The organism is Micromonospora sp. NPDC047620 (assembly GCF_043205005.1).
Classification (GTDB): Bacteria; Actinomycetota; Actinomycetes; order Mycobacteriales; family Micromonosporaceae; genus Micromonospora.
Genome location: NZ_JBIDDG010000007.1, coordinates 170,748 through 226,864 on the forward strand (window position 1 = coordinate 170,748; position 56,117 = coordinate 226,864).

A 56,117-nucleotide genomic window follows, 5' to 3' on the forward strand; every position below is an offset into this window, starting at 1 on the left:
GGGCGGCGAATGTGCGCGACGGCGGCGACGGCACCACGCCGGACGACTACTTCGCCGACGAGGGCGACCCGCGGGTCGTGCCAGGTGGGCGCCGGGACGCCGACGCCGCCCCGGAACCGGTCGCCTGAGCGGCTCGCGCAGCCCGTTCGCCCCCGGGTCGTGACCGGCCCGGGGGCGACGCGCCTCCGGGTGCCGGCCCGGCGGGTGCCCAGCGGGCGTCCGGGCACCGAGGCGGCGGGCCGTCCGCTCAGCGGCGGGTCCCGTCGCTCCCGGGGCGTCCGGGTCAGCGCAGGGCGCGCGAGAGCAGGTAGAGGCCGATCACCGAGCCGAAGACCACGATCAGGGTCTTGAGCACCACCGGCGGCAGCCGGCGGACGATCCGGGCGCCGGCGTACCCGCCGACCAGCGTCGCCGGGGCGACCAGCGCGACCGCCGCCCAGTTCACCGGGCCGAACAGCGCGAACACCACGAGCGTGGTCAACCCGACCGCGGCGGAGAGCAGATTCTTGATCGCGCTGACCCGGGCCAGCGTCGCGTCCAGCACCAGGGCCAGGCCGGCGACCAGCATCACCCCGAGCGCCGCGCCGAAGTAGCCGCCGTACACCGCACCGACCGCGACCATGGCCTGCACGCTGACCGTACGGCGGCGCGGCGACAGGTCGCGCGGATGCCCGACCAGCCGGCGCAGCGGGTCCTGGAAGGCGAGCACCGCCGTCGCCCCGAGCACCAGGAAGGGCACGACCAGTTCGAACGCCCTGGCCGGGGTGGCCAGCAGCAGCAGCGCGCCGGCGACCGTGCCGACGATCGTGGTGGGCACGAGCGTGGCCAGCGCCCGCCCGCGCGGCAGGTCCTGCCGGCTGCCCGCCACGCTCGCCACGTACCCGGGGAAGACGGCCACCGAGTTGCTCACGTTCGCCGGCACCGGCGGCAGGCCCACGGCGATCATCGCCGGGAACGTGATGAGCGAGCCCCCGCCGGCCACCGCGTTGACCGTGCCCGCGGCGAGACCGGCGGTGAGCAGCAGCGCGACGTCGGAGAGGTCCATGGTCCCCAGAGGCTATTACGTCCCCTGCCCGGTCGCCGGTTGCTGTGTCCCGGGGTGGTGGACGCCTGTTCCCGGAAGGGGTGGCAATAGACGCGGGGTGCGCGTCGTTAGGATGAGTGCGCGACGGACGAGTCGACCGGGCGGTCGCGTCGGCGGGCTTCCGGCCCGCCGCCGAGGAACGTCCGGACTCCACAGGGCAGGGTGGTTGCTAACGGCAACCCGGGGTGACCCGCGGGACAGTGCCACAGAAAACAGACCGCCGACCCCATCGGGGACGGTAAGGGTGAAACGGTGGGGTAAGAGCCCACCAGCACCCCGGGTGACCGGGGTGGCTCGGTAAACCCCACCCGGAGCAAGGCCAAGAAAGGGCCGTCATCGCAGGATGACGACCCGCGCAGACGCTTGAGGGCTGCCCGCCCGATGTCTGCGGGTAGGCCGCTGGAGCCTGCCGGCGACGGTAGGCCGAGATGGATGGCCGCCGCCGGCGCGTGCCTTCGGGCGCGGGCCGGTCACAGAATCCGGCGTACAGGTCGACTCGTCCGTCGCCCACCAGCTCAGAGCCTCGATCAAGGCTCTGAGCTGGTCTTTTATCTGGTGCCGTTGGTTGACCTTGGTCATCGTTGGGTGGCGTTTGACGGCCTAACCACGGCCTGGGACGGCCTGGAGACGGCCTGAGCGGGGATCAGTGGACCGCCCTCGTCCTGCCGTGCTGTCCCGTCGTGAGGGCTTCCGGGGCGGCTTGGCGGGGGCTCCTGTGCGTTGCCGGCGGCGGTAGGTGGGGGCTGGGCACGTCCTGGCGGTGGAGCTGCTGCCGCGACCCGGTGACACGGTGGCAAGCCAGTCCCGGGTTTGGACTGGCGCGGCAGCCGGAAGCCCCGACCACGCGACCAGGTCGAGCCGCTGGCTTCCGTCACGGCCTCTCTGAGGCTGGTTTCTGCCTGCGATGGGGCGGTGTCCCGGCGGCTGTCGGTGGCTCACCGCCCCGGCGCCGTAGGCGGCCGGGGCGGCTTGCCGCCGGCCGGGCTTGCCGCCCCGCACCGCGCGGAGCGCGGTGCCTTGATCCAATACAGAGCAATTCGGCAGCGCAAGTGCATCACAAAGTGCGTCGGGTTGTCGTGGCCCGGTATGTGCTTGGCACTTACGTCCACCTGATGTTTGACATGGTCCTCAGGACACGGGGCACCGGGGATCCTGCCGCAGTCACCTCGGAGCTAGTCCAGGTCCCCGCGCTTGGCGGCGATCCACGCCTCAACGTCTTCGGCAAGCCAGACGTTGCCCATCTGAAGCGTGGCTACCGGCTCAGGGAAGTCGCGCCGGTTGGTGATCTGGTAGACGCGCTGTCGCGAGACACCACCGAGCATGGTCCGGATCTCTCCCGACCCCACCAACCGCAGCTTCCTGCCCATGACGTTGACGCTAGGCACATGCCGACTAGGCGTGCGCCAAGTTGATTAAGGCCTAGTTAACGTCCGCACTAGTCGTCTACCCTTTGCGCATGACTAGGCTCAAGTGGTTCCAGCGCCCCGACCCACCTGTTGACTACGTGGCCGGCGAGCCAGCCCCATCCGGGCGCGGCCAAGAGCCACCGAGGTGGATTGGCCGAGCCGTCGTCTCCGCGCCAGAGCCGCCCCTGATGACCAAGGCAGAACTCTGGCGTTTCAGTAACGCTGCGACGCGCCTCGACCAGAGGTAAGCCATGCCAGTCCCCGAGCGACGACCAGAGCCACCATTCACCGTCTTAAGGGCCGGCAACTTGGTGGACTTCCATAACCGAGCCACCTGCCCCGAGTGCTCAGACGACGGATGCCCACGCCTGGCGGCGGCTGGCAAAGTCCTGCGCGCCTGGCGAGACAGGAAGGACCGTCGTAAAGGCTGGTGACGTGCTGCACCTGACCCGTGCGGCCGGCCCTCAGTTCGTACGGTCGATCTTCTTCCGCCTCATCAAGGTCCGCACGGATCTTCACACCTACGACGGCTGGACGTGGCTGGACGGCTACCAGCTAGACGAAAAGGGCGACGCCGTAGCCCGCAGAGAGCTGTACGTTTTCAAAGCAGGCGTGAGTTCGCTGCACGGACCCGCAGGCAGCCGAGATCACCAAGACGGCTACCAGCATGAGTAATGGCTAGATAAATCCGAGAGCTGCCGGCGATGGCGGCCGCATCGAATGGTCATGGCCACAAGACGTCAAGCCCTAGCAAGCCATCTGGCGCATATCCGACTCATCGGTTCGCAGCTTCTACGGCCGGCTAAGGCGCGACAGCAGGATGGCCCCGAATTGCAGTTTGCCGACCCAATCCCTGTTGACCTGACTTCTTATAATTCAGGGATGGTGACAGGTTTCATGAGGCAACGCGACGTTAATGAGGATTCCTTGATGTCGGCAGCCTTGTATTTCGATCGGCTCGTAGTTCTCATTCCAGGGGTATCAGACGAGTATACGTATCCCAGATTCCCGGCCCGCACTCACACCAGGTGCGACAGGCTCTTTGATGGCCTCGTAGACCATGGGATAGTTCGTAAGGTCCAACTCTCACGCGCCGACAAGCGCCGAGCCGCAGCCCCACTGGTCGACGTTGTGCGCCAATCGGGACCCGAGCTTCGAGAGGTAATGAAATTCGATGAAACGTGGCCCGCCAGAGACAATGCGAAGGCGTTCGGGATCTATACCGACTTTATCCCCGACACGCTTCGAGAGGCGGTCATCGATGAAGGTATCGGGTCTTTCAAGAAGAACGTGTACCACATGTGGGACCGATTGCGGACGACATCTAATCTCGGCCGAATCTACTACAGCATGCTTATGGGGCACCTTTCCAGCGCCAATCTCGCGGAATCGATGAGCGTCTACCATTCCCCGCTGGTGGGGTCGTTTAGCTGGACGGGTGACAGCATACGTCAAGCACTCCTCCGGCCAGATGGCCAGTTGCCGCCCGCCGATCTAGGGGGAGACCTGTCAGGCTTGCTGGGCATGGCCTCCGTGCGTGCAGTGCTGCCCACTGCTTCCGATCGCCTCTCTGCGGACCTGATCGTAGACATTAGATCCAAACACCGAGCCGAATTGGTTGCTTTCCAGAATTACATGCAGCAAGTCAGCACCGGCTCATTTTTGTCGGCCGAGACCGGCACGATCGACGGTGACGCCCTTCGAAACATCTTAGCCTCCAAGTATGAGCGGGAGGTCTATCCTGGAATTGTCGAACTGCAGAAATCGCTTAAGCAAAGTCGACTGAAAGGATCTTTTGGAATTATATCCACCCAAGCGGCAGTGCCGCCGATTGCAGCTGCGGCAATCAGCGAACTTGCTGGCGGCAATAACATTCTTACAACAGTGGCAACTGGCCTCGGGTTCGCATTCGGGATAGGTCAATCTGCAATGCAAACTGTCGGTGAATTGCGCGGAGTGAGGCAAGCGAGTACTTCCTCGTACCTCCTCGCCGTTCGCGACGAATCGCTGCCAAAGGGATTTAGACGCCTGAGGCAGGCGGGACCGCCGTCGCAGCTAGGGCATGGAACTGCAGCAATTCCAAAATGATTATTCACGTACACTCTCATGTCGCCGATCGTGCGTGCTGGCCGACGGCACGGCGGGTCACTCCCGGTAGGACTTTGTTCAGTGTGTCCGTGACAGGGCCGCAGCGCGGCTACTTGCGTCGGCACGACCGAACGCATCCAGCTTCGACAGCCCCTGAGGGCCTTCGCGGGCCGGACGCCGCACGTCGACTGGTGACACGAGAAACGCCCCGGTGATGATCTCCCGGGGCGCTCGTGTGCGGTGTGGTGGTGCTACAGCTCGTCGACGGCGAAGGCGGTCACCAGTTCGGCCATGCTGTCGATGACGACATCAGCGGCGGCGAACCGCTCGCGCTTGCCGGGCTTGTTGGCGTACCCGATGGCGGGGACCCCGGCGGCGTGGGCGGCCTCGATGTCGCTGACCGAGTCACCGACCAGGACGCATTCCGCCGGCTCCGCACCCAGCTCCCGTACGGCTGTGAGCACAGGGAACGGGTCCGGCTTCATCCGCTCGGGTGCGGCTTCGGGGCGGCCGATGACCGGGTGCACGTACGAGGTGAGTCGGCGGGCGCTCAGGTAGGCGTGGACGGAGTCGGCCGAGTTGTTCGACACCACGGCGATCCGGCGGCCGGTCTGGTGGGCGGCGACGATGGCTTCCCGGCCGTACGGGGTTGGCTCGGCGGTGCGGGCCGCGGTGACTTCCTCGCGGGTCATTGCCTCGTCGACCAGGCGGACGACGGCGGGGCGTCCAAGGGTGGCGGTGAAGCGGAGCACGGCGAGCGGGTCACGTTCGGCCAGGATCTCGGGCGGCAGGGTGACGGCCTGGTCGACGAGCATCCGGCGCAACTCGTGGGCGACGGTCGACGCGGAGTGCTGGGCGAAGATGCTGCACACGGGGCCGTCGAAGTCGAGCAGAATCACCCGTGCGCGGTCGATCACCTTGGCGAGGTCGGGGGCGGTCACGAGGCGTACTCGCGGGCGATGGTGCCCCACATGCTGTCGAACCAGGCGCGGGCCTGCTCGACGTAGAGGGCGTCATTGCTGGCGTCCTCGTCGCTGGGCGTGAACGGGAAGAGGATCGCGTCCTTGCCCATCGCGTCGTAGATCGCCATCGGCTTGCCGTCGACGGAGACGGTGTGCTCGACCACCGGGTAGAAGCCGAAGAACGCTTCCTGCTCGTTGATGATGAACAGCTTGAACAGCGGGGCGGCCCGGTGGACGCGTACCTCGGTGGTGGCGGTCTTGACCAACCCGAGGTCGGCAAGTTCCTGGACGGCGTCGGTGAGGGCGTGGATCGACCGGTCGGTGATGCGGCGGGCTCGGGCGCGGATGCCGGGGTCGTCGGCCTGGTCCTCGGCGCGGCAGGGGATCGCCATCGGTGATGTCATGTCGGAGATCAGGACGCGTACCCGGATCGACTCCGGGGTGAGGCGCCCGATCGGCGGCTTGACCGACTTTGCCGAACACGGATTCTTGGCGATGCGCTCGTCGTCGACAGCCGCGCCGAGGATGGTCCGCAGGTGGGCGAAGACGACGGCCCGGGTCGCTGGGGCCAGCTGCGACCGGTTCAACGTCGGGTGGTGCCGTGGCGGTACGACCAGGTCTCGGCAATCCGCAGTGGCCTCGCCCAGCGGTATCGACCGATGGTCGACTTGGGCGCGGGGTGCGGGCTGCGGCAGGGGGAGATTCTTGGGCTCGGCGTCGACGACATCGACTTCGACGCGGGCTGGGTGCACGTCTCGCGTCAGGTCAAGTTAGTCCGGTCCCGGCTGGTCTTCGGGTTGCCCAAGAACGATCGTGATCGTCGGATACCGCTGCCCGACTCCGTCGCCCTGGTGCTGCGGCAGCACGTCGACAACTTCGCCCCCGTGTCGCTCACCCTGCCGTGGGAAGACCCAGCCAGCGATGAACGGGTCACGGTGCCGCTGCTGTTCACTACCACGCGGCTTGGTGCGATCAACCGGCATACCTTCGACGGCAAGAGCTGGCGACCGGCTGTCGTGGCAGCCGGCATCACGCCGACCAGGGCGACGGGGATGCACGCGCTGCGCCACTTCTACGCCTCGTCGCTGCTCGACGCGGGGGAGAGCATCAAGGCCCTTGCGTCGTACCTCGGACACGCTGACCCCGGTTTCACGCTCCGGGTCTACACGCACCTGATGCCGGCCAGTGAGGAGCGCACTCGGCGTGTCATCGATGACTTATTCAGGTAGTGAGAGGCGCCAACGGGTTGATCCCAGCGCATTCCTGCTTGCTTGGCTTCCACGAGTGCCGTCGGCGTGATTTCTTGATCAATTCTGCATGCGTCGGTCGCTGGGTAGCCTGAGCCGCTGACTCGTTGCTCGGCAGGTCTAGGCTTCCTAGCGTGGCCACAGTGGAGCGTTTTAGCGGGTGGGGCCAGACCGCCCGTGTTCGGTGCGTTGAGGACGAGCGTTGGGTGTTCATCGAGGCGCCCAACGGTCAGGTGAGTTGGATCGAGACGCCGGAGCCGGTCGACTACGAAGCGGGGGATGTCATCCTCGTCGTGGGAGACAAGATAGAGATTGCCCCAAAAGATCTATGGAAGCCGGAGCCTTGGGTTGCGGTGGTTCGAATCAAAAAACCCGACGTGACTGTTGTGGAATTTGGTGGAAGCACCAGGATTATTCCTACCAATGATGTCTCCTACTTTGTGGGAAATACGGTAGAGGCCTCGCTTGATGGTGTCATCCGAGTCTTAGACGAAAAGCCGATGCGTTTCCTTGATTTGCCGGAGGTTGACGATGGTGCCATAGAGCGGTTCATAGTTCCTGATGATGCGGTGAGTCAGTCCTTCGAGGACTTTGGTGGCCTTAAGGAAGTGATCGATCGTGCTCGCGAATTGATCGAGACGCCCTTGAGGAATCGCGAACTTCTGAAGAGGATTAAGGCTCGACGGGTAAAGGGTGTCCTGTTTACAGGGGAGCCTGGCACGGGCAAGACGATGCTCGCCCGGATCATAGCCCGAGAGGCGCAAGCCGTCTTTTATCAAATCAAGGGGCCGGAAGTTGTTAGCAAATGGTTCGGTCAGAGCGAAGAGTTGCTGCGGAAGATATTCAGTCATGCGGAGCGGCAAGAGAGTGCGATCATATTCTTCGACGAGATTGATAGCGTGGCGGGCAAGCGTGACGAAGAGGCTCATGAGGCGTCCAAGCGCCTCGTTGCTCAACTGCTGACGCTAATGGATGGCTTCAGTCGCGAAAGCGATGTAGTGGTAATTGCTACAACCAACAGGCCTCAAGATATAGATGTCGCCCTGCGGCGCCCGGGCAGGTTTGATTGGGAGATTAACTTTCCGCTGCCAAATCGTGAGGATCGCGAGAAGATCCTTGCTGCGTCATCGCGGGGTCTTAGTAAGGTTGACCCGCTCCCGCATGCCCTAATCGCCGGACGCGCTGAAGGATGGAGTGGAGCTGCCCTTGCCGGCATTTGGACCGAAGCGGCTCTACTTGCGGCTGTTGACGGTCGAGATGTCATCGTCGCTGAAGATTACATTGGCGGGTTCGAGAGAGTTGAGGCGTGGCGTCGCCAGAAGGAAGTCAATTCGGCGGTGAACTCGTGAGCTTTTTCTCTCGTGGCATCCAGAATGCGCGCCGCCGTCGCAGGATCAAGGCGGCCAGGGCTATTGCTACTCCACTGCGGGAGTTCGTTTACCTGGATGAGGTGAGCGTTTATAGTCTTTTGACATCGAGGCAGGGTGCCCTAGCTGCTGAGTACACCGATACGACTACGACTGGGCTCAAGAACGAGCGGGCTGGCAAGCTGATTGGCCAAGCGGGAGTGGCCAAGGGTGAGCTGTCAGCCAAGCGGGAACATTCCCAGACGCAATCTTCGCAGGTTCTCCGAAAATCCACCGTGCAGGCTGCTTTTAAGGAACTTTACCAGGGAGAAGAAGATCGGCTGCGGGTGAAGCCCGTTCTGCAGGGCGCAAAGCCGCCGAATCTAGCTTCCTGGCAGCAGTTGTTCGGAAGGGTGAATGATTCGAGTTGTGAGGGTTGGATCGCCGACTCGGGGGACCTGCTTCGTGGGCAGTTGGTCGAGCTTGAGGTTGAGTTAGAGACTCACTCAATTTTCAAGATGACCTCGGTTATGTCAACGTTGTGGGGCATTATCAATGATAATCCTGAACTCTTCCCGCATGGCTCTTTCCCTGAGCTTCAGAATGTCGCTGCTGTCAATCGCCTTCTAGATAAACTTTTGGTGGGGCTTATTCCGATTCGCTGTCGCGTCGCAGATTACGGTGTCGTTGAGCTTGACGGTAAGAGGGTCATTGTTCATCACGACCTTGCGGCACTGTTGCCTGCGGATCCGGGGTATGCGCTAAGGCCGCTGTATCTAGTGGGCGTTACGGAAGAGCGGCTTTATTGGAAGGATGTCCGTCGAATTCTTTTCTCCGGGCAGCGCTTCCGTGTTCTCGCTAGGCTCAACAATGATGGCGTCGGGGAAACGTGGGTGCCTGTCAAGCTTGTTGACGTTCTGCGCGATGTTGTGCCGGACTTGGCCGTGCGGGTTGAGGAAACGGGTCGAATGTTCGGACAGAAGTCGGCCGGGGCTTCTGAAGATGAACGGCGGGCCACGCTAGCGAAGAGTGCTCTAATCGCTTACGCCCACTTTCTTGGTGAGCACTGTGGCGTCTCGATAGAGTCTGAAGCAGTTGCTGTCTTTCAGCTCTTAGCAGAGGGGCACTGCTTGGGGTTCGAAAGCTATGACGCTAGGAAGCGAGCCTTTGCAGCGGTCGAAGAGGCCTTTTCGGCTATGTATTCGGTTGAGGTTGACCGGCTCGTTGCAGCTCAGCTCAGGTCTGTGGCAATGACTGATTCTCTCTTAACTTTGGATGGGCGAGTTTCGGTTCCACCGCAAGCCCTAGAGGAACCCGACCCCATCGATGAACTGGTTCTAGACGCGGAGTTGGTGGCCATCTACTGGTAGGGATGACGGCCTGGCGACGGCCCAGAGTTGTCATCGTCGGGCCCAATCCCAGGTCAGCAAGGCCTTCGCCTTCATAATCCGGCGTACAGGTCGACTCGTCCGTCGCCCACCAGACCGGCCGCGATCACCGGTGGTTGCCGGCCCGCGCGGCAGGATCTCCCGTCAGTGGTTTGCCGATGACCCCGCGTCGGCGAAAATACCTGGGATGTCCAACTTGTGGGGGATTTCGGCTTTTTGGGCGCGACGTGCCCGTGTACTCCTCGTTGCCCCCGGTGTCAACCATCCACACCACGGGGGAAATTACATGAGCAAGACCTCTACGCCGCGCAGACGGGGCGGCATCTACGCACGGCTGGCGGCGTTCGCGCTGTTGGCCGGTGCCCTGTTGCTCGCGGGCGGCTCGCCGGCCGCCGCCGCGTCGACGATCAACATCAACCCGGAAAACGTGCCGACGATGGCGTCGCAGGTCACCCAGAACTGCGACCCCAACCTCGGCGGCGGGCCCTTCGCGAACGAGGACGTGTGGGTCTTCAACCTGCCGGGCAACCCGAACACCAGCGGCACCTTCCAGACGGTCACCGCGACGTTCAGCACGCCGACCGGCGACGTCACGAGGACGATCCCCACCGACCAGAACAGCGCGATCGTCAACAACATCGGCACCAGCAAGGCATGGATCCGGACCCCGGCCGGCTGGACGCTCATCAGCGCCACCGCGGTGATCTCCGGAACCGCGGACTTCTTCGTCCTCAGCAACACCTGCGCGGCGTCGAACCCGCGGGTGAACCCGAAGCTGCACCTGACCAAGACCGGATCCCCCGCCCAGGGTGTCAAGGCCGGTGACGTGATCACCTACACCTACACGGTGACGAACCAGAGCACCGGCACGACCAACCCGATCACCGACATCACCATCGACGACAACACGGTCACCGGCATCACCTGCGAGGACACGTCGCTCACGCCGGGGGAGAGCACCACCTGCACCGGCACGTACACCGTCAAGAAGAGCGACGTGAAGAACGGCAAGATCGTCAACACGGCGCAGGCCCTCGGGATGTTCCTCGAGCAGACGGTGCCGTCCAACGAGGCCACGTTCACCGTGACCACCAAGCCCGCGCCGCCGAAGCAGGTCGGCCTGTCGATCGACAAGAAGGCCCGGGTCGAGTCGGACTGCAGCAAGAAGTGTGAGAACGACGGCCACGCCGCCAAGGGCGACAAGATCTTCTACACCTACCGGGTCGCCAACACCGGCACCGCCACCATCACCAACGTCGGCGTCGAAGACCCGGCAGCCGGCGAGGTGATCTGCAACAACACCACGCTGGCGCCGCGCACGAGCACCGACTGCCACGCCGTCAAGCCGCACGTGGTGACCAAGGCCGACGTCAAGCACGGGAAGGTGGTCAACACGGCCCGGGCGAGCGGCACCTTCCAGGGCAGGGTCGTGGTCTCCGACCCGGTCACCGTCACCGTCTGCATCCGGGGCGGCAAGTACGACCACCGGCACCACGGCAAGCACGACAAGGAGCTGCCGGTCACCGGCGACAACTCCGCAGTGGCCCTCTCCCTGGGTGGTGGCCTGCTGGCCGCCGGCGGTCTCCTGATCGGGGCCAGCCGGATCCGCCGTAAGGCGGGCGTCCAGGTCTGATCGGTACGGCAGGCACTCCGGGCACCGCAACCGGTGCCCGGAGTTTCCTGTTGTCACGACGACCGGGCGGATGGCGCTCAGCAGGCCCGCCTGCCGGCTCTCGCGGCTGCCCGCCTCCCGACGGCGTCCCACCCGACCGCACCGGGCACAGCATGTCGGGTCGGGCACCCTCCCGCGCGCCTAGCGTTGCCCTGGAAAACAGGGAAGGAGAACCGGGTGCTGGAACGGCTCAACCAGGCCATGGAGCACATCGAGCGGCACCTCGACCAGCCGATCGAGGTGGCCGAGCTGGCGCGGATCGCGGTGACGTCGGAGTACCACTTCCGGCGGATCTTCTCCGCGCTGGCGGGCGTCGGCCTGTCCGAGTACATCCGCCGCCGGCGCCTCACGGTCGCGGGCGCGGAGGTGCTGTCGGGGGAGCGGACGCTGCTCGACATCGCCGTCCGCCACGGCTACAGCTCCACCGAGGCGTTCGCCCGGGCGTTCCAGGCCGTGCACGGCGTGGGGCCCGGCGAGGCCCGGCGTACGGGGGCGGCGCTCCGCTCCCAGCCCCGGATGTCCTTCCGACTCGTCGTCGAAGGGAGCAGCAGCATGCGATACCGGATCGTACGCAAGGAGGAGTTCCGGCTGGTGGGCCGCAGGGCGCGGGTACCGCTCGTGCACGAGGGGATGAACCCGGCGATCGTCGCCTTCGTCAGGGGCATCGACCCGGAGACGGTACGCCGGATCGAGGCACTGTCCGACCAGGAGCCGCAGGGCATCGTCAACGTCAGCGACAACGTGGCCGACGGCCGCGCGGAGGGCACCGAGCTGGACTACTGGCACGGCGTGGTGACCGGCGCGGACGCGCCGGAGGACCTGGACGCGGTCACGGTGCCGGCGGGCACCTGGGCGGTCTTCGAGACCTCCGGGGCGTTCCCGCAGGCGGTGCAGTACCTGTGGCGGGACGTGTTCACCCAGTGGTTCCCGTCCAACCCGTACCGCAGCCGGCCGGGGCCGGAGATCTCCCGTACCCGGATCTCGGCGGACGGCACCGAGGCGGAGGCCGAGCTGTGGATCCCGGTGGAGCCGGTCAGCCGCTGACCTCGGCCAGGACGCGGCGCTGGAAGGCCCGTGCCTCCGGCCCGCTCGGCGGCGGCCCGCCCGCCCGCGCGGCGATCGACCGCGCGACCAGGTCGGCGGGCCCGCCGTCGCCGGCCGCCGCAACGGCGGCCGGGCCGTCGGCGGGGTCGGCCGGCCAGCCTCCGGCGGTCGGCTCGGTCGGCCAGCCGTCGGCGATCAGCCGGCGGCCGGCGTCGACCTTCGACAGCCAGACGCCGTGGCGGACCTTCACCAGGGACCGGCACGCGCCGAGCACCGCGTCCTCGGCCCCGGGGGCGGGGCCGTCGCCCGGCGGGGTCGGCAGGGCCAGCCACCAGCGCAGCGCGTCGGTCAGCAGGCGGCGCAGGTCGGCGGGGGAGAGGTCGGCGAAGGTCTCGGCGGCCGGCGGCCCGAGCAGGGCGTGCCCGCACTGGTGCAGGATGCTGCGATCCAGGCCGTACCAGAACAGGCCGTCCTCCGCCGCCCGCTCGGCGGCGGCCCAGGTGGCCCGGAACGCCATCCGCGCGCCGGTGTTCAGCTCGACCTCGAACCCGGGCTCCGGCGTGCCGGAGGCGGCGACCGCCCGGCGGTAGACGACCATTTCCAGCCCGCGCGCCGGGCAGGGCAGCGCCTCGTGCCGCAGCCGCGCCACCAGCTCGTGCCTGCGCGCCAGGTCGAGGGCGTCCGCGCAGACCAGCGCCACGTCGACGTCGCTGCGCCCCGGCTGGTACGCGCCCAGCCCCACCGAGCCGGCCGCGTACGCCCCGACGAGGTCGTCGCCGAGCACGTCGCGGGCGGCGGCGACCAGGTCGGCGAGGTAGCGGCGCAGGGCCGGGTCGAGGTCACTCATCGGACTCGGTCCACACCGTGCCGGCGGGCAGGAACCAGGCGGCCTGCTCGGCGCCGAGGGCGTACGCGAGGACCAGCCGGGCGTGCCGGTCCAGTTCGGGCAGCCGGTGCGGCGGGAACCACTCCACGGACACCGACTCGTCGTCGTTGACCCGCGCGGTGCCGGTCAGCAGCCGGCACTCGAAGCCGAGGTTCAGGTATTCGCAGCGGTCGCCGTTGGGATAGGTGTGCGGGTGGGTGAGGACGCTGCTCAGCCGCACCGGCTCCACGTGCAGGCCGGTCTCCTCCCGCACCTCGCGGACCACGGCCGTGGCCGGCTGCTCGCCGGGCTCGACGACGCCGCTGACCACCGACCAGCGCCCGTCGTCGGCGCGCTTGCCGAGCAGCAGCTCGCCGGCGTCGTTGCGGACCACCGCGCTCACGCTCGGCAGCCAGAGCAGGCTGTGGCCGACGTGCTCGCGGATCCTCAGGATGTAGTCCGATGCGCCCACCCGGCGACCCTAACCCGCACTCCGGCCGGCGGCCCGCCCCGCGTCACCCCGCCCAGCTGATCGCCCGGGCGACCCGGGCGTACTCCTTCGCCAGTTCGGCGTCGATGCGCGCCATCCGCTCCTCGGTGAGCACCACCGCCGCCTCGTGCGCGGGCCGGCTCTCCAGCATCCGCCGCCGCAGCCCGGCGGGCGGGTGCGAGGAGAACAGCGACACCTCGTCGCGGACGGAGAGCTGGCGCAGCAGCGGCAGCCGGTCCTCGGCCGCCGCGCGGGCCTCGGCCGCCGCCGTCCGCCACCGGTCCGCGCCGTGCCCGGCCCGCGACTCCCGGCGTAACGGCGCGCGCCGTCGACTCCATCGCGAGCATCACGTCCAGCAGGCCGACCGCGCCCGTCGTCCCGGCGGCCCGGGCGGACATCGCAGCGCGACGGCCAGGCTGAGCAGCGCCACGCCGAGCAGGACGGACAGGCTCGGGAAGGGGAACGCCACGAGCAGCCAGACCCCGGTGACCGCGAGCGCGACCACCGCGCCGATCAGCACCAGCGACGCCCGCCGCGGTCAGCAGCGCGGCGCCACCCCGCCCGTTCGCGTCGAGCGGGCGCCCGACCAGGCGGGCGTACTGGCTGCGGGTCGTCCGGAACGCGAGCCGGTAGGTCCACCGGTCCACCCACACCCAGCCGAACTCGCGGTCACGCCGCCGGCCGTCGTACGCGTCGAGGTTCCACTCGCAGCCGGCGCACCAGGGGACGGCCTCGGCCAGCGACACCGTGGCGGCGCCGCATCCGGGGCACGTCCGCGTGCCGGACGTCGTCTCGATCACGACGCCCGATCCTGCCGACGGTCACCGTCCACCGGAACCGGCTGTTCAGCCGATGCCCGCCCCGGGTGCCGACGGGCGGCGGCGTTGACCGCACCTGCGGCGCGCGGGCGGTCAGTCCGGGCAGGACAGCCGTTCGAGGGCGGCCGGGCCGGCCTCGGCGTGCACGACCTGCGCGAAGCAGGCCGACGCGTCGGCCCGCTGCCAGCCGAAGACGGACGCCGCCGTCTTGGTCACCCGGACCCGGAACACCAGCCGGACCGCCGGGGCGGACGCCGGCCCGTCGCCGCGCACCGTCAGTACCTCGACCCCGGCCACCGAGCCGGCCGCCTGCCGCAGCGTCGACTCCCCTGCCCCGGGGTCGGCGAGCAGCCGCGCGCGGGCGAGCTGCGCGGTCGCGGTCACCTCCCGCTCCGCCCGCTGCTCCAGCCGCTGCTGCGACCGGTCCCGCAGCAGCGGCAGCCCGGCGACCACCCCGATCACGGCCAGCACGGCCGCCAGCGCCGCGACGGCCAGCCCGCGCCGCAGCCACACCGATGTTCCTCCCCCGCGTCGCACGGGGGGATTGTGCGACACCGGTGCAGCCCGCGGCTGCCCCGTCGGGCCCCCGCCGGGCGGCCCCGGGAGGCCCGGACGCCGTGTTTTCGCAGTTCCCGCCCCCTGCGCCCGGAACCACGTCTACTGTGGAGAACGTCGGCGACTTGTGGTGTTCCGGTGGCGGCCGGGTGGTTCGCGGTGCACAGTGATCCCATGAGCGACAGCGGAAGCGGTGCGCACTACTACTGGTGCACCCGACACCACCGGGTCGAGACCGATGCCGACGTGTGCCCCGCCAAGCACGTTCTCGGGCCGTACGCCTCAGCCGCCGACGCGGAGAACGCCCTGCAGCTGGTGCGGGAGCGCAACGAAGCGTGGGACGCCGAGGACGCCCGCTGGGCCGGGGAGGACAGATAGGCGGCGCGGGACGGCCCGCGTCGAGGTACCCCGTGCTCTGCGAGGGCGAGAGCACGTCCCCAAGGAGGGAACCGAGATGGCCGAAGCACAGCAGGCCACCACCCGCCCGGCCGCCAGACGTACGCCCGCCAGGAAGACTGCCGCGGCGGAGCGTTCTGCGGGCGCGACCCGGACCGCGCGGCCGACCGCCTCGACCACCGCGGCGAAGAAGGCGCCGGCCAGCAAGGCCGCCGGCGGCGCCGGGCGGGCCCCCGCGAAGAAGACGACCGCGGCGAAGAAGACGACGGCCGCCGCGGCGAAGAAGGCTCCCGCGAAGAAGGCGGCGACCAAGGCCACCACCGCGGCGAAGAAGACCACGGCCGCCGCGAAGAAGACCACGGCTGCCGCGGCGAAGAAGGCGCCCACCGCGGCGAAGCGGACGACGGCGGTAGCGAAGCGGACGACGGCCGCGGCGAAGAAGGCCCCCGCGAAGAAGGCGGCGACGAAGGCCACCACCGCGGCGAAGAAGACCACCGCGCCGGCGAAGAAGGCTCCCGCCAGGACGGGCGCCGCCGCCCGCAAGGCCACCTCGGCGGCGAAGAAGGCCGCCACGACGCCAAAGAAGACCACGACGGCGGCGAAGGCCCCGGCCAGGAAGGCCCCCGCCGCGAAGACGACGCCGGCCCGCAAGACGGCCGCGACCCGGCCCGCCGGCGGCGCCCGCAAGGCGGTGGCGAAGAAGGCCCCGGCGAGGAAGGCGACCGCGACGTCGGCCACCACCCGCAAGGTGGCCGCGAAGAAGGCCCCGACCAAGACCACCGCCGTCAAGGCGCCAGCCAAGAAGGTCACCGTCCGCAAGGCGCCGGCCCGGGCCACCGCCGCCCGCGTCACCGCCGCCCGGGCCACCGCGCCCCGCGCCGGGCGGGCGGGCGCGCGCAAGGCGACCGGCTGATCCCGGCGTCGCGGCTCCCGGCGCGCGCCGGGAAGCGGATCACCCGCCACACTGTCAGGATTGACCCCGTGGTGATCCGACGCGTACTCGCGCCCCGCATCGACTTCGGCGCGCTGCGCCGCGAGCTGGGACTGCCCGAGGGTTTCCCGGCCGCGGCGCAGCGCGAGGCCGACGACGGGGCGGCGGCGCCGCCCCGGCCGGCCGTCGACCGCACCGACATCCCGTTCGTCACCGTCGACCCCGCCGGCTCGCGCGACCTCGACCAGGCGATGCACCTCGCCCGCCGCGCTGGCGGCGGCTACCGGGTGACGTACGCGATCGCCGACGTGGCCGCGCACGTGCGCCCCGGCGGCGCGCTGGAGGAGGAGACCTGGCGGCGCGGGCAGACCGTCTACCTGCCCGACGGGACCGTGCCGCTGCACCCCGAGACCCTCAGCGAGGGCGCGGCGAGCCTCCTACCGGCCGTCGACCGCGCCGCCGTGGTGTGGACCGTCGACCTCGACTCCGACGGCGGCACCGTCGGGGTCGCGCTGGAGCGGGCGCTGGTCCGCAGTCGGGCCCAGCTGGACTACGTCGGCGTCCAGGCGGCCGCCGACGCCGGCCGGCTGCCCGACCCGATCGCCCTGCTGCCCGAGATCGGGGCGCTGCTCACGGCCCGCGGCCTGCGCCGGGGCGCGATCAACCTGCCCCTGCCCGAGCAGGACGTGGAGGCCGACGGAGACGGCTGGCGGCTGGTGCTGCGCGGGCCGGTGCCGATGGAGGAGCACAACGCCCAGATCTCCCTGCTGACCGGGATGGCCGCCGCCGACATCATGCTGGCCGGGCGGATCGGCCTGCTGCGCACGATGCCGGCGCCGAAGCCCGAGGCGGTGGCGCGGCTGCGGGCCGCCGCCGCCCCGCTGGGCGTGCACTGGCCCGACGGGGCCGGCCCCGGCGAGGTGATCGCCGGGCTGGACCCGGCGCAGTCCCGGGCGGCGGCCTTCGTCGACCAGGCGGCCGAGCTGATGCGCGGCGCCGCCTACACCGCCTTCGACGGCGCGCCGCCGGAGCAGCGGGAGCACGGCGGGGTCGCGGCCGCGTACGCCCATGTCACCGCGCCCTTGCGGCGCCTGGCCGACCGGTACGCCACGGAGGTCTGCCTGGCCCTGCACGAGGGCCGGCCGGTGCCCGACTGGGCCCGCGCGGCGCTGCCCCGGCTACCCGAGGTGATGGCCGCCACCGACCGGACGGCCTCGGCGGCCACCCGGGGCGCGATCGAGCTGGCCGAGGCGGTGCTGCTCCAGCACCGGGTGGGGGAGACCTTCGACGCGGCGGTGCTGGACGTCGACGCGGCCCCGGACGGCCGGGCCCGCCCGGGTCGTCGGCCCGGCGGCACGGTGGCGCTGGACGACCCGCCGGTGCGGGCCCGCTGCCTGGGCGAGCTGCCGCTGGGGGAGCGGGTCCGGGTCCGGCTGGTCACCGCCGACCCGGTCGCCCGCTCGGTCGCCTTCGAGCAGGCCTGACGCCGCCGGCCCGCCGACCCGGCCTGCCGCCGGTTCGTTCGCGCGCCGGCCGCCGCCTGCCCGTTTGTGTGCGACGCGTGCGCGCCGGCCGCCGCCTGCCCGTTTGCCGCGCCGCGTGCGCGCCGGCCACCGCCTGCCCGCCGGCCACCGCCTGCCCGGCGGCCACCGCCGCCCGCCTCGCGCGGCCGTCAGCGTGGGGGCGGCAGCGGGGTTTGTCACAGTGCCGGCCGCTGCTGCCGGCGGGCGGGGTTTGCGAGGATGGCCGCATGGCTTACGACGCGAGCACCCTGCCCGACGTGTCCGGGCTGACCGTCGGCATCATCGGCGGCACCGGCGACCAGGGGCGGGGCCTCGCGTACCGGTTCGCCCGGGCCGGCCAGACGGTGCTGATCGGCTCCCGGTCCGCCGAGCGGGCCGCGCAGTCCGCCGAGGAGATCGCGGCGCTGCCGGGCGTCCCGGCCGGGGCCGAGGTCACGGGCGCCGGCAACGAGGAGGTGGCCCGGCTCAGCGACGTGGTCGTCATCGCGGTGCCGTGGGACGGGCACGCCGCCACCGTCGCCGCGCTCGCCGAGCCCCTCGCCGGCAAGATCGTCATCGACTGTGTCAACCCGCTCGGCTTCGACAAGCAGGGCCCGTACGCGCTCGCGGTGCCGGAGGGCAGCGCCGTCCAGCAGGCCGCCGGGCTGCTGCCCGACTCCCGGGTCTGCGCCGCCTTCAACCACGTCAGCGCGCCGCTGCTGGCCGATCCGGAGATCGACCGGATCGACCTCGACGTGCTGATCTGCACCGAGGACCGGGAGCTGGTCGGCGTGGTCGCCGCGCTTGCCGCCCGGATCCCCGGAATGCGCGGCATCTACGCCGGCCGGCTGCGCAACGCCCACCAGATCGAGGCGTTCACCGCCAACCTGATCGCCATCAACAAGCGCTACAAGGCGCACGCGGGCATCCGGGTCACCGACCTCTGACACCGGGCGGGGCGGGGCCAGCCTCGCCGGTGCCGCGAAGCCGCGTCGGGTCTGCCCGGGCAGCGACCCTCCACTGTGCCCTTGCTGCCGGCCGGGCTCTGCGCGGCCGGCTCCCGGCGCCGGCTGAGGGGACCGTCCGGCCACCCGCCCAGCCCGACCCGGCACGGTCCGGCGACGCCGTGCGTCGCCGGACCGGCTGACCGGCGTCAGAAGGTGTGCTCGGCGGCGGGGAAGTCGCCGCCGCGGACCTCGTCGGCGAAGCGGCGGGTCGCGTCGGCGAGGGTCCCTGCCAGGTCGGCGTAGCGCTTCACGAAACGGGGCGCCTTGCCGGCACGCAGGCCGGCCATGTCCTGCCAGACCAGCACCTGGGCGTCGGTGTCCGGACCGGCACCGATGCCGACGGTCGGGATCGGCAGCTCTGCCGTGATCCGCTTGGCCACCTCGCCGGGCACCATCTCCAGCACCACGGCGAACGCGCCCGCCTCGGCCACGGCACGGGCGTCGGCGATCACGTCGTCGGCCGCGTCGCCGCGCCCCTGGACCCGGTAGCCGCCGATGGCGTGCTCGCTCTGCGGGGTGAAACCGATGTGCGCCACCACCGGGATACCGGCACCGGTGATCGCGGCGATCTGCGCGGCGCAGCGCCGGCCGCCCTCCAGCTTCACCGCGTGGCAGCCGCCCTCCTTCATGAACCGCACCGCCGTGCGCAGCGCCTGCGTCGGGCCCTCCTCGTACGAGCCGAACGGCAGGTCGCCGACGACCAGCGCATGCCGGGTCGCCCGGACCACCGCGCGGACCAGCGGCAGCAGCTCCTCGACGGTCACCGGCACCGTCGTCTCGTAGCCGAAGACGTTGTTCGCCGCCGAGTCGCCGACCAGCAGCACCGGGATGCCGGCCTGGTCGAAGATCGAGGCGGTGTACTGGTCGTACGAGGTGAGCATCGGCCACCGCTCGCCGCGCTCCTTGGCGGCGATCAGGTCGCGGGTGCGGACCCGCCGGGTGGCCGGGCCGCCGTAGAGGGCGGTCACCTCGGACGGGGTGGACTCCACCATGACTCTCTCCTTCCTCGAGGCCGCGTGCGCGGTCCCCGGGTTCCGCCGCGATCGTCGCACCACCCGACCGGCCGGCGGCAGAGCTCAGTGGAGGATGTCACTCCCGGGCCGACGCCGGCCCGGGAGTGGCACGGCTCAGCCGTCCTCGCGCCACCGGTTCGTGATCGGCAGCCGGCGGTCCCGCCCGAACGCCTTCATCGAGATCTTCGTGCCCGGCGCGGACTGCCGCCGCTTGTACTCGGCGGTATCCACCATCCGCAGCACCCGGTCGACGACGGCCGGGTCGTGGCCGGAAGCGACCAGCCCGTCGCGGCCGAGGTCGCCGTCGACGTAGCCGATCAGGATCGGGTCGAGCACGTCGTAGTCCGGCAGCGTGTCGCTGTCCAACTGGCCCGGGCTCAGCTCGGCGCTCGGCGGCTTGCCGATCGAGCTCTCCGGGATCGGCGGGCTCTCGCCCCGACGGGCGGCGTCGGCGTTGCGCCACTTCGCGAGCCGCCAGATCAGCGTCTTCCAGACGTCCTTGACGGGGTTGAAGCCGCCGACCGAGTCGCCGTAGAGGGTGGAGTAGCCGACCGCCAGCTCGCTCTTGTTGCCGGTGGTCAGCACCAGGTGGCCCTCCTGGTTCGACAGCGCCATGAGGATCACCCCGCGGACCCGCGCCTGGAGGTTCTCCACGGACACGCCGGAGAGCGACATGTTCGCCAGGAAGGTGTCCACCATCGGCTGGATCGGCTCGACCCGGTAGTCCAGCCCGGTGCGCTTCGCCAGCTCCGCCGCGTCCTCCCGGCTGTGCTCCGAGGAGTGCTGGCTGGGCAGCGACACGCCGACCACCCGGTCGGCCCCGAGCGCGTCGACGGCCAGCGCGGCCGCCACCGCCGAGTCGATGCCGCCGGAGAGGCCGAGCACCACCGACGGGAACCGGTTCTTGTTGACGTAGTCGCGCAGGCCGAGCACGAGCGCCTGCCACACCTCGGCCTCGTCGGCCACGGGGGCGATGGTGCCGCCGGTGGCGACGGGACCGCCGGCCGGCGGCGGGATGTCGTCGACCGCCGCGCGGACCACCCGCATCCCGTCGGCCAGCGCCCGGTCGTCGCCGCCCGCCTCCCCGGCGGGTGGCAGCTCGACGTCGTGCACCAGCAGGTGCTCGACGAACTGCGGCGCCCGGGCGAGGAGTGTGCCGTCGGCGGTCACGATCATGGAGTCGCCCTCGAAGACCAGTTCGTCCTGGCCGCCGATCATGTTGACGTACGCGATGGTCGCCCCGGCCTCGGCGGCCCGGCGGCGCACCAGCGGCAGCCGGATGTCGTCCTTGTTCAGCTCGTACGGCGAACCGTTGATGTTCAGGACCAGGCCGACGCCGGCCTGGCGTGCGGCGGCGAACGGGCCGCCGGCCTGCCACAGGTCCTCGCAGATGGTCAGCGCCACGTCCACCCCGCCGATCCGGACGACGGTCAGCGCGTCGCCGGGGACGAAGTATCGGTCCTCGTCGAAGACCCCGTAGTTGGGCAGGTGGTGCTTGAAGTAGGTGGCCACGACGCCGCCCCGGTGCAGCAGGGCGGCCGCGTTGCGGGCGCCGTGACCCGGCTCCGCGTCGCCGCTGACCTGCGGCGGGCCGTCGGCGTCCAGGTAGCCGACCAGCACCGGCAGCTCGCCCAGCCCGTCCGCGGCGAGGTCGGCGGCGAGCCGCTCCAGCGCGGCCTTCGACGCGGCGACGAACGACCGCCGGAAGACCAGGTCCTCGACCGGATAGCCGGTCAGCGCCATCTCGGGGAACGCGACGAGCTGGGCGCCGGCGTCGGCGGCGCGGCGGGTCCAGTCACGGACCAGGCCGGCGTTGCCGGCGAGGTCGCCGACGGTCGGGTTGACCTGGCACAGGGCGAGACGCAGGGTGGGCATGCCCTCATCTTGCCCCAGCCGTCCGAGCCCGACACGCTGGGCGGGGCGAGACGGCGGCCACCGCCCCAGGGCGCTGCCGGACGGCGGCGGCGGGCCCGGCGGCGACGCGACGACGGCGGCGGCTTGTCCCATCGGGCGGGCGTCGGCCGGTCGGACGGGAGCCGCGGACAGGGCGGGACGCGCGCCGGCCGGTCGCGTAACGTCGGCGTAACGAGGCGGGTGGAGACTGGTCGGTCAGGCCGGGTCGCCCCCGGTCGAAGGCGGACAACAGTGTCGCGAGGGGTGGAAGTGGACCGTCAGCAGGAGTTCGTCCTCCGTACGCTGGAAGAGCGGGACATCCGGTTCGTCCGGCTGTGGTTCACCGACGTGCTGGGCACGCTCAAGAGCGTGTCGGTGGCCCCCGCCGAGCTGGAGGCGGCCTTCGAGGAGGGCATCGGGTTCGACGGCTCGGCGATCGAGGGCTTCGCCCGGGTGTTCGAGTCCGACATGGTGGCCATGCCGGATCCGACGACCTTCCAGGTCTTCCCGTTCGAGGGCGGGGTCAGCGGCGAGAGCGCCCGGATGTTCTGCGACATCCTGCTGCCCGACGGCGGCCCCTCCTGGGCCGACCCCCGGCACGTGCTGCGCCGGGCGCTGTCCAAGGCGGCCGAGAAGGGCTTCACCTTCTACACCCACCCCGAGATCGAGTTCTTCCTGCTGGAGAACGGCCCGATGGACGGCTCGGTGCCGATCCCGGTGGACACCGGCGGCTACTTCGAGCACACCACCCACGCGGTGGCCCGCGACTTCCGCCGGCAGGCGGTGCTGGCGCTGGAGCGGATCGGCATCTCGGTGGAGTTCAGCCACCACGAGGTCGCCCCCGGCCAGCAGGAGATCGACCTGCGCTACGCCGACGCGCTGACCACCGCCGACAACATCATGACCTTCCGGCACGTGGTGAAGGAGGTCGCGCTCTCCACCGGAGTGCAGGCCACCTTCATGCCGAAGCCCTTCACCGACCAGCCCGGCAGCGGCATGCACACCCACCTGTCGCTGTTCGAGGGGGAGCGCAACGCGTTCCACGACGCCGGCGACCCGATGAAGCTCTCCAAGGTGGCCCGCGCGTTCATCGCCGGGCTGCTGGTGCACGCCCGGGAGTACACGGCCGTCACCAACCAGTGGGTCAACTCCTACAAGCGGCTCTTCCCGCAGGCGCTGCCGGACCGGGTCACCGAGAGCCCCGCGTACGTCTGCTGGGGTCACCTCAACCGGTCGGCGCTGGTCCGGGTCCCCGCCTACGGCAAGCCGAACTCGGCCCGGGTGGAGGTCCGCTCACCCGACTCGGCGGCCAACCCCTACCTGGCCTTCGCGGTGCTGCTCGGCGCCGGCATGAAGGGCATCGAGGAGGGCTACGAGCTGCCGCCGGGCGCCGAGGACGACGTCTGGTCGCTGACCAGCGCCGAGCGGCGGGCGATGGGCTACGAGCCGCTGCCGGAGAACCTGGCCGAGGCGATCGACGTGATGGCCGGCTCCGAGCTGGTCGCCGAGGTGCTCGGCGAGCACGTCTTCGACTTCTTCCTGCGCAACAAGCGGGCCGAGTGGGAGCAGTACCGCCGCGAGGTCACCCCCTACGAGCGGCAGCGCTACCTGTCGCTGTAGGGCGGGGGCTGCCGCCACTGGCGTACTGCCGCTATCGTCTCGATCACCGCGCCGGCACCCCCGCCGGGCGCAGAGGTCGGGGAGGCAGTCGGTGCTGGAGGATCTGCTCAGCGGAGCCTGGCAGAGCGTCGTGTTCGGGGTCGTCGGGGTGGCCCTGATGGCGGCCGGGTTCGGGCTGGTCGACGTGCTCACTCCCGGCAAACTGCGGGAGCTGATCTGGGTGCGGCGCAACGGCAACGCCGCGCTGCTGCTCGCCGCCAACCAACTCGGCATCGCCGGGATCGTGTTCACCGCGATCCTGACCAGCTACAGCGACTTCGCCAAGGGGCTGGCCTCGACGGTCCTCTTCGGCCTGATCGGGCTGGCCATCATGGCGCTGGCGTTCTTCGTGCTGGACCTGCTCACCCCGGGCAAGCTCGGCGAGATCATCTGCTCCGACGAGCCGCACCCGGCGGCCCGGGTCAGCGCCGCCACCCACTTCGGCGCCGCCCTGATCGTCTGCGCCTGCATCGCCTGAGCCGGTCCTTCCCGCACCCTGCCGGAGCGGAGTGGCCCCGCTCCGCTCCGTGACCACGGTCTGCGGGCACGGCGACAGCTGGGCCCGCGGGCGGAGCGGTCGCGTCGCACCCTCGTCGTAGGTTGCGGGGGTGAACCGGACGGACCGTCTCTACGCCCTGGTGGAGGAGCTGCGCGCCGTGTCGCCCCGGCCGCGCAGCGCCCGCTGGCTCGCCGAGCGCTTCGAGGTGAGCACCCGCACCATCGAGCGCGACATCGGCGCCCTTCAGGAATCGGGCGTGCCGATCTGGGCCGAGCCGGGCCGCACCGGAGGCTACGCGCTCGACCGGGCGCGCACCCTGCCGCCGGTCAACCTCACCCCCGCAGAGGCCGTCGCCCTGGCGGTGGCGCTGCACCGCATGCGCGGCACGCCGTTCGGCGCCGCGGCCGGCACCGCGCTGCGCAAACTGGTCGCCGTGATGCCGGCCGCCGACGCCGCCGAGGCGCACCGGCTGGCCGCGCGGGTGCACCTGATCGGCGACGGGCCGGTCACGCCCGTCCCGGCCGGGGTCGCCGACGCCGTACGCGCACGGCGCGTGCTGCGCATCCGCTACGCCGACCGGGCGGGCGCCGGCTCGCTGCGCGACGTGGAGCCGCTCGGCTTCCTCGGCAACCCCCGGCACTGGTACCTGCTGGCCTGGTGCCGGCTGCGCGGCGGCATCCGGGCCTTCCGCACCGACCGGATCACCTCGGTGACCACCCTCGGCGAGCGGATCCCCGAGCGTGAGCTGGCCGTCGACGACCTCGACATCCCGCACGACCGGATCCACCGGCTCAGCCTGGTCTGAGACGGGGCAGCGCTGCCCTCCCGCGGGCATCCTGTCCCTTCTGGACACTTCCGCAGGAGGTCACCACGTGCCCGACGCGCTCAGCTACGCCGACTTCGACCGCCGGTACGGCGAGCGGCGGCCGGATCTCGTGCCACGGCTGCGCCCGCTGGTGTGGAATCCGGCCGAACTGCCGGAGAAACACCGACAGGACGGTGTCGCGGGCGGGGCCGAGGCTTTCTCCTGACGGCGCCGGTCGACCGGCCGGCGCGGGGAACGGGAGGCCACACATGACCATCAGCAACGCCGTCACCTGGTTCGAGATCGGCGCCGAGCGGCCGGACGAGGCCCAGCGGTTCTACGGCGACCTGTTCGGCTGGAGCTTCACCGAGGAGGGTACGGCTGAAGCGCCGTACCGGACGACCGAGGGTGGCGTCGGTGCGGGGATCGGCGGAGCGATCCGGGGCACCGGCGGGGCGGGCCCCGACTACGCCATCTTCTACGTGCAGGTGGCCGACGTGGCCGACGCCTGCCGGCGCGCGGAGGCGGCCGGCGGCAAGGTGCTGGTGCCACTGAAGTCCACCGACAACGGGCTCACCTTCGCCCACCTGGCGGACCCGGCCGGCAACCACGTCGGCGTCTTCGCCCCGCCACCGGGCGCCTGAGCCGCCCGCGGCAGCGTGCGCCGCCGCCGTCCGCCCCGGCAGGTCGCCGGGGCGGACGGCGTACGGTCACTTGCCGGCCGGGCCGCCGTGCCCGCCGCGACCGCCCGGGCCGGCAAGGACGCCGGCCTCGGCGGCGGCGGTGATGGCGTCCGCCTGCTCCTGGGTGAGCTTGCCGTCCTCGACCGCCTGCGCCAGGCGCTCCTTCAGCGCGGCCTGCCGGTCGGCGGAGTCACCCCGCTCGGGCCGGTCGGCCGGCTTCCGCGCCTCGCGCACCTTCTCCAGCGCGGCGGTCACCTTGTCGGTGGAGACGCCCAGTTCCTTGGCCAGGGCCTCGGCGAACTCCGCCTGCCGCTCGGCCCGCTGCTGCTGCCGCTCATCGTTTCCGCTGCCGCTCGGCCCGCTGCTGCTGCCGCTCTCGCTGCCGCTCTCGCTGCCGCTGCCGCTGCCGCTCGGCCCGCTGCCGCTGCCGCTGCCGCTCGGCCCGCTGCCGCTGCCGCTCTCGCTGCTGCTGCCGCTCGGCCCGCTGCTGCTGCCGCTCTCGCTGCCGCTGCCGCTCGGCGTCGAGGTGCCGCCGTCCGCGGCGAACGCGACCGTCGGCGCCGCGATCCCCACGCCGAGTACCCCGGCCGCGGCCAGGCCGGCCAGCAGGTGCTTCTTCCTCATGGTGCCGGACATGCTGTCCTCCATCGGGTCGGTGGGTGGTGCGATGACCTCACCGAAGGTGACCATCCCGGCTGGAGGAAAGCCGTGGTGAACCTGTCAGCGAGCTGGCAATCCGCCCGTCGAGCCGGACAAACGGGTTGCCGCGGCGCGCGCCGGCGGTCAGGGTTGGCGGTTGGCAGGCCCACCGGGGCGGAGCAACGACGGAAGGTGGCCCTCGTGGCGTCAGCGAAGATCCGGGAAGTGCCGCTCACCGGGGCGGACGCCGGCCCGTACGGCATCACCGTCGGCCCCGACGGCGCGCTCTGGCTGACGCTGGTCCACGCCGGCGCGGTCGCCCGGGTGGGCGCGGACGGCGACCTGCGCACCTGGCCGGTGGCGGCTGACAGCCGGCCGCTGATCGTCACGCCGGGCCCCGACGGCGCCCTCTGGTTCACCCGCTCCGGCGACGACCGGATCGGCCGGATCACCACCGACGGGGAGCAGAGCGCCGTCGCGCTCCCGCCCGGAAGCGGCCCCTGCGGCATCGCCGCCGGTCCCGACGGTGCCCTCTGGTACGCGGCGATGACCGCCGACGCGATTGGCCGCGTCACCACCGACGGGGAGGTGACCCAGTTCCCGCTGCCGGTGAGCGGCGGCTTCGCCTCGATGGTCGCCGCCGGCCCGGACGAGGCCGTCTGGTTCACGCTCAACCGGGCGAACGCGGTGGGCCGGATCGACATGGCCGGCGCGGTGACCCTGCACGCGCTGCCGACCGAGGGGGCCGCGCCGGTCGGCATCACCGCCGGCGTCGACGGGGCGCTCTGGTTCGTCGAGATCGGCGCCGGCCAGCTCGGCCGGATCACCCCGGACGGGCGGATCGACGAGTACCCGCTGCCGGATCGGGCCGCCCGGCCGCACGCGATCGTCGCCGACCCGGCCGGCGGCTGCTGGTTCACCGAGTGGGGCGGCAACCGGATCGGCCATGTCGCCCCGGACGGCACGATCGTCACCCACGACCTTTCGACCCCGGCCGCCGAGCCGCACGGCATCACGGTCGCCCCCGACGGCGCGGTCTGGGCCGCCCTGGAAGCCGGCGCCCTAGCCCACCTCACCCCCTAACCCCCACCCACCCCCGTTGGTCTCCGGGTCTCCGCGTTGATCATGAAGTTATTGGCGCCGATTCCGGCATTTCGCACCAACAACCTCATGATCAACCCGGGCTGGGCCGGGGGTGGTGGGGGAGGGGTGGGTGCGGGCCCGGGAGGGGTCAGCGGACGGCGGGGGAGACCTTGAGGGTGGCGGTGGTGGTGTCGAGGGTGGCGTCGGTGCCGACCGGGACGGTGAGTTGGCCGACGCCGTGGCCGACGGGCAGGCCGCCGAGGACCGGGACGCCGAGGTCGCCGAGGCGCTCGGAGAGCACGTCGGCGACGCTGGTCGACCAGCCGTCCGCGCAGCCGGTGAACTGACCGACCGCCACCCCGGCCAGCCCGTCCAGCGCGCCGGCCCGGCGCAGCTGGGTGAGCATCCGGTCCACCTTGTACGGCGGCTCCTGCACGTCCTCGACCAACAGGATCGCCCCGGTCAGGTCCGGCATGTCCGGGGTGCCCAGCGACGCCACGATCAGGCAGAGGTTGCCGCCCAGCAGCGGGCCCGTGGCCCGCCCGGGCACCCGCACCGGGAACGTCTCCTCCTCGGCGACGGCCGTCACCGTCACCGGCTCGGTGGTCATCAGGGCGGCGTGCAGCGACTCGGCCGAACGCAGCGGGGTGCGCTCGTCCAGCCAGGCCGCCCCGGGGCCGTGCACGCCGGCCAGCCGGGCGCCCCGCCACAGCGCCAACTGCAGCGCGGTGATGTCCGAGAACCCGGCGACCACCTTCGGGTCCCGGCGTACGGCGGCCATGTCGATCGCGTCGACGATCCGCTGCGCGCCGTACCCGCCCCGCGTGCAGATCACCCCCCGCACCTCGGGGTCGGCGAACGCCGCGTTCAGGTCGGCGGCGCGCAGCTCGTCCGCGCCGGCCAGGTAGCCCTGCCGGGCGTAGACGTTCGGCGCCAGCTTCGGCCGCAGCCCCCAGCCGGTGAGCAGCTCGATGCCCCGGGCCACCCGCTCGGGCCGGGTCGGCCCCGACGGCGACACCAGCATCACCGTGTCGCCGGGGCGCAGCACCGGCGGTCGTACGACGGCGGGCTGCTCGGGTGAGGTGTGGTCGGGCACAGCGGCAGAGCCTAGTCGCGTGCGCGTGACACCGGGCCACGTACCGGCGGCCCGTCCCGCCGCGCCCGGTGGAGGCGTTCCGGGCCCGCCGGGGGCACCGGCTAGCCTCGACGTCGTGGCTACCGCGTTGGTGATCGAGAACGACCCGACCGACGACGTCCGCCGGCTCGGCGAGTGGCTGACCGAGGCGGGTCTCGACCTGTGGGTGGTGCGCGCGCACGCCGGCGACCAGCTCCCCGCCGACCTGGAGGGATACTCCGCGCTGGTGGTGCTGGGCGGTGAGCAGCAGGCGTATCCGCTGCCCGACGGCTCGCCGGGCGCGCCCTGGTTCCCGGCCGTCGAGGGGATGCTCCGCAAGGCCGTCCGGCACCGGGTGCCCACCCTCGGCATCTGCCTGGGCGCGCAGCTGTTGGCCACCGCCCACGCCGGCGAGGTCGAGCGCAGCGCGTCCGGGCCGGAGGTCGGGCCCGGCGTGGTCGGCAAGCGGGACGCCGCCGACGCCGACCCGCTGTTCCGCTACGTCCCGCTGATCCCCGACGTGCTCCAGTGGCACTCCGACGAGATCACCGAGCTGCCCCGGGGCGCCACCCTGCTGGCCGCCTCCACCCGCTACCCGCACCAGGCGTTCCGCCTCGGCGACCGGGCCTGGGGCTTGCAGTTCCACATCGAGTGCGACACCGCGATGATCGCCGACTGGGCCACCGACTCGGCGCTGCTGGCCGAGCTGGGCTACGACCCGGACCTGGTGGTGGCGGCCTGCCACGCGGTGATGGTCGACGTCGAGGAGGTCTGGCAGCCGTTCGCCGCCCGGTTCGCCGCGCTGGCCCTCGGCGAGCTGGGCGACGACACGTCCCGCCGCAGCCTGCCGCTGCTCGGGCAGTGATGAGCCGGCCGACGAGCGCCGCGGGACGGCTCGCCCGCTACGGGTTCGGCATCGTCGGCGGCGACGGCGCCACCCGCGCCGCCGACCTGCTCGGCCCCGACGGGCTGGGCCTGTGGCGGCCGGACGTGCAGGAGCCGACCGACGACCGTGCGGCGGAGCTGCTCGCCGCGCTCTCCGGGGCCGCCGATCCGGACCTGGCGCTGCGTCAGCTGCACCGCATCGTCGAGGCCGAGCGCCGGGCCGCCGGTCCGGCAGCCGCCGGCTCGGCGCTGCTGGAGGCGCTCGCGGACGACCCGGGGCTGCGCCGCCGGCTGATCGCCGTCCTCGGCGCCTCCTCGGCGCTGGGCGACCATCTGGTCGCCAACCCGGACCAGTGGCCGGCCCTGCGGACCGCCCCGGACGGGCTCGCGCCGACCGCGGAGGGCCGGCTCGACCTGTCCGGCGACGGGCAGCCGGTCGCGGTGCTGCGCAGGGCGTACCGGCTGGCGCTGCTGCGGATCGCGGCGGCCGACCTGACCGGCGGCCGGGGCCTGGAGCAGACCATGGCCGCGCTCTCCGCGCTGGCCGACGCGACCCTCGCGGCGGCGTACGAGATCGCCGTCGGCGAGCTGCCGGAGGGCACGCCCCGGCCCCGGCTCGCCGTCGTGGCGATGGGCAAGTGTGGCGGCGACGAGCTGAACTACGTCTCCGACGTCGATGTGATCTTCGTGGCCGCCGAGGACGACGACCTCGCCGCGGCCACCACGGTCGCCACCCGGCTGATCCACGTCTGCGGGCTGGTCGCCTGGCCGGTCGACGCCGCCCTGCGGCCCGAGGGCAACCGTGGCCCGCTGGTGCGCACCCTGGCCAGCCACCTCGCCTACTACCGGCGCTGGGCGCGGACCTGGGAGTTCCAGGCGCTGCTCAAGGCCCGGCCGGCGGCCGGCGACCTGGCGCTGGGCCGGGAGTGGATCGACCAGCTCGCCCCGCTGGTGTGGCGGGCCGCCGAGCGCCCCGAGGCGGTCGAGGACGTCCGCGCCATGCGGCGGAAGATCATCGACAACGTCCCGCCGAAGGAGCTGGAGCGCGAGATCAAGCGCGGCCCGGGCGGGCTGCGCGACATCGAGTTCGCCGTCCAGCTGCTGCAACTGGTGCACGGCCGGGGCGACGAGTCGCTGCGGGCGCCCGGCACCGTCCCGGCGCTGCGCGCGCTCGTCGCCGGCGGCTACGTAGGCCGGGCCGACGGGGAGGCGCTGCTGCGTGGCTACCGCTTCCTGCGCGGCGTCGAGCACCGCCTCCAGCTCCAGGGGCTGCGCCGCACCCACACCGTGCCGACGGAGCCGGCCGCGCTGCGCTGGCTGGCCGCCGCGCTGGGCTACGCGGCCACGCCGGGCCGCAGCGCCGTCGAGGAGTTCCGCGCCGAGTGGGTCACCCACGCCACCGAGGTACGCCGGCTGCACGCCAAGCTGCTCTACCGGCCGCTGCTGGAGTCGGTGGCCCGGGTGCCGGCCGACGGGCTGCGGCTGACCCCGGAGGCTGCCCGGCACCGGCTGGAGATCCTCGGCTTCGCCGACCCCGCCGGGGCGCTGCGGCACCTCCAGGCCCTCACCGGCGGGGTGAGCCGCACGGCGGCCATCCAGCGCACCCTGCTGCCGGTGCTGCTCAGCGAGTTCGCCGACGCCCCCGAGCCGGACCGCGGCCTGCTCAACTACCGGCAGGTCTCCGACAAGCTCGGCAGCACGCCCTGGTACCTGCGCCTGCTGCGCGACTCCGGGCCGGTGGCCCGCCGGCTGGCCCGGGTGCTCTCCTCCTCCCGCTACGCCGCCGACCTGCTGGCCCGCGAGCCGGAGGCGCTGCGGATGCTGGCCGAGGAGAGCGAGCTGGCCCCCCGGCCGAGGGGGGTGCTCTGCGAGGGCTTCGCCGCCGCCGCGGCCCGGCACGCCGACCCCGTCGAGGCCACCCGGGCGATCCGCGCGCTGCGCCGCCGGGAGCTGGTCCGCATCGCCTGCGCCGACCTGCTGAGCCGGGCCGGCTCGCTGGCCCCGTCGCCGCCCCGGCCCGACGGCGGGCGGGCCGCGCTCGGCCTCGCCGACGTCACCGCCGTGGGCACGGCGCTCGCCGACGTCACCGACGCCACCCTGGCCGCGGCGCTGCGGGCCGCCCGGGCAGCCCAGCCGCCCATGCCGGGGCTGCGCTTCGCCGTGATCGGCATGGGCCGGCTGGGCGGGTACGAGTCGAACTATCTCTCCGACGCCGACGTGCTCTTCGTCTACGACCCTCCGGCGGGCGGGAACGCGGCCGGCGCGGCGAGCGCCGCCGCCCACGCGATCGCCGAGGAACTGCGCCGGCTGCTCGGCATGCCCGCGCCCGACCCGCCGCTGGGCGTGGACGCCGACCTGCGCCCGGAGGGCCGGCAGGGCCCGCTCGTGCGCAGCCTCGCCGCGTACGCGCAGTACTACGCCCGCTGGTCGAAGGTGTGGGAGGCACAGGCGCTGCTGCGCGCCCGGTTCGTCTGCGGCGACGCCGACCTCGGCGCGGAGTTCGAGGCGATGGTCGACCCGGTCCGCTACCCGGCCGACGGGCTGACCCGCGAGCAGGTGGTGGAGATCCGGCGGATCAAGGCGCGGGTGGAGCACGAGCGGCTGCCCCGGGGCGCCGACCCGGCCACCCACACCAAGCTCGGGCGGGGCGGCCTCGCCGACGTCGAGTGGGCGGTGCAGTTGCTCCAGCTCCGGCACGGCGGGACGGTCCCGGCGCTGCGCGGCACGCGTACGCTCGACGCCCTCGCGGCGGCCCGGGACGCGGGCCTGGTCGACCCGACGGACGCCGCCGAGATGGCGGCCGGCTGGACACTGGCCGCGCAGGTCCGCAACGCGCTCATGCTGGTCCGGGGCCGGGCGGGCGACCAGTTGCCCCGGCACGGCGTCGAGCTGGCCGGGGTGGTCCGGCTGCTCGGCCGGGACGATCCCGGCGAGTTCCTCGACGAGTACCTGCGCACCGGCCGCCGCTCCCGCGCGGCGATGGAACGGGTCCTCGACGGCTGAGCCGGCTGGGCCCGGCCGGGGTGTTCCGGCCGCCGCCGGGGCTACCGCGTGCGGCGGACCAGCACCACGTTGTCGACCAGGGTCCCGATCTCGCCGTCCGGGCCGGTGCCCTGGCGGCGCGACGCGTCGAGCCGCTCGGTGTGCCACCGGTCAGGGTCGAGGTCGAGCGACGCGAAGGTCTCCTGCGGGGTGGGGAAGCGCACGTCCGGGTGGTTGGCCCGCCCCCACGGCGGGACCTCGCCGTGCTCGACGACGAGCAGCCGGCCGCCGGGGGCCACGGCCCGGGCCGCCGACTGGAGCAGCCGTGCCCGGGGAAACTCCAGCGGCGACTGGAGGAACTGGGCGGAGACCAGGTCGAACGAGCCCGGCGGAAAGGTCCGGGTGAGGTCGTGCCGGCGGAACTCGATGCGGGAGGCGACCCCGGCGGCGGACGCCTCCTCGGCCGCCCTGGCGAGAGCGGTCTCGGCGACGTCGACCGCGGTCACCCGCCAGCCCTGCCCGGCCAGCCAGATCGCGTCGCCGCCCTCACCGCAGCCGAGGTCCAGCACGGTGCCGGCCGGCAGCGCCCCGGCGACCTCGACCAGGACCGGGTTCGCCCGGCCGCTCCAGACCCGGTCGCGCCGCTGGTAGAGCTCCTCCCAGAACCGCGCGGTCTCGTCGTCCACGTCCGGGTGCGGCCGCGGGGCGACCACCGGCGCCGCCGGAGCGTCATGCTGGTGGTGGTGATGATGGTGGCCCTGCCGGGGGTCGCCGGCCGTCGTCTCGTGGTGCACGTCCCGTCCTCCTGTGCGCTGCCCTCGGTGACCTGTCGCGCCGATCGTGCGCGTCGCCGGCGGAGGGAGCAAGGAACGTTGCTGAGGTGGCAAAAAGACGGGAGAGGCCTCGGTCAGCTGCCGAGGCGGTACGTCCCGGCGCGCGGCACGGTCACCGCGGTCCAGTCGCCGTCGGCGGCGACGGTTGCGCCGCCGGAGGCGGTCAGCCAGCGGCTGTGCCGCACCCGGACCGGCACCGTGCCGGCGGCCGGCGCCTGGAAGGTCACCGAGGCGCCGTCCCGTGCGACGAGGTCGGCCGGCGCGCCGACGATCGGGGTCGGCTCGGCGACCGCCCAGACCCGCCAGTGCGGGCCGGACCAGACGGGCGTGAGATAGGGCAGGCCGCCCGTGACCAGCTCGGCCTCGGCCCGCCCCACCCACGACAGCGGGGCGTCCGGCACCGCGACGAACTGCACCGCGTTCTCGGCCAGCCAGTCCCGGTAGCTCGCGGCGGTCAGCGGCACCCCGGTGCCGGCCGCGCCCGGGACGGTGGTGAAGAACAGGGGGTTCCGGTCGATGTCGGCCTGCCGCAGCCAGCCCCGGGCCAGCGGCACCTCGCCCAGCCTCGCCGCTTCCCAGTAGTTGCGGGTCGGCGGCACCTCGACCCGGCCGGTGAGCCGCTGCCCGTCGAGGAACTCCCGCAGCGGCGCGAAGTACGCGGCCCGGCCGGTCGGGTCGTCGACGCTGCGCAGGTCGGCGGGGGGCACCGGCGGCTGCCACCAGCACACCGCCGCCAGCAGCGCGGCCAGCGCGACGCGGCCCCGGGCCGCGCCCCGCCCCCGCGCCCCGCCCCGGCCGCGTCGGGCCCACCACCGCGTCAGCCGGGCCGGGGGGCGGGCGGCGGCGGCCAGCAGCGGAAGGGCGAACATGACGGCCAGCCGGGTGGCGTTCAGCCCGACCGGGGTGTGTGCCAGCGCCGCCGCCAGCACCCCGGCCGCCGAGAGCAGCGCACCCACGCGCACCGGCCGGTACGCCACCAGCGCGGCGACCAGCAGGCTGGTCAGCACGGCGCGCAGCGTGTCGGTGCGGCTGATGTTCATCCAGCCGCCGTCGCCGAAGAGCAGCGCGGTCACCCCGAGCGGCAGCGCGGCGGCGACGCCGAGCGCCAGGCCGTCGGCGTACCGGCGGGTGAGCAGCAGCGCCGTGCCGGCCAGGCCGACGAAGAGGCCCGCCACCGGGCTCGTCGCCGAGGCCAGCAGCGCCCCGGCGACCGCCAGCCCGAGCCGCGCGAGCTGCCGGCGCCGCGCCCGCCGGTCCGGGCCGGAGTCGGCCGGTGCGGCCGGAGCGGAGTCGGCCGGTGCGGCCGGGGCGGAGTCGGCCGGTGCGGCCGGGCCGCGGGGGAGGGTGAGGGCGAGCAGCGCGCCGAGGCCGAAGGCCACCCCGAGGCCGTACGTCACCCGGCCCGAGACCAGGTTGCCGGCGATGGTGACCACCCCGACCAGGCTGCCGAGCAGCGGGCGGGGCACCCCGGTGCGCACCAGCAGCGCCGCGAACGCCGTCGCCGCCGCCACCAGCGCCAGCGCGCCGGTGACCCGCACCCCGAGCAGCGCCATCACCGGCTGGGAGACCAGGCTGTAGCCGAACTGCTGGACCCCGCCGTACCACCGCAGGTCGACCGGGGCGAGGCCGTGGGCGGCGAAGAAGTCGGCCCGGGCGACCTGCGCGGCGAGGTCGGAACCGGTCGGCGGGAGGGCGAGACACGTCACGCCGAGGAGTACGGCGGACGCGGCGGCCACCGCCACCACCCGACTGCGCCGCATGCCCACCTCCGTACCGCGACCACCGTACTGGCAGCATGTCCGGCGTGCCTCACCACCTCGCGCGCTGGATCGGCCTGGCCGGCTCGACGCTGCTCGCCGTGGCCGCGTTCCTCGGCGGAGCGCTGCCCGACGGCGATCTGCGCCCGACCCCGGTCAGCATCTGGCAGGGTCCGCACGGCCCGCTGATCATCGCCGCCTGGGCGGTCGGCACCGGGCTGATGGCGTACGCCTGGTGGGCGCTGCGCGGCCGGGTGCCGTCGACCCGCTGGGCCCTGGTCACCGTCGGGCTCTGGCTGCTGCCGCTGCTGGTCGCGCCGCCGCTGGGCAGCCGGGACGTCTACGCGTACGCCTGCCAGGGCGCCAGCTACTCCGCCGGGATCAACCCGTACGAGCAGGGCGTCTCGGCGCTGCCCTGCCCGTGGCTGGACACCATCTCCTACATCTGGCGGGACACGTCGGCCCCATACGGGCCGCTGTTCGTGCTGCTCGCCGGAGCGGTGGTGGAGGCGACCGGGTCGCTGTACGGCAGCATCGTGCTGTTCCGGCTGCTCGCGGTGGCCGGGGTGGGGCTGACCGCGGCCTGCCTGCCGGTGCTGGCCCGGCGCTGCGGCGTGCCGGCCGGCCGGGCGGTCTGGCTGGCGCTGGGCTCGCCGCTGATCGGGGTGCACCTGGTCTCGGGGGCGCACAACGACGCGCTGATGGTCGGGCTGCTCGTGGCCGGGCTGGCGGTGGTGGCGGCCCGGCCGGGTCGCCCCGGTCCGCTGCTGGCCGGGGGAGCGCTGCTCGGCCTCGCCGCCGCCGTCAAGATCACCGCGCTGGTGGTGGTGCCGTTCGCGGCGCTCGCCGCGATCGTCGGGGCGTACTCGATCAGGGCGCTGTTCCGCGACGGCGGGTGGGTGGTCGGCGGGGCGCTCGCGGCGGTCGTCGGCGCGACCCTCGCCACCGGCCTGGGCTTCGGCTGGGTCACCGGGCTGGAGCAGGGCGGCCTGGTGATCGCCTGGACCTCGCCGCCGACGGCGGTGGGGCAGACCGTCGCCTACCTCGCCGCGCCGTTCGGCTGGCACGGCGACCCGCTGCCGGCCACCCGGGGGATCGGGATGGCCGTGCTCGCGCTGGTGCTGATCTGGCTGTGGTGGCGGGCCCGCACCCGGGAGCCGCTGTGGCACGCCGGCCTGGCGCTGGCCGCCACCGTCGCGCTCGCCCCGCTGTTCCACCCCTGGTACTGGACGTGGCCGCTGGCCGTGCTCGCGGCCACGTCGCGGCGCACCGGCTGGTTCGCGGTCGTCGCAATCGGCTCGGCGTTCCTGGTCCTGCCGGACGGCACCGGGCTGGCCCGGTACAGCAAGACGGTCGGTGCCCCGCTGATGACGCTGTTGGTGATCGTGGTGGCCGTCCGCTTGGTACGGTCGGCTCGGGCGGCCCGCCGGCCGGCCGCCGTGGACTGAGGAGAGGACGCCGGTGACCACTCCCGGCTTTCCGCGGCCCGCCCCGCCCAACACCCCGCGGCCCGCCCCGCCCGACATCCCGCCGACGCCGGGCGCCGCCCGCCTGGCCCGGTACGCCGGCCTGGCCGGGGCGGTGCTGCTGGCCGTCGCCGGCTGGCTGGGCGGGGCACTGCCGTCGATCCCGCTGGACGTCACCCCGGCAGACCGGTGGCGGTCGGACACCGGGCCGCTGGTGCTGGGCGCCTGGCTGGTCGGCACGGCCCTGCTGGTCGGCGCCTGGTGGGCGCTGCTCCGGGGCGCGCCGTCGACACGGTGGGCGTACCTGACCGCCGGGCTGTGGGCGCTGCCGCTGCTGGTCACGCCGCCGCTGGGCAGCCGGGACGTCTACTCGTACGCCTGCCAGGGCTGGGCGTACGCGCACGGCGTCGACCCGTACGCGACGGGGGTGGCCGAGGCCGGCTGTCCCTGGGTGGAGTCGGTCGCGTCGATCTGGCGGGACACGCCCGCGCCGTACGGGCCGTTCTTCGTGCTGCTCGCCGCGCTCGCCGTGACCCTCGGCGGCGGCCTGGTGGGTACGGTCGTGGCGCTCCGGCTGGTCTCCGTCGCCGGGCTGCTGCTGGCCGCCCTCTGCCTGCCGGGGCTGGCCCGGGCGGCCGGCGTGCCCACCCACCGGGCGGCCTGGCTGGTGCTGGGCTGCCCGCTGGTCGGGGTGCACCTGGTGGCCGGCGCGCACAACGACGCGGTGATGCTCGGCCTGCTGTTGCTGGGCCTGCTGGTGCTGGTCCGCCGGCCGGGCAGGCCGAAGCCGCTGCTGGTGGCCGGGGCGCTGCTCGGGCTGGCGGTGACGGTGAAGGCCACCGCCGTGGTGGTGCTCCCCTTCGCGGCGCTGGCCGCGGTGCTGGGCCGCTACACCGTCCGGGCACTGCTGCGCGACGCCGGCTGGCTGGCCGGCGGGGCGCTCGGCGCGGTGGCGGTCGCCTCCCTGCTGTCCGGCCTCGGGCTGGGCTGGATACGCGGGCTGACCCGCAGCGGCGACTCCGAGCAGTGGACGTCCCCGCCGACGGCGGTGGGCTTCGTCGTCGACTACGCGGGCGGGCTCGTCGGCCGGGACCCGGCCGCGGTGCCGGTGACCCGCGCGGTGGCGCTGCTGCTGCTCGCCGTGCTCGTGGTGGCGCTGTGGTGGCGGGCCTGGTCGCAGTTGCGCGGGCTGAACGACGTCCAGCAGCGGGTGGCCCGCCTGGCCGCTGTCCGCCCCCGGGTGACCCTGCTCGGCGCGGGGCTGGCGCTGGCCGCCACGGTCCTCCTCGCCCCGGTCTTCCACCCCTGGTACGCCACCTGGCCGCTGGCCCTGCTCGCGGTCGCCGCGACCCGGACCACCTGGTTCGTGCTGCCCTGCGCGGCGGCGGCCTTCCTCACTCTGCCCGACGGCGCCAACCTGGCCCGGTTCGCCAAGGCCCCGGGCGCGCTGGCGATGACCGCGCTGGTCGTCGCGCTGGCGGTCTGGAGCCTGCTCCGGCTGCGCCGGGCCCGTGCCGCGCGCCACGGCTGACGCGACGCCACTTGCCGTCGCGGGTCGGCCGCGGCGAGTGGAACGCCATGGCTGCCAAGAACCTCCGGTGACAGCCATGGCGTTCCACCGACCGCGCAGGTGCCGCTGCGGCTGGTTCTACGGGACCCGCTCGGCGGTCCGCCCGCATGTCGGGCAGCGGGCGCCAATTCCGACCGGCCCGGGTGCCCGCACACGCTTGCGCAGGGCGATCGCCAGCGGCAGCAGCGCGGGGCCGGCCAGGCCGACCACGACGGCCGTCGCGGCGAGAGCAGCCCATCCGGGGGTAGGCGCCCCGCGCAGGTTGCCGTCCACCGCTCCGGCCAGCGGATGCACGGAGAGCAGGCCCACCGGGGTCAGCAGCACCAACAGTGCCCAGCCGCCCCTGTGGTCGGCCCGCAGGGCGAGCCCCGTCCCGAGCAGCACCACCACCACGAGCAGCACCACGGCGGCGCCGGGCAGGATCTGGCTCGCCGTCCGGCCGTAGTAGCTGATGTAGAAGTCGTAGCTGGCTAGCAGGTTGACACCCGCGAGGCCGGCGGCGGCGACGGCGAGCAGGGGCGCCGCCCGGACCGGCATGGGTGGCCGCTCTGGGAGGCCGAGCGCCACCAGCCCCAGCCCGACCTGCGGCAGCAGCACGAACAGCGGCGGGCGGGGCAGGCCGGCGAGGGCCGCGACCGGCACGACCGCGACGGTGAGCAGCAGGGCGAGGGTCACGGCGCGGCGGGTCCACGGGCCCGGTACCAGCACGTGCACCGCCGCGGCGAGCAGCCAGGCGGCCCACACCCCGATCCCGAGCGAGACGAACGGCCCTGCGCTTGGCACGCCCCACTCCGCCATCGGCGGGTCCAGCTCCAGCACCGACCAGACAGCCGCCAAGGCGGTCGCGGTGAGGAAGGCGAGGACGGCGGCGAGGCGTACGCCCGGGATCAGGCCGGCGGCCCCGGCGGCCCGCAGCCGCTGGCGGAGGCCGCCGCGCAGCAGGTCGGCGGCGTCGGCCGGGGATGGCCAGCGCCGGCCCGGCCCGGCCAGGTCGAGGTACGTGCCGACGATCTCGGCGCCGCGCGTCCGCCGGTAGTCGGCGGGATAGGCGAGCAGCAGGCGCAGGTAGCGGCGCTCCAGGTCCGTCATGCCAGCCCTCCCGCGACGCGCGGCGCCGTCTGGCGGGTCGTCGCCGCGCGGGCGCGCAGCCGGGCGGTGGCGGCCTCCACGTTGCGGCGCAGGCGCTCGGTCTCGGCGGCGAGGGTGGCGTCGCCGGTGGGGGAGAGGCGGTAGTAGCGGCGCAGCCGGCCGTCCACCACCTGCTCCCGGTCGACCTCCACCAGGCCGGCGTCGACCAGTCGGTCGAGCGCGCCGTAGAGGGTGCCCGGCCGCAGCGCCACGCGCCCGTCGGAGAGGGCGGCGACCTCGCCGATCAGGCCGTAGCCGTGCATCGGCTCGCCGGCCAGCGCGGTGAGGATCAGGAAGGTGGGTTCGCGCAGCGGAGTGTCCACGCCTCACAATATAACGGACACGAAGGTATAGCGGTGTCCGTTACGCGGCTGGGCCGGCCCCGCGAGTCGCGGAGCCGGCCCAGCCGGTGCTGATGGAGCAAGTGGGTCAGCAGTCGAAGTACATGGCGAACTCGTGCGGGGTCGGGCGCAGGCGCACCGGGTCGACCTCGTTGGTCCGCTTCCAGTCGACCCAGGTGGAGATCAGGTCGGGCGTGAAGACGCCGCCGTCGAGCAGGTAGTCGTGGTCGGCCTCCAGCGCGTCGAGCACCTCGGGCAGCGAGCCCGGCACCTGCTTGACGTCGCCCCACTCCTCCGGCGGCAGGTCGTACAGGTCCTTGTCGATCGGCGCCGGCGGCTCGATTTTGCTCTTGATGCCGTCCAGGCCGGCCATCATCATCGCCGAGAAGGCCAGGTAGACGTTGGCCGACGGGTCCGGCACGCGGAACTCGACGCGCTTGGCCTTCCGGTTGCTGCCGGTCACCGGGATGCGGGTGCAGGCAGAGCGGTTGCGCTGCGAGTAGACCAGGTTGACCGGCGCCTCGAAGCCCGGCACCAGCCGGCGGTACGAGTTGACCGTCGGGTTGGTGAAGGCCAGCAGCGACGGGGCGTGGTGCAGCAGGCCGCCGATGTACCAGCGGGCCATGTCCGACAGGCCGGCGTAGCCGGTCTCGTCGTAGAACAGCGGCTCGCCGTTCAGCCACAGGCTCTGGTGGGTGTGCATGCCGGAGCCGTTGTCGCCGAAGAGCGGCTTCGGCATGAAGGTGGCGGTCTTGCCGTTGGCCCACGCCTCGTTCTTCACGATGTACTTGAAGAGCTGGAGTTGGTCGGCCGCGTGCAGCAGGGTCGAGAACCGGTAGTTGATCTCGGACTGGCCGGCGGTGCCCACCTCGTGGTGCGAGCGCTCCACGGTGAACCCGGTGTCGACCAGCCGGCGCACGATGCTGTCGCGCAGGTCGGCGTAGTGGTCCACCGGCGGCACCGGGAAGTAGCCGCCCTTGTACGGGGTCTTGTAGCCGCGGTTGCCGCCCGGCTCCTCGCGGCCGGAGTTCCAGGCGCCCTCGATCGAGTCGATGTAGTAGAACGACTGGTGCGCCGAGGTCTCGTGGCGGATGGAGTCGAAGATGTAGAACTCCGCCTCCGCGCCGAAGTAGGCGGTGTCGGCGATGCCGCTGGCCGCCAGGTACGCCTCGGCCTTCTTCGCCACGTTGCGCGGGTCCCGGCTGTAGGCCTCGCGGGTGAACGGGTCGTGGATGAAGAAGTTGAGCGCGAGGGTCTTCTGCGCCCGGAAGGGGTCGATGAAGGCGGTGGCGACGTCCGGGAGCAGGAGCATGTCCGACTCGTGGATCGCCTGGAAACCGCGGATCGACGAACCGTCGAAGGCCAGGCCCTCGGTGAAGAATTCGTCGTCGACGGACTCGACCGGCAGGTTGAAGTGCTGCATCACGCCGGGCAGGTCACAGAAACGTACGTCGACGAACTTCACGTCCTCGTTCTTGAGGTATCGCAGGAGTTCCTCGGGATTGGCGAACACACGTCCTCCTGGCACGTCCACGGGTGGCTGGGCTCTTGGCGACGCTATGGCCGGGGGGTTGCCCGGCCATGTCTTGAGTGTTTCTGCCGTGTTACGTCCCTCGCGGAGCGTCATCCGCGCCGCTCGGGCGGGGTGAGCGGGCGACGGAACGTCACCGGCTGTGCCAGTGTATTGACACTTGCTCGCTTTGGTCCCTTTTTGCGCCCGGGGTGCCGGCGGCCGTCCCCGAGCCGCCCGTATGCCCTGGATACCCTTGACCGTTGTGAGCAACCCGCCTGACCGCCCCGTGCCGCCCGCGTCCGATCCCACCTTCACCCCGCCCAGCCTGGGCCGCCGCTTCGGCGCGCTGGTGATCGACTGGGTGCTCTGCCTCCTGGCCGCCCGAGGCTTCGCCGACCCGGTCCGCGACGGGTGGGCGCCCGTGCTGGTGTTGATCCTGGAGTACGGCTTCTTCCTCGGGCTGTTCGCCCAGACGCCGGGCATGTTCATCACGAAGATCCGCTGCGTCGCCTGGGCCGACGGCGGGCGCCTCGGCCTCGTCCGGGCGCTGCTGCGCGGCGTGCTGCTCGCCCTCGTCGTGCCGGCCCTGCTGATGGACAACCACCGCCGCGGCCTGCACGACCGCCTCGCGGGCTCGGTCGTCACCGACGCCCCCCGCCCCTGACCCCCCGTCCCTCCTCCCTCCCGCGATCTTGCACTTCCTGCCCGGACGAACGGGGCATAAGCGGCAGAGGTGGGGCCGAAACCGCAAGATCGCCGAAGAGCGGGCAGCGCGGGGGAGCGAGACGCGCGGGGGGAGAGACGCGTGGGGAGAGAGACGCGAGAGCCGGGCCCGACAGGGCCCGGCTCTCGTTGCGTACGTCCCGGTGGTCAGCGACCGCGCGACTGGCGGAACGCGCCGCGCGGGGGCCGCATGTTCTTCGGGATCGCGCCCTTGGGCATCTGCGGGCGGGCGGTGAGCGCCTTGAGCCGCTTGTCGAGGGAGTTGACGTCCTTGCCACTGAGCGTGCGCGGCAGCCGCATCAGGGTCATCCGCAACTTGCGGACCGGCAGCTGGCCCTCCTCCTGCCCGATCACGTAGTCGTGCAGCGGTGCGTTGCCGATGACCTTGGCCAGCCGTCGCTTCTCCTGGCCGAGCAGGCCGCGCACCCGCTGCGGGTTGCCCTCCGCCAGCAGGATCACGCCGGGCCGGCCGATGACCAGGTGGACCATGTCCATCTGGGTGGTGGAGCTGACGGCCGGGGTGACCCGCCAGTCGCCGCGCATGCTCTCCATGATCTGGGCCGCCGCGCCCGGCTGCCCCTCGGCGGCGTTCATCATCGCCCGGTTGGACCGCAGGTTGAGCACGATCAGCAGGCAGAGCAGGGCGAACAGGATGCCCAGCGGCAGCCAGATCCAGCCCCAGAGCAGGACCGCGACCACGGTGAGCGCGAGCGGGATCAGTACCGCGCCGGCGGCCAGCGGCGCGAACCACCTGTCCTGCTTGGCGGTGAACTTGAACACCATCCCGATCTGCTTCAGCCGCTGGCCGAACGAGACCTTCTCCTGGGGCTTTGCCATGCCGCTGAGTCTAGTGGTCGCCGCACGCCGCGATTACCCGCGGCCGGCTGAGTACCTTACGCCGCCGTACCGCCCCCAGCGGTGGGGAGTAAGGCGGGGGAGCGGGCGAAGATCAGGCGGCGCACCCATGCCCCGGGGACACCTTCGCGCGGAGAGTCAGAGTCGACAGCGACGACGACCTCAGGGAGCCCGAGATGTTCGGCACCGACGCGGACTTCATCCTCTCCATCCACCGTACGCACGTCGCCGAGCTGCGCGCCGAGGCCGCGGCCGACCGGCTCGCCCGCGCCCTGCCACGCCGCTCCACGCGCGGCTGGCTCGGCCGGTGGCAGCATCCGGGCCGCACCGGCGACGTCCGCCGGTGAGCGCCCCCGCGCCCCCGGCGGCCCCCACGGTGCCGTCGGGGGCTGCCACCGTGCCGCCGGGGGCTGCCACCGACCCGTCGAGGGCCGCCACCGACCCGTCGAGGGCTGCCACCCTCCTCCAGGGGACCGCCACTGGCCCGGCGGGGGCCGGCGCGCCGCTGCGGCCCGCGCCGTCCGGCGGGCCCGCTCCGCCGCCCTCCGGGCAGCCCGCTCCGGCGACGGCCGGTCCGTCGGTCGCCGGCCGGCCGGTCAGCGGAATCGAGGGCGGCGAGGGGCGTGGCATGCTCGGTGCCGTGACCGCACGCGCCGCCAGCACCGTCCTCGTGGGCCGACAGCCGGAACTCGCGGCCCTGCGCGACGCCCTCGCCCGGGCCCGCGCCGGCGAGCCGACCACCGTGCTGGTCGGCGGCGAGGCGGGGGTGGGCAAGACCCGGCTGGCGGAGGAGTTCGGCCGGTCGGCCACCGACGCCGGGGCCCGCCTGCTGGTCGGCCAGTGCCTCGAACTCGGCGAGGCCGGCCTGCCCTTCGCGCCGTTCGCGGCGGCGCTGCGCGCGGTGCTGCGCCGCGACGGCCCCGGCGTCTTCGACGGGTACGAGGCGGAGTTCGCCCGCCTCCTGCCGGAGCTGGCCCGGGGGCCGGTCGGTGTCGCCGCGCCCGCCCCGGCGCCGGTCTCGGACGCCCCGCGCGGCTACCTGTTCGACCTGGTCGCCGAGCTGTTCGAGCGGCTCGCCGCCGGGCAGCCCCTGGTGCTGGTGATCGAGGACCTGCACTGGGCCGACCGGTCCACCCGCGACCTCATCGCCTTCCTGGTGCGGGCCGCCCGCACCGCCCGGCTGCTGCTGGTCTGCACCTACCGCACCGACGAGCTGCACCGCGGGCACCCGCTGCGGCCCTTCCTCGCCGAGCTGGACCGGGCCCGCGGCGTCGAACGGATCGAGCTGGGCCGCCTCGACCGGGACGGCACCGGCGCGATCCTGGCCGACCTGCTCGGCGCCGAGCCGCTCGCCCGGGCGGTCGACCACATCCACGACCGCACCCAGGGCAACCCGTTCTTCATCGAGGAACTGGCTGCGGCCGGCGGCCCGGTCGGCTGTGCCGCGCTGCCCGAGACGCTGCGCGACCTGCTGCTGGCCCGGGTGGACCGGCTGCCCGACCCGGCCCAGCGGGTGCTGCGCATCGCGGCCGCCGGCGGCACCCGCTTCGCCCACCAGCTCATCGCCGAGGTGGCCGGGCTGCCCGAGCCCGAGCTGGAGGACGCGCTGCGCGCCACCGTCGCCGCCCAGCTCGTCGTGGCCGACCCGGAGGGCGACTACGAGTTCCGGCACGCCCTGGTCCGCGAGGCGGTGCACGACGAGCTGCTGCCCGGTGAGCACGCCCGGCTGCACGCCCGCTTCGCGGCGGCCATCGAGGCGCAGCCGCACCTGGTCGTCGCCGGTCGTGCCCCGGCCGAGATCGCCCACCACTGGTACGCCGCCCACGACCACCCCCGCGCCCTGGTGACCGCCCGCACCGCCGCCCGCGCCGCAGCCGACCGGTACGCGTACGCGGAGCAGAGCCGGCTGCTGGAGCGGGTGCTGGAGCTGTGGGAGCTGGTGCCCGACGCGGCCGACCGGCTCGACATGGACCACCTCGCGGTGTTGGAGGAGACCATCGCGGCGGCCACCACCGCCGGCGACTACCAGCGCGCGCTCACCCTCACCCGGGCCGCCCTAACCGAGGTGGACACCGACGCCGAGCCGCTGCGCGCCGCGCGGCTGCTGGACCGGCGCGGCCGGATGCTGGCCATGCTCGGCACGAGCGACGGCACGACGGAGCTGCGGGAGGCGTACCGGCTGGCCTCGGGGGTGCCGGACGGGCCGGAGCGGGTCCGGCTCCTCACCGACATCGCGGCGCACCTGATCAGGATCGACCCCGAGCAGGCCGGCGCGCTCGCGGCCGAGGCGACGGCGGCGGCCGAGGCGCTCGGCGAGGACCTGGGGCTGCTGCCGGCCCGGATCGTGCTGATCTGCCGTACCGCGGCCTCGGTCGACCTCGGCCTGGCCGAGCTGCGCCGGGTGGCGGAACGGGCCCGCGCGGCCGGGAACGCGCCGGCGCTGGTGAGCGCCCTGGTCCACCTCTCCGACGTGCTCTTCGAGCTGGGCCGGTACGCCGAGTCGGCCGACGCGGCCGCCGCCGGGGTGACCGAGGCGCGGCGGGTCGGCATCAGCCGCTCCACCGGCGCCTACCTGCTGTCGAACCAGGCCGAGGCGCTGATCGCCCTGGGCCGCTGGGACGAGGCCGACGCCGCCTGCGCGGACGCCGCCCGGATCGACCTGCCGGGCGTCTCGGGCCTGCACTGGCTCCAGCTCCGCGCCGGCCTGCGGCTGGCCCAGGGCCACCCCGCCGCGGACGAGCTGGTGGGCCGCGCCCTCGGCTTCCTGGCCCGGCCCTACCTGTGGCCGAACCACCGGCTGCCGCTGCGGGAGCTGCGGATCGAGGCGGCGCTGGCGGCCGACGACCGCGCCGAGGCCGTACGCGCGGCCCACGCGGCGCTGGCCGACGAGCGCCTGCCGCAGCTGCCCCGCGAGGGGTGGCCGGTGCTCAGCGCCGTCGCCCGCACGGCCGTCCGGGCCGGCGACCCCGAGCTGGCCGCCGCGGTGTCCGCGCTGGCCGCCGGCCTGCCGGCCCGCTGCCCGGCCGAGCGGGCGCACGCCGCCCAGGTGGGCGCCCTCCTGGCGGCCGGCGGCCCGGCGCTGGCGGCGTGGCGGGCGGCGGTCGCGGCGTGGCGGGCGGACGGGCAGCCGTACCCGCTCGGACGCGCGCTGCTGGCGCTCGCCGAGGCGGCGGCCGCGGCGGGGGAGCGGGACGAGGTGGCGGCGGCGGTGGGCGAGGCCGCTGCGATCGCCGACCGGCTCGGCGCGGTGCCGCTCGGGGAGCAGGCCGCCACGCTGGCCCGCCGGGTCGGCCTGCGCGGGGCCACCCGGGGCCGCCCCGGCGCGGATCTGCTCACCCTGCGCGAGCGGGAGGTGTTGCGCCTGGTCGCGGAGGGGCACAGCAACAGCCGGATCGCCGAGCAGCTCTTCATCTCGCCGAAGACGGCCAGCGTGCACGTCTCCCGGATCATCGCCAAGCTCGGCGTGAGCAACCGCGTGGAGGCCGCCGCGCTGGCCCACCGCCTCGGCCTGCTCGGCGAGCCCACCGCCCCCCGCTGACCCTCGATCGAGGGGCGCCCGAGGGGCGGAAGCTCGTCGCGCGTGCGGGCCGTGCCGGCGTGTCGGCCGGGGTGGGTCAGCCCGTGACCTGGGTGCCCTCGCGGGCCTCCAGCGCCTGCCGGTAGAGCCGGCCGGCCCGGTACGACGAGCGCACCAGCGGCCCGCTCATCACGCCCGCGAAGCCGATCTCCTCGGCCTCCTCGCGCAGCTCGACGAACTCCTCCGGCTTGACCCAGCGGGTGACCGGGTGGTGCCGCGGGGAGGGGCGCAGGTACTGCGTGATGGTGATCAGCTCGCAGCCGGCGTCGTGCAGGTCGCGCAGCGCCTGGGAGACCTCGGCGCGTTCCTCGCCCATGCCCAGGATCAGGTTGGACTTGGTGACCAGCCCGTCGGCGCGGGCCTGCCGGATCACGTCCAGCGAGCGTTCGTAGCGGAACGCCGGCCGGATCCGCTTGAAGATCCGCGGCACGGTCTCCACGTTGTGCGCGAGCACCTCCGGGCGGGCGCCGAAGACCTCGGCGAGCTGCTCGGGGACCGCGTTGAAGTCGGGGATCAGCAGCTCCACGCCGCAGCCGGGCTGGAGGGCGTGGATCTGCCGGACGGTCTCGGCGTAGAGCCAGGCGCCGCCGTCGGGCAGGTCGTCGCGGGCCACGCCGGTGATGGTCGCGTAGCGCAGGCCCATCGAGACCACCGACTCGGCCACCCGGCGCGGCTCGTCGGCGTCGAACTCGGCCGGCTTGCCGGTGTCGATCTGGCAGAAGTCGCAGCGCCGGGTGCACTGGTCGCCACCGATGAGGAAGGTGGCCTCCCGGTCCTCCCAGCACTCGTAGATGTTGGGGCAGCCGGCCTCCTGGCAGACGGTGTGCAGCCCCTCGCGCGAGACGAGCCCGCGCAGCTGGGTGTACTCCGGTCCCATCTTGGCCTTGACCTTGATCCACGGCGGTTTGCGCTCGATCGGCGTCTCGGCGTTGCGCGCCTCGATGCGGAGCAGACGCCGCCCCTCGGGGGCGGGCGTCGCGGTGCGCGCTACCTGGCTGGTCGTCGGCGCGGAGTGCTCGATCGTCACAAAACCGAGCCTACGCCCGACGGTCGCCGTCGATGTACCGCGGGCGACCGGCGTCACGCCGGAAGCCTTGTGACGCCGGACACCGGAGGCGGGAAAATCGCGTCACAGCAGGCGTCGGCGGGGTGCTACGGTTCCCCGCAGAGCTGTGACGGAGCCGAGTAGCGGCCCGATCCGCCAGTCGAGAGAGCCGCCGGTTGCTGTGAGGCGGTCTGGCGCCGGACCGCGAAGACCCTCCCGAGCTGCGGGAAGAACGGCATGCAAGGAAGGGCACCTTCTTAACGCCTCCGGTAGAGGAAGGGTCCCTTCCTAACCGCGCCAAGTAGAGCCCGCCCGGCTGGCCCCGGTGAAAAGGCGACGAAACGAGGCCCCCGTCAGCGGGGGCGAAGGTGTGGTGGCACCGCGAGGCTCCCGCTCGCCCACACCTCCCGGGGATCGCGTTGCGATTGATCGAGGAGGTAACCGCCGTGCAACGCATCCTTTCCCACCAGCTCTCCGCCCATGTCGGCGCAACCGTCCGGATCGCCGGCTGGGTGCACCGCCGCCGGCTGCTCAAGTCGGTGGCGTTCCTGATCGTCCGGGACGCCGCCGGCCTCGCCCAGGTGGTGGTCGCCGACCCGGCCGTCCGCGCCGACCTGGAGAAACTGACCGAGGAGACCGTCGTCGAGGTCACCGGCACGGTGGTCGCGAACCCGACCGCTCCCGCCGGGGTCGAGGTCGCCGAGCCGACCGTACGACCGCTCGGCCCGCCCGCCGTGCCGCCGCCGTTCGACCTCTACCGGCCGGCGCTGACCGCGAGCCTGCCCACCCAGCTCGACCACGCGCCCGTGGCGCTGCGCCACCCGACCCGTTCGGCGGCGCTGCGCGTCTCGGCGGCGGCGGTGGCCGGCTTCCGCGCCGCGCTCGACGCCCGCGACTTCGTGGAGATCCACACGCCGAAGGTGGTCGGCTCGTCCACCGAGAGCGGGGCGAACGTGTTCGCGCTGGACTGGTTCGGCCGGCCCGCGTACCTGGCCCAGTCGCCGCAGTTCTACAAGCAGCTCATGGTCGGCGTCTTCGAGCGGGTCTACGAGGTCGGGCCGGTGTTCCGGGCGGAGCCGCACGACACGGTGCGGCACCTCGCGCAGTACACCTCGCTCGACGCCGAACTCGGCTTCGTCACCGACCACCGGGACGTGATGGCCGTGCTGCGGCACACGGTGTCCGGCATGCTCGACGCGGTACGCGGGCGGGCCGGCTCCGCGCTCGCCACGCTCGGCGTCGAGGCCCCCGAGGTGCCGGCGGAGATCCCCGCCGTGCACTTCACCGAGGCCCTGGAGATCGCCGGCGCGCCGGCCGACGAGCCGGACCTCGCCCCGGCGCACGAGCGGGCGCTGGGGGAGTGGGCGCGGCGGGAGCACGGCTCCGAGTTCCTCTTCGTCACCGGCTACCCGATGGCGAAGCGGCCCTTCTACACCCATCCCGACCCGGCGCGGCCCGCGTACTCCAACGGGTTCGACCTGCTGTTCCGGGGGCTGGAGCTGGTGACGGGCGGGCAGCGGCTGCACCGGCACGCCGACTACCTGGCGGCGCTCGCGGCCCGCGGCGAGCCCGTCGAGCCGTACGCCGGCTACGTCGACGCGTTCCGGCACGGGATGCCGCCGCACGGCGGTTTCGCCATCGGGCTGGAGCGCTTCGTGGCCCGGCTGACCGGCGCGGCCAACGTCCGGGAGGTGACCGCCTTCCCGCGCGACCTGCACCGGCTCACCCCGTAGGCCGTTCTCGGTCGCTGTGGAGCCGGTGTCGGTCACGACCCCCGCTCCACAGCGACCCGGCCCGGTTGCCGTCCTTGGCCGTGTCGGAGGCCGGCCGCGGCGTCCTCAGCCCCGGACCGGACGTCAGCCGCGGGCGCGCAGCCGGCCGCGCAGCGCCCGGCGGGCCATCGGGCCCAGATCCTCCACGACCTCCATCAGCACCGCGAGGCGTTCCAGCGCGTCGAAGGCGTCCCGCGCGCCGGTGGGGTCGACTCCCTCGAAGAGTTCCAAGCCGACGAACGCGGCCGAGACCGCGCTCGCCAGCCCTGCCGGGTCGGCGACCGGGGCGACCGGTGAGTCGCGCAGCACCCGGCGCAGCACCGTCTCGATCTCGGCCGTCCACATTCGGAGCGCGGCGGCCGTCGACTCGGCGAGCCGCTGGTCGGTCTGGGCGCCGGCGAGCAACTGGGCCAGGACCGCCACGTTGCCCTCGGCACGCTCCTGCTCGTGCAGGGCACGACCCAGGTCGAGCAGTTCGCGCAGCGACCGTACCTCCGCGAAGCGTTCCCGGTATGCCATGACGCGGGCCGCCGTCGCGCTGCGGCAGGCCTCGGCGAGCAGGGCGTCGACGCTGCCGAAGTGGTAGAAGACCAGGGCCTGGTTCACCCCGGCCGCCGCCGCGACGGTGCGGGCCGAAACGCCGGCGATGCCGTGGGTGCGGATCGCCGCGAGCGCGCCGTCGATCAACTTTTGGCGGGTGGCGGCCATGGCTGTCCTTTCGTCAGTCGCGGGGATTCTCCCGCAGCGGCCGCACCGCCGCCGGCACCGGCGCCCGGTCGGAACGGACGTACTGGACGGTGAAGCTGCCCGAGTATCCGAACAGCGGCCCGACGAGAGGGTTGCTCACCCGCACCTCGATGCCGAAGCGCCCGTGGCGGTCGTCGTACCACTCCCGTAGGTGCGCCTGCCCGGTCAGGGCCGCCGGGCAGGGCACTCCGCCGCGGAAGCGCTGGGCGCCGCTGCGGATGGTCAGCGCGCCGGTCGCGTCGACGCCCAGGTGCAGGTCGACCGCGAGGTGCTGGTGCGTGCCGAGGTAGTCGACCAGGACCTGGCGCTGCGGGCTGTAGACCATGGTGGCGTCGAAGCGGCGGCGACAGTGCGTCGACACCTGGAAGGTCCGCACGAACGTCAGCGTGGGTCGGCGGTACGAGTCGGCGTAGGCGTAGTTCTCGATGGTGAACGGAATGCCGACGCCGGTCTCCGGGAACAGGATGTGCCGCAGGGTGCCCAGCCGCAGGAACGGCGCGATGAAGGCGGGCCCCCGCCAGACGCGGTCCATGATGCCGGTGCCCACGCAGCCCACGTCGGTGTCGCCGTCGACGCCGAAGCGGCGCTGCAACTGCGGGTGCAGTCGGCCGAAGTTGGTGCCCAGGGCGCGCTGGAAGACGGAGGTCACAGCTTCTCCAGGACGGACGGTGGGCGGGCGGCGAGACGGTCCGGCGGCCGGCGTCGACAGCGGCGGGCAGCCGGGGTGTGGGGACGGGGAGGCAGCGCCAGCACGACCACCGACGCGGCGAGCACCGCACCGGCCGCGGTCGCGGATCCGTCGGTGACCGACGCGACCAGCGCGCCGACGCCGGTCACCGCGAGCACCCGCAGGGCCAGCTCCCGCCCGGCGTCGCGCTGTGCGCGCTCCGGGGGCACGCCGTGCTCCAGCCACAGCCGCAGCCGGTCGAACGACCACGCGGTCGCCCAGCCGAACAGCGGGCGGAACACGAGATCGGCAAGCCGGCCCAGCGGTCCCCAGCGGGTGGCGTACGTGTAGCCGGTCAGGAAGCGCACCCCGCCAGGGACTGGCACGTATCGCCAGTAGCCGGAGCCCGACGCGATCAGCGATCGCGGGTCGTCGGAGCCGAAGCGCAGGGCCGAGGTGCACGTGCCGTCCGGTCGTGTCCGCTCACCGGCGTGTACGCCGTGGCCGCCGATCCGCACCCCGGGCAACACCGTGGTGGAGTAGCGGAACCGGGCGGGCGTGATGCCCGGCACCGGGTCGATCCGGCTGAAGCGGACATCCCACCGGCGGTGCGCCGTGGGGTCCTGCGTCGCAGACCACACCCGTTCGACCGGTGCGGCGATCAGCGCCTCGACATAGACAGCCCGCACTGGAGCCTCCCCATTTGAGCGGTCGCTCAAGGGGACGATACCTCCGCTTGAGCGACCGCTCAAGTGCTTGGAGTCGGGTCCACCGAACCGCGGCCGGGTCCCGGGGTATGAAGGAGCGGGGCCTCGGACGAGACCCGGACGGCGTGAGCCGAAGAGCGGTGCTGGCGGGGCCACCCGGACTGGTCCCTGTACGCCGCGTTCGGCGCGTTCACCTCGCTCTACGGGCGCAACCACGTGCACCCCTCGTCTTCGGGTTCGGCGCCGCGGCGTCGGTGCCGCACGCGGTCTCCGACGTGCCGACCGCGACGGCCGTGGCCGGGCTCAGCAGCCTGTTCGCGCTGCTCGTCGGCGCTGTCGGCAGCGTCCTGCGCGGTCAGGCCGGGCCGAGGAGGTCCCAGAGGTTGCCGGCGATGTCGCGGAAGACCGCCACCCGGCCGTACGGCTCGGTGCGCGGCGGCCGCACGAACTCGACGCGCGCCTCGACCATCCGGCGGTGGGTGGCGTCGAAATCGTCGACCTGGAGGAAGAAGCCGACCCGTCCGGCGACCTGGTCGCCGACGGCCTGCGCCTGCCGCTCGCCGTCGGCGCGGGCCAGCAGCAGCCCGGTCTGCGCGCCGGGCGGTCGGACGACGACCCAGCGCTTCGGGCGGCCGTCGTTGGTCAGCGACGGCGAGTCCTCGACCAGGTCGAAGCCGAGCACCTCGGTGAAGAAGTCGATGGCCGGGTCGTAATCGGCGACGACGACGGTGACGAGATCGATCCGCACGGGCGGGGTCAGGCCGCGACGAGGGCCGGCAGGTGGCGCTCGACCACCGGCAGCACGTCGGCCACGGTGACCGGGCGGCCCAGCTCGGCGGTGAGCGAGGTGACGCCGGCGTCGCGGATGCCGCAGGGCACGATCCGGTCGAAGTGGCCCAGGTCGCAGTCGCAGTTGATCGAGAAGCCGTGCAGGGTGACCCCGCGGGCGACCCGGATGCCGATGGCGGCCACCTTGCGGGCCGGGCCCCGGTCGTCCTCCGGCACCCAGACCCCGCTGCGCCCGTCGACCCGGCCGGCGGCCAGCCCGAACTCGGCGCAGACGTCGATCAGCAGCTGCTCGGTGCGGCGCACGTAGGCGACCACGTCCACCGGGTCGGGCAGCCGCACGATCGGGTAGCCCACGAGCTGCCCCGGGCCGTGCCAGGTGATCTTGCCGCCCCGGTCGACGTCGACCACCGGCGTGCCGTCCATGGGCCGGTCCCACGGCTCGGTGCGCTTGCCGGCGGTGTAGACGCTCGGGTGCTCCAGCAGCAGCACCGTGTCGCCCCGCTCGCCGGCCACCACCGATTCGTGCAGCCGGCGCTGCTCGTCCCAGGCGGCCTGGTAGTCGAGGAGACCAGCGCGGACGGCCGTGAGGCCGGAAGTCGTCGTGCTCACGCGCCAAGCCTAGACCCGTACCGGCCAGTCACCTGCGGTGACGCGGCTCACCACGTCACCACGGCGCTCATCCCTGCGGGACCCGCCACAGCCAGACGTCGTCCACCCGCTCGGGCGGGCCGAGCAACGCGGTCACGGTACGGCGGATCGCGTCCTCGTCGACCGGCCATTTCGCCCCGTGCACCTCGTCGGCCAGCACCACCGTCTCGATCCGCCAGTGCCGCAGGTCGGCGCGGGCCTCCTGGATGCTGCCCTCGGTGATGATCGGCACCAGCCCGCTCCGTCCGGCCTCGTCGAGCATGGCGCTGAACGGGCGCGGCGGCGGGCCGATCCGGCCCCGGCCGTCCGGGCCGCCCGGGCCGAGGAAGAAGCCGGAGGGGATGGCGAACTCGCCCTGCCGGTGCGCCAGCGCGTACGCCTGCCAGCGCTGCCCGTCGGGATAGACGTCGAGGGTCAGCGGCACGGGGGTCAGCACCCCGCCCGGGGAGACGTACTCGCGCCAGGTGCCGGCGGTGATGAAGCGCGGTATCGGCTCGCGTTCGATGGTCAGCAGCGGGGTCGGCAGCAGCGGCACCAGCGCCACCGCGAACCCCGCCCACCAGGCCAGCCGCACCGGGCGGCGTCGGGGCGGATCGGCCCGCAGTTGGTCGACGGCGTACGCGAGCAGCACCCCGATCACCGGCGCCACCACCAGCGCCAGCCGGGCGGGCAGGGCGGCGTTCATCACCGGCAGGTGCCCGAGCAGGTCGAACGGCATCGGCAGGTCGGCGCGGTGCCCGTCGACCTTGGCCTCGGGGCCGAAGGAGAGCACGGTGAAGACCACGGCGGTCACGCCCAGCGCCCAGAGCGTCGCCCGGCGGCCCGCGTCGGCCCGGCGCCACAGCGCCACGAAGCAGGCGACGGCGAGCAGCAGCAGCGGGATCCCGAAGAACGAGTTCTCCTCGGTCGGGTTCGGCGCCAGCCGGGTGCCCAGCCCCACCTCCCCGGCCAGCGAGCGGCGCGGGTAGGCCCCGAACGCGACGACGTCCTCGGAGTGGATGACCGCGTCGAAGCCGGTGCCGTGGAAGCGCTGCGGGCCGGCGAAGTGCAGCCAGAGCGGGTACGCCAGCAGCACCCCGGCGACCACGGCGGTCACCCCGAGCCCGCGCAGGAAGGTCGGCAGCACCGCCCGGGCCTCGGCGCGGTGGGCCGGGTGCAGCGCCCAGGCGGCGACGAAGACGCCGAGCGCCAGCGCGGTGAAGAAGAGCCCCTCGGCGGCGATGGAGAAGGCGACGGCGACGAGCGCGCCGAGGATCGCGCCGTCGCGCAGCGGGCGCCGGGAGCGGCGCAGGGCGAACGTCCGCCACACCAGCAGCGGCACCAACCAGCCGGCGGTCCAGTTCAGGTGGGCGTTGGCGTGCGACACCATGCCGGGGGAGAAGCCGATGAACAACCCGCCGACCGCGGCGGCGAGCGGGCTGCGGGCCAGGTGCCGGGAGAACAGCCAGTACCAGGCGAGCGCGGTGGCGGCCAGGTTGAGGGTGAGGATCACCAGGAACGTGGCCGGCGGCCCGATCAGGTACGTCAGGGGGGCGAAGACCACCGCGTACACGGTGATCGAGGTGTTGACCGCGAGGTTCACCCCGTCCGGGACGTTGACGAGGTGGGTGAAGAGCGGGTTGTCGCCGTGGGTCACCGCGTGGCCGCCGAAGGCCAGCAACCACTCGAAGAGCGCCTGGTCGCTGGAGTTGACCGTGATGGCGCGGACGTTCGGGTCCCGCCACAGCCCGCTGGTCACCCAGACGGCGAGCGCCAGCGCGACCAGCGCCACGATCAGGTCGGCCCGGCGGTCGCGGACGACACGGCGCGGCGAGGCCGGCGAGGGCGCCAGGGACGGGGAGGTCGGCACGCAGCGGACGTTACCAACCGGACCTGGACACGCCGGTCAGGACGCACATCCTCCCGACAGCGAATGTGTGACCGTGGCCCATGTCACACCACGACACATCGACGTAACCTCGCGGCAATTCGCGGGTGACCCAGTTCACAACCCGTCCCCAGGAGGCCCCCGTGCGCCGCTCCTCGTCCCTGCTCACCCGGCTGACCGGTGCGGTCGCCGGGCTGGTCCTCGCCGCCACCGCGGTCGTGACCCTCGCCGCCCCCGCCCAGGCCGCCACCCTCACCCAGGTCACCGGCTTCGGCTCCAACCCCGGCAACCTCGCCATGTACGCGTACCGGCCGGACAACCTGCCGGCCGGAGCGCCGGCGGTCGTGCTGCTGCACGGCTGCACCCAGGACGCCTCCGGCTACTTCGCCAACTCCGGTTGGCGCAAGTACGCCGACCAGTGGAGGTTCGCCCTGATCGTGCCGCAGCAGTCCAGCGCCAACCAGCAGCTGAGCTGCTTCAACTGGTTCGTGGAGCAGGACATCACCCGGGGATCCGGCGAGGCGCTGTCGATCAAGCAGATGGTCGACTACGCCAGGAACAACTACGGCACCGACCCGGGCCGGGTCTTCGTCAGCGGGCTCTCCGCCGGCGGGGGGATGAGCGCGGTCATGCTCGCCACCTACCCGGACGTCTTCTCCGCCGGCTCCGTCATCGCCGGCCTGCCGTACCGCTGCTCGCCGCCCGCCACCACCAACGCCTGCCAGTTCCAGGGGGTGAACAAGACCCCGCAGGAGTGGGGCAACCTGGTCCGGGCCGCCCACCCCGGGCACACCGGCCCGCGCCCCCGGGTCGCCATCTGGCACGGCACCTCGGACTTCACGGTCGTGCCGGCCAACGCCACCGAGCTGCGCGACCAGTGGACCAACGTCCGGGGCGTCTCGCAGACCCCGACCAGCACCGCGTCGCTGCCCGCCAACACCAGCCTCGAGGTGTACGGCAACAACGACGTGCGGGTCTACCGGATCTCCGGCATGGGCCACGGCACCCCGGTCGACCCCGGCTCGGCCGCCGACCAGTGTGGCACCACCGCCCCGTACATCCTGGACACCATCTGCTCCGCGTACCACGACGCGGTCTTCTTCGGCCTGGACGGCGGGACCCAGCCCAGCCCGACGGCGACGGCGAGCCCCACGGCCTCCCCGACGGCGAGCCCGACCACCGCACCGACCTGCGTGACCGCCAGCAACTACGCGCACGTCGGCGCAGGCCGCGCCTACCAGTCCGGCGGCTACGCCTACGCCAACGGCTCGAACCAGCGGATGGGCCTCTACAACACCTTCTACACCAGCACCCTCAAGCAGACCGGCCCCAACCACTGGGTGATCGGCTGCTGATCCTCCCGCACCGCGCGTTGATCATGAAGTTGTTGCCACCCCGCCCGACGTGTCGTGGCAACAACTTCATGATCAACCGGGTTGGGGGAGTGGGGATTGTCAGTCGTGTAGCGCGGCGTGCAGCGCGCCGGCCAGATCGGGGTGGCGGAACGCGAAGCCGGCCTCGGTGAGCACGCCGGGGAGGACCCGGGTGCTGGTCAGCGCCTCGTGGGCGAAGCCGCCGAGCGCCACCTTCAACGCCAGCGCCGGGATCGGGATGATCGCCGGCCGGCGCAGCTGCCGGGCCAGCTCGCGGGTGAAGTCGGCGTTGGTCACCGGGGCCGGCCCGACCACGTTGACCGGCCCGGCGACGTCGTCGCGGGCCAGCATGAACACCACGGCGTCCAGCCAGTCGACCAGCGAGATCCACGGCAGCCACTGCCGGCCGCTGCCGAGCCGGCCGGCGATCCCCAGCCGGAACGGCAGCAACTGCGGCTTCAGCAGCCCGCCGTCGCGGTGCAGCGGCAGCCCGGTGCGCAGCCGCACCACGCGTACGCCCGCGTCCTCGGCCGGGCGCGTCGCGGCCTCCCAGACCCGGCAGACGTCGGCCAGGAAGCCCTCGCCGGCCGGGGCGTCCTCCTCGACCGTCCGGTCGCCGGTGTTGCCGTACCAGCCGACCGCCGAGGAGTTGAGAAGCACCCTCGGCCGGTCGCCGTCGGGCA

General features: G+C 73.0%; 53 protein-coding genes, 1 other RNA gene and 1 pseudogene (2 of these 55 cut by a window edge). 28 read left to right on the plus strand and 27 right to left on the minus strand.

The genetic code is table 11. The features are described 5' to 3' along the window. Positions 1–128, plus strand: partial view of a monocarboxylate uptake permease MctP gene (gene mctP, locus ACGF5C_RS10820; RefSeq protein ID WP_393299522.1) — the 3' end only. The gene continues 1,528 nt to the left of window position 1, outside the view; the window shows 128 of its 1,656 coding nt (coding positions 1,529–1,656); its start codon lies off the left edge, out of view; its stop codon occupies positions 126–128. A gap of 155 nt (positions 129–283) precedes the next feature. Here the strand turns inward: mctP and ACGF5C_RS10825 are convergent, their stop codons facing one another. Continuing rightward, a complete protein-coding gene (locus tag ACGF5C_RS10825; RefSeq protein WP_393263081.1) occupies positions 284–1,045 on the minus strand; it encodes a sulfite exporter TauE/SafE family protein in 762 nt (253 codons plus the stop codon). A gap of 128 nt (positions 1,046–1,173) precedes the next feature. Here ACGF5C_RS10825 and rnpB point away from each other — a divergent pair. Then, positions 1,174–1,587: RNase P RNA component class A (gene rnpB, locus ACGF5C_RS10830), an RNA gene on the plus strand. A gap of 669 nt (positions 1,588–2,256) precedes the next feature. Here rnpB and ACGF5C_RS10835 read toward each other — a convergent pair. Next, on the minus strand, positions 2,257–2,451 hold the full coding sequence (locus ACGF5C_RS10835) for an AlpA family phage regulatory protein (RefSeq protein WP_244164556.1): 195 nt from the start codon (positions 2,449–2,451) through the stop codon (positions 2,257–2,259). A 474-nt stretch (positions 2,452–2,925) separates the two neighbouring features. On the opposite strand from ACGF5C_RS10835, the gene ACGF5C_RS10840 reads away from it, so the two are divergent. Together ACGF5C_RS10840 and ACGF5C_RS10845 are read left to right on the plus strand one after the other, a co-directional pair. Then, complete coding sequence (locus ACGF5C_RS10840; protein WP_393299525.1) at positions 2,926–3,165, plus strand: hypothetical protein; 240 nt, start codon at positions 2,926–2,928, stop codon at positions 3,163–3,165. A 489-nt stretch (positions 3,166–3,654) separates the two neighbouring features. Further along, positions 3,655–4,578, plus strand: a complete 924-nt coding sequence (locus ACGF5C_RS10845; RefSeq protein ID WP_393299528.1) for a hypothetical protein — start codon at positions 3,655–3,657, stop codon at positions 4,576–4,578. A 251-nt stretch (positions 4,579–4,829) separates the two neighbouring features. On the opposite strand, the gene ACGF5C_RS10850 is transcribed toward ACGF5C_RS10845, so the two are convergent. Both ACGF5C_RS10850 and ACGF5C_RS10855 read right to left on the minus strand, forming a co-directional pair. After that, positions 4,830–5,519 carry an HAD family hydrolase gene (locus ACGF5C_RS10850; protein ID WP_393299531.1) on the minus strand — a complete coding sequence of 230 codons (690 nt, stop codon included), beginning with the start codon at positions 5,517–5,519 and terminating at the stop codon, positions 4,830–4,832. Then, positions 5,516–6,004 (minus strand): annotated as a pseudogene (locus ACGF5C_RS10855) (GntR family transcriptional regulator); the annotation flags it as partial. The gene ACGF5C_RS10850 and the pseudogene ACGF5C_RS10855, both read right to left, overlap by 4 nt. Before the next feature lie 132 nt (positions 6,005–6,136). On the opposite strand from ACGF5C_RS10855, the gene ACGF5C_RS10860 reads away from it, so the two are divergent. From ACGF5C_RS10860 to ACGF5C_RS10880, 5 genes are all read left to right on the plus strand, one after another. Further along, positions 6,137–6,769 carry a tyrosine-type recombinase/integrase gene (locus ACGF5C_RS10860; RefSeq protein ID WP_393299534.1) on the plus strand — a complete coding sequence of 211 codons (633 nt, stop codon included), beginning with the start codon at positions 6,137–6,139 and terminating at the stop codon, positions 6,767–6,769. Positions 6,770–6,993: 224 nt separating this feature from the next. Continuing rightward, complete coding sequence (locus ACGF5C_RS10865) at positions 6,994–8,136, plus strand: AAA family ATPase (RefSeq protein WP_393299536.1); 1,143 nt, start codon at positions 6,994–6,996, stop codon at positions 8,134–8,136. After that, on the plus strand, positions 8,094–9,503 hold the full coding sequence (locus ACGF5C_RS10870; RefSeq protein WP_393299538.1) for a hypothetical protein: 1,410 nt from the start codon (positions 8,094–8,096) through the stop codon (positions 9,501–9,503). Before ACGF5C_RS10865 ends, ACGF5C_RS10870 begins: the two co-directional genes overlap by 43 nt. A gap of 304 nt (positions 9,504–9,807) precedes the next feature. Further along, complete coding sequence (locus tag ACGF5C_RS10875) at positions 9,808–11,154, plus strand: LPXTG cell wall anchor domain-containing protein (RefSeq protein WP_393299540.1); 1,347 nt, start codon at positions 9,808–9,810, stop codon at positions 11,152–11,154. 216 nt (positions 11,155–11,370) lie between these two features. Next, on the plus strand, positions 11,371–12,237 hold the full coding sequence (locus ACGF5C_RS10880) for a GyrI-like domain-containing protein (RefSeq protein WP_393299541.1): 867 nt from the start codon (positions 11,371–11,373) through the stop codon (positions 12,235–12,237). On the opposite strand, the gene ACGF5C_RS10885 is transcribed toward ACGF5C_RS10880, so the two are convergent. The 5 genes from ACGF5C_RS10885 to ACGF5C_RS10905 form a co-directional block, all read right to left on the minus strand. Next, the gene (locus ACGF5C_RS10885) at positions 12,227–13,084 is read right to left on the minus strand and encodes a nucleotidyltransferase domain-containing protein (RefSeq protein ID WP_393299543.1); all 858 of its coding nucleotides are present in this window, start codon (positions 13,082–13,084) and stop codon (positions 12,227–12,229) included. The genes ACGF5C_RS10880 and ACGF5C_RS10885 overlap by 11 nt on opposite strands. After that, positions 13,077–13,574, minus strand: a complete 498-nt coding sequence (locus tag ACGF5C_RS10890; protein WP_357694503.1) for an NUDIX domain-containing protein — start codon at positions 13,572–13,574, stop codon at positions 13,077–13,079. Before ACGF5C_RS10890 ends, ACGF5C_RS10885 begins: the two co-directional genes overlap by 8 nt. Positions 13,575–13,617: 43 nt before the next feature. Then, positions 13,618–13,788, minus strand: a complete 171-nt coding sequence (locus ACGF5C_RS10895; protein WP_393299545.1) for a hypothetical protein — start codon at positions 13,786–13,788, stop codon at positions 13,618–13,620. Between the two features lie 150 nt (positions 13,789–13,938). Next, on the minus strand, positions 13,939–14,112 hold the full coding sequence (locus tag ACGF5C_RS10900) for a hypothetical protein (RefSeq protein WP_393299548.1): 174 nt from the start codon (positions 14,110–14,112) through the stop codon (positions 13,939–13,941). A gap of 391 nt (positions 14,113–14,503) precedes the next feature. Continuing rightward, positions 14,504–14,947, minus strand: a complete 444-nt coding sequence (locus tag ACGF5C_RS10905) for a hypothetical protein (protein WP_393299550.1) — start codon at positions 14,945–14,947, stop codon at positions 14,504–14,506. Positions 14,948–15,139: 192 nt separating this feature from the next. Between ACGF5C_RS10905 and ACGF5C_RS10910 the strand changes: the two genes are divergently transcribed. The 4 genes from ACGF5C_RS10910 to npdG all read left to right on the plus strand — a co-directional run bounded on the left by ACGF5C_RS10910 (position 15,140) and on the right by npdG (position 18,741). Further along, a complete protein-coding gene (locus ACGF5C_RS10910) occupies positions 15,140–15,343 on the plus strand; it encodes a hypothetical protein (RefSeq protein ID WP_350707829.1) in 204 nt (67 codons plus the stop codon). Between the two features lie 76 nt (positions 15,344–15,419). Continuing rightward, complete coding sequence (locus tag ACGF5C_RS10915) at positions 15,420–16,274, plus strand: histone (protein WP_393299553.1); 855 nt, start codon at positions 15,420–15,422, stop codon at positions 16,272–16,274. A gap of 68 nt (positions 16,275–16,342) precedes the next feature. Continuing rightward, the gene (locus ACGF5C_RS10920) at positions 16,343–17,776 is read left to right on the plus strand and encodes an RNB domain-containing ribonuclease (RefSeq protein ID WP_393299555.1); all 1,434 of its coding nucleotides are present in this window, start codon (positions 16,343–16,345) and stop codon (positions 17,774–17,776) included. 266 nt (positions 17,777–18,042) lie between these two features. After that, positions 18,043–18,741 (plus strand): NADPH-dependent F420 reductase, encoded by a 699-nt coding sequence (gene npdG / locus ACGF5C_RS10925; RefSeq protein ID WP_393299557.1) that lies wholly within the window; start codon positions 18,043–18,045, stop codon positions 18,739–18,741. A gap of 206 nt (positions 18,742–18,947) precedes the next feature. On the opposite strand, the gene panB is transcribed toward npdG, so the two are convergent. Together panB and ACGF5C_RS10935 are read right to left on the minus strand one after the other, a co-directional pair. After that, positions 18,948–19,793 carry a 3-methyl-2-oxobutanoate hydroxymethyltransferase gene (panB, locus tag ACGF5C_RS10930; RefSeq protein WP_393299560.1) on the minus strand — a complete coding sequence of 282 codons (846 nt, stop codon included), beginning with the start codon at positions 19,791–19,793 and terminating at the stop codon, positions 18,948–18,950. Positions 19,794–19,928: 135 nt separating this feature from the next. Beyond that, positions 19,929–21,689 (minus strand): NAD+ synthase, encoded by a 1,761-nt coding sequence (locus ACGF5C_RS10935; RefSeq protein ID WP_393299563.1) that lies wholly within the window; start codon positions 21,687–21,689, stop codon positions 19,929–19,931. A 288-nt stretch (positions 21,690–21,977) separates the two neighbouring features. On the opposite strand from ACGF5C_RS10935, the gene glnA (ACGF5C_RS10940) reads away from it, so the two are divergent. The 5 genes from glnA (ACGF5C_RS10940) to ACGF5C_RS10960 all read left to right on the plus strand — a co-directional run bounded on the left by glnA (ACGF5C_RS10940) (position 21,978) and on the right by ACGF5C_RS10960 (position 25,314). After that, on the plus strand, positions 21,978–23,327 hold the full coding sequence (gene glnA, locus ACGF5C_RS10940; protein WP_350707837.1) for a type I glutamate--ammonia ligase: 1,350 nt from the start codon (positions 21,978–21,980) through the stop codon (positions 23,325–23,327). Between the two features lie 91 nt (positions 23,328–23,418). Further along, positions 23,419–23,844 carry a DUF350 domain-containing protein gene (locus ACGF5C_RS10945; protein ID WP_357694490.1) on the plus strand — a complete coding sequence of 142 codons (426 nt, stop codon included), beginning with the start codon at positions 23,419–23,421 and terminating at the stop codon, positions 23,842–23,844. A gap of 130 nt (positions 23,845–23,974) precedes the next feature. Beyond that, entirely contained in the window at positions 23,975–24,670 is a 696-nt protein-coding gene (locus tag ACGF5C_RS10950) for a helix-turn-helix transcriptional regulator (RefSeq protein WP_393299567.1), read from the plus strand. A gap of 67 nt (positions 24,671–24,737) precedes the next feature. Further along, entirely contained in the window at positions 24,738–24,896 is a 159-nt protein-coding gene (locus ACGF5C_RS10955; RefSeq protein ID WP_393299570.1) for a hypothetical protein, read from the plus strand. A 43-nt stretch (positions 24,897–24,939) separates the two neighbouring features. Then, on the plus strand, positions 24,940–25,314 hold the full coding sequence (locus tag ACGF5C_RS10960; RefSeq protein ID WP_393299573.1) for a VOC family protein: 375 nt from the start codon (positions 24,940–24,942) through the stop codon (positions 25,312–25,314). Between the two features lie 66 nt (positions 25,315–25,380). On the opposite strand, the gene ACGF5C_RS10965 is transcribed toward ACGF5C_RS10960, so the two are convergent. Then, positions 25,381–25,989: a hypothetical protein gene (locus ACGF5C_RS10965; protein WP_393299576.1), complete on the minus strand. Its 609-nt coding sequence runs from the start codon at positions 25,987–25,989 to the stop codon at positions 25,381–25,383. Between the two features lie 204 nt (positions 25,990–26,193). Between ACGF5C_RS10965 and ACGF5C_RS10970 the strand changes: the two genes are divergently transcribed. Further along, positions 26,194–27,075 (plus strand): virginiamycin B lyase, encoded by an 882-nt coding sequence (locus ACGF5C_RS10970; protein ID WP_393299579.1) that lies wholly within the window; start codon positions 26,194–26,196, stop codon positions 27,073–27,075. A 148-nt stretch (positions 27,076–27,223) separates the two neighbouring features. Here ACGF5C_RS10970 and ACGF5C_RS10975 read toward each other — a convergent pair whose 3' ends face one another. After that, positions 27,224–28,099, minus strand: coding sequence for an LD-carboxypeptidase (locus ACGF5C_RS10975; RefSeq protein ID WP_393299836.1), 876 nt, complete (start codon positions 28,097–28,099; stop codon positions 27,224–27,226). A gap of 187 nt (positions 28,100–28,286) precedes the next feature. Here ACGF5C_RS10975 and ACGF5C_RS10980 point away from each other — a divergent pair, with 187 nt between their 5' ends. Together ACGF5C_RS10980 and ACGF5C_RS10985 are read left to right on the plus strand one after the other, a co-directional pair. Beyond that, complete coding sequence (locus ACGF5C_RS10980; protein ID WP_393299582.1) at positions 28,287–29,054, plus strand: type 1 glutamine amidotransferase; 768 nt, start codon at positions 28,287–28,289, stop codon at positions 29,052–29,054. Then, positions 29,054–32,077, plus strand: a complete 3,024-nt coding sequence (locus ACGF5C_RS10985; protein WP_393299585.1) for a bifunctional [glutamine synthetase] adenylyltransferase/[glutamine synthetase]-adenylyl-L-tyrosine phosphorylase — start codon at positions 29,054–29,056, stop codon at positions 32,075–32,077. The genes ACGF5C_RS10980 and ACGF5C_RS10985 overlap by 1 nt, the downstream gene beginning before the upstream one ends. Before the next feature lie 41 nt (positions 32,078–32,118). Here the strand turns inward: ACGF5C_RS10985 and ACGF5C_RS10990 are convergent, their stop codons facing one another. Continuing rightward, complete coding sequence (locus tag ACGF5C_RS10990; protein WP_393299587.1) at positions 32,119–32,850, minus strand: class I SAM-dependent methyltransferase; 732 nt, start codon at positions 32,848–32,850, stop codon at positions 32,119–32,121. Between the two features lie 113 nt (positions 32,851–32,963). Then, positions 32,964–34,649, minus strand: a complete 1,686-nt coding sequence (locus ACGF5C_RS10995; RefSeq protein ID WP_393299590.1) for a hypothetical protein — start codon at positions 34,647–34,649, stop codon at positions 32,964–32,966. 44 nt (positions 34,650–34,693) lie between these two features. On the opposite strand from ACGF5C_RS10995, the gene mptB (ACGF5C_RS11000) reads away from it, so the two are divergent. After that, positions 34,694–36,094, plus strand: a complete 1,401-nt coding sequence (gene mptB / locus ACGF5C_RS11000; RefSeq protein ID WP_393299593.1) for a polyprenol phosphomannose-dependent alpha 1,6 mannosyltransferase MptB — start codon at positions 34,694–34,696, stop codon at positions 36,092–36,094. Positions 36,095–36,170: 76 nt separating this feature from the next. Continuing rightward, positions 36,171–37,643, plus strand: a complete 1,473-nt coding sequence (gene mptB / locus ACGF5C_RS11005; RefSeq protein WP_393299839.1) for a polyprenol phosphomannose-dependent alpha 1,6 mannosyltransferase MptB — start codon at positions 36,171–36,173, stop codon at positions 37,641–37,643. A gap of 117 nt (positions 37,644–37,760) precedes the next feature. Here the strand turns inward: mptB (ACGF5C_RS11005) and ACGF5C_RS11010 are convergent, their stop codons facing one another. The 3 genes from ACGF5C_RS11010 to glnA (ACGF5C_RS11020) all read right to left on the minus strand — a co-directional run bounded on the left by ACGF5C_RS11010 (position 37,761) and on the right by glnA (ACGF5C_RS11020) (position 40,664). Then, complete coding sequence (locus ACGF5C_RS11010; RefSeq protein ID WP_393299596.1) at positions 37,761–38,771, minus strand: hypothetical protein; 1,011 nt, start codon at positions 38,769–38,771, stop codon at positions 37,761–37,763. Beyond that, positions 38,768–39,133: a PadR family transcriptional regulator gene (locus tag ACGF5C_RS11015; protein ID WP_393299598.1), complete on the minus strand. Its 366-nt coding sequence runs from the start codon at positions 39,131–39,133 to the stop codon at positions 38,768–38,770. Before ACGF5C_RS11015 ends, ACGF5C_RS11010 begins: the two co-directional genes overlap by 4 nt. 106 nt (positions 39,134–39,239) lie before the next feature. Further along, positions 39,240–40,664, minus strand: coding sequence for a type I glutamate--ammonia ligase (gene glnA, locus ACGF5C_RS11020; protein WP_393299601.1), 1,425 nt, complete (start codon positions 40,662–40,664; stop codon positions 39,240–39,242). 238 nt (positions 40,665–40,902) lie between these two features. Here glnA (ACGF5C_RS11020) and ACGF5C_RS11025 point away from each other — a divergent pair, with 238 nt between their 5' ends. After that, the gene (locus ACGF5C_RS11025) at positions 40,903–41,328 is read left to right on the plus strand and encodes an RDD family protein (protein WP_393299604.1); all 426 of its coding nucleotides are present in this window, start codon (positions 40,903–40,905) and stop codon (positions 41,326–41,328) included. A gap of 206 nt (positions 41,329–41,534) precedes the next feature. Here the strand turns inward: ACGF5C_RS11025 and ACGF5C_RS11030 are convergent, their stop codons facing one another. Further along, the gene (locus ACGF5C_RS11030) at positions 41,535–42,224 is read right to left on the minus strand and encodes a DUF4191 domain-containing protein (RefSeq protein ID WP_393299607.1); all 690 of its coding nucleotides are present in this window, start codon (positions 42,222–42,224) and stop codon (positions 41,535–41,537) included. A gap of 194 nt (positions 42,225–42,418) precedes the next feature. Between ACGF5C_RS11030 and ACGF5C_RS11035 the strand changes: the two genes are divergently transcribed. Together ACGF5C_RS11035 and ACGF5C_RS11040 are read left to right on the plus strand one after the other, a co-directional pair. Beyond that, positions 42,419–42,589, plus strand: a complete 171-nt coding sequence (locus tag ACGF5C_RS11035; protein ID WP_393299610.1) for a hypothetical protein — start codon at positions 42,419–42,421, stop codon at positions 42,587–42,589. 293 nt (positions 42,590–42,882) lie between these two features. After that, positions 42,883–45,780 (plus strand): AAA family ATPase, encoded by a 2,898-nt coding sequence (locus ACGF5C_RS11040; protein WP_393299613.1) that lies wholly within the window; start codon positions 42,883–42,885, stop codon positions 45,778–45,780. Positions 45,781–45,856: 76 nt separating this feature from the next. Here ACGF5C_RS11040 and lipA read toward each other — a convergent pair whose 3' ends face one another. After that, positions 45,857–46,903, minus strand: a complete 1,047-nt coding sequence (lipA, locus tag ACGF5C_RS11045) for a lipoyl synthase (protein ID WP_393299616.1) — start codon at positions 46,901–46,903, stop codon at positions 45,857–45,859. A 407-nt stretch (positions 46,904–47,310) separates the two neighbouring features. On the opposite strand from lipA, the gene aspS reads away from it, so the two are divergent. Beyond that, positions 47,311–48,597 carry an aspartate--tRNA(Asn) ligase gene (gene aspS / locus ACGF5C_RS11050; RefSeq protein ID WP_393299619.1) on the plus strand — a complete coding sequence of 429 codons (1,287 nt, stop codon included), beginning with the start codon at positions 47,311–47,313 and terminating at the stop codon, positions 48,595–48,597. A gap of 123 nt (positions 48,598–48,720) precedes the next feature. Here the strand turns inward: aspS and ACGF5C_RS11055 are convergent, their stop codons facing one another. The 6 genes from ACGF5C_RS11055 to ACGF5C_RS11080 form a co-directional block, all read right to left on the minus strand. After that, the gene (locus ACGF5C_RS11055) at positions 48,721–49,344 is read right to left on the minus strand and encodes a TetR/AcrR family transcriptional regulator (protein ID WP_393299622.1); all 624 of its coding nucleotides are present in this window, start codon (positions 49,342–49,344) and stop codon (positions 48,721–48,723) included. Between the two features lie 13 nt (positions 49,345–49,357). Beyond that, positions 49,358–50,032: a DUF4166 domain-containing protein gene (locus ACGF5C_RS11060; protein WP_393299625.1), complete on the minus strand. Its 675-nt coding sequence runs from the start codon at positions 50,030–50,032 to the stop codon at positions 49,358–49,360. Next, positions 50,029–50,739, minus strand: a complete 711-nt coding sequence (locus tag ACGF5C_RS11065) for an SRPBCC family protein (RefSeq protein ID WP_393299628.1) — start codon at positions 50,737–50,739, stop codon at positions 50,029–50,031. The genes ACGF5C_RS11060 and ACGF5C_RS11065 overlap by 4 nt, the downstream gene beginning before the upstream one ends. Before the next feature lie 373 nt (positions 50,740–51,112). After that, positions 51,113–51,505, minus strand: coding sequence for a VOC family protein (locus ACGF5C_RS11070; RefSeq protein ID WP_393299632.1), 393 nt, complete (start codon positions 51,503–51,505; stop codon positions 51,113–51,115). 8 nt (positions 51,506–51,513) lie between these two features. Continuing rightward, on the minus strand, positions 51,514–52,155 hold the full coding sequence (lipB, locus tag ACGF5C_RS11075; RefSeq protein ID WP_350707875.1) for a lipoyl(octanoyl) transferase LipB: 642 nt from the start codon (positions 52,153–52,155) through the stop codon (positions 51,514–51,516). A 67-nt stretch (positions 52,156–52,222) separates the two neighbouring features. Then, the gene (locus ACGF5C_RS11080; RefSeq protein ID WP_393299636.1) at positions 52,223–54,043 is read right to left on the minus strand and encodes a DUF2079 domain-containing protein; all 1,821 of its coding nucleotides are present in this window, start codon (positions 54,041–54,043) and stop codon (positions 52,223–52,225) included. Between the two features lie 161 nt (positions 54,044–54,204). Here ACGF5C_RS11080 and ACGF5C_RS11085 point away from each other — a divergent pair, with 161 nt between their 5' ends. Further along, positions 54,205–55,416, plus strand: a complete 1,212-nt coding sequence (locus tag ACGF5C_RS11085; protein ID WP_393299842.1) for an alpha/beta hydrolase family esterase — start codon at positions 54,205–54,207, stop codon at positions 55,414–55,416. Positions 55,417–55,515: 99 nt separating this feature from the next. Here the strand turns inward: ACGF5C_RS11085 and ACGF5C_RS11090 are convergent, their stop codons facing one another. Then, a protein-coding gene (locus ACGF5C_RS11090) for a TIGR01777 family oxidoreductase (protein ID WP_393299638.1) crosses the window boundary here: on the minus strand, positions 55,516–56,117 show its 3' portion. 298 nt of this gene lie beyond the right edge of the window; the window shows 602 of its 900 coding nt (coding positions 299–900); the start codon falls outside the window, past its right edge — the gene reads right to left on this strand; it ends in the stop codon at positions 55,516–55,518.

Bases quoted from the DNA above. Each gene is read 5' to 3' on its own strand.
- ACGF5C_RS10825 (WP_393263081.1), bottom strand. From the start codon at position 1,045: ATGGACCTCTCCGACGTCGCGCTGCTGCTCACCGCCGGTCTCGCCGCG.
- ACGF5C_RS10835 (WP_244164556.1), bottom strand. From the start codon at position 2,451: ATGGGCAGGAAGCTGCGGTTGGTGGGGTCGGGAGAGATCCGGACCATG.
- ACGF5C_RS10845 (WP_393299528.1), top strand. From the start codon at position 3,655: ATGAAATTCGATGAAACGTGGCCCGCCAGAGACAATGCGAAGGCGTTC.
- ACGF5C_RS10875 (WP_393299540.1), top strand. From the start codon at position 9,808: ATGAGCAAGACCTCTACGCCGCGCAGACGGGGCGGCATCTACGCACGG.
- ACGF5C_RS10885 (WP_393299543.1), bottom strand. From the start codon at position 13,084: ATGAGTGACCTCGACCCGGCCCTGCGCCGCTACCTCGCCGACCTGGTC.
- ACGF5C_RS10910 (WP_350707829.1), top strand. From the start codon at position 15,140: ATGAGCGACAGCGGAAGCGGTGCGCACTACTACTGGTGCACCCGACAC.
- ACGF5C_RS10915 (WP_393299553.1), top strand. From the start codon at position 15,420: ATGGCCGAAGCACAGCAGGCCACCACCCGCCCGGCCGCCAGACGTACG.
- npdG (WP_393299557.1), top strand. From the start codon at position 18,043: ATGGCTTACGACGCGAGCACCCTGCCCGACGTGTCCGGGCTGACCGTC.
- panB (WP_393299560.1), bottom strand. From the start codon at position 19,793: ATGGTGGAGTCCACCCCGTCCGAGGTGACCGCCCTCTACGGCGGCCCG.
- ACGF5C_RS10935 (WP_393299563.1), bottom strand. From the start codon at position 21,689: ATGCCCACCCTGCGTCTCGCCCTGTGCCAGGTCAACCCGACCGTCGGC.
- ACGF5C_RS10960 (WP_393299573.1), top strand. From the start codon at position 24,940: ATGACCATCAGCAACGCCGTCACCTGGTTCGAGATCGGCGCCGAGCGG.
- ACGF5C_RS10965 (WP_393299576.1), bottom strand. From the start codon at position 25,989: ATGTCCGGCACCATGAGGAAGAAGCACCTGCTGGCCGGCCTGGCCGCG.
- ACGF5C_RS10975 (WP_393299836.1), bottom strand. From the start codon at position 28,099: ATGCTGGTGTCGCCGTCGGGGCCGACCCGGCCCGAGCGGGTGGCCCGG.
- ACGF5C_RS10985 (WP_393299585.1), top strand. From the start codon at position 29,054: ATGAGCCGGCCGACGAGCGCCGCGGGACGGCTCGCCCGCTACGGGTTC.
- ACGF5C_RS10995 (WP_393299590.1), bottom strand. From the start codon at position 34,649: ATGCGGCGCAGTCGGGTGGTGGCGGTGGCCGCCGCGTCCGCCGTACTC.
- ACGF5C_RS11010 (WP_393299596.1), bottom strand. From the start codon at position 38,771: ATGACGGACCTGGAGCGCCGCTACCTGCGCCTGCTGCTCGCCTATCCC.
- ACGF5C_RS11025 (WP_393299604.1), top strand. From the start codon at position 40,903: ATGCCCTGGATACCCTTGACCGTTGTGAGCAACCCGCCTGACCGCCCC.
- ACGF5C_RS11030 (WP_393299607.1), bottom strand. From the start codon at position 42,224: ATGGCAAAGCCCCAGGAGAAGGTCTCGTTCGGCCAGCGGCTGAAGCAG.
- ACGF5C_RS11035 (WP_393299610.1), top strand. From the start codon at position 42,419: ATGTTCGGCACCGACGCGGACTTCATCCTCTCCATCCACCGTACGCAC.
- ACGF5C_RS11055 (WP_393299622.1), bottom strand. From the start codon at position 49,344: ATGGCCGCCACCCGCCAAAAGTTGATCGACGGCGCGCTCGCGGCGATC.